58 protein-coding genes and 1 pseudogene (2 of these 59 cut by a window edge) are annotated in these 57,377 nt (G+C 46.6%); 36 read left to right on the top strand and 23 right to left on the bottom strand.

Annotated elements, in window-relative coordinates; translation table 11 throughout:
* A protein-coding gene (locus V756_RS0102125) for a polysaccharide deacetylase family protein (RefSeq protein WP_024713202.1) crosses the window boundary here: on the top strand, positions 1–583 show its 3' portion. It extends 257 nt beyond the left edge of the window; the window shows 583 of its 840 coding nt (coding positions 258–840); the start codon falls outside the window, past its left edge; it ends in the stop codon at positions 581–583.
* Between the two features lie 12 nt (positions 584–595).
* On the opposite strand, the gene V756_RS0102120 is transcribed toward V756_RS0102125, so the two are convergent.
* The 3 genes from V756_RS0102120 to cimH form a co-directional block, all read right to left on the bottom strand.
* Positions 596–781, bottom strand: coding sequence for a hypothetical protein (locus V756_RS0102120; RefSeq protein WP_024713201.1), 186 nt, complete (start codon positions 779–781; stop codon positions 596–598).
* A gap of 58 nt (positions 782–839) precedes the next feature.
* A complete protein-coding gene (locus tag V756_RS0102115) occupies positions 840–2,528 on the bottom strand; it encodes a M56 family metallopeptidase (protein WP_081719746.1) in 1,689 nt (562 codons plus the stop codon).
* 120 nt (positions 2,529–2,648) lie between these two features.
* Positions 2,649–4,001: a citrate/malate transporter CimH gene (gene cimH, locus V756_RS0102110; protein WP_024713199.1), complete on the bottom strand. Its 1,353-nt coding sequence runs from the start codon at positions 3,999–4,001 to the stop codon at positions 2,649–2,651.
* Between the two features lie 554 nt (positions 4,002–4,555).
* Here cimH and cydA point away from each other — a divergent pair.
* The 5 genes from cydA to V756_RS0102085 all read left to right on the top strand — a co-directional run bounded on the left by cydA (position 4,556) and on the right by V756_RS0102085 (position 11,307).
* The gene (gene cydA, locus V756_RS0102105) at positions 4,556–5,962 is read left to right on the top strand and encodes a cytochrome ubiquinol oxidase subunit I (protein WP_024713198.1); all 1,407 of its coding nucleotides are present in this window, start codon (positions 4,556–4,558) and stop codon (positions 5,960–5,962) included.
* Positions 5,946–6,962: a cytochrome d ubiquinol oxidase subunit II gene (gene cydB / locus V756_RS0102100; protein WP_024713197.1), complete on the top strand. Its 1,017-nt coding sequence runs from the start codon at positions 5,946–5,948 to the stop codon at positions 6,960–6,962. The genes cydA and cydB overlap by 17 nt, the downstream gene beginning before the upstream one ends.
* A complete protein-coding gene (cydD, locus tag V756_RS0102095) occupies positions 6,962–8,665 on the top strand; it encodes a thiol reductant ABC exporter subunit CydD (RefSeq protein WP_024713196.1) in 1,704 nt (567 codons plus the stop codon). Before cydB ends, cydD begins: the two co-directional genes overlap by 1 nt.
* Positions 8,662–10,392: a thiol reductant ABC exporter subunit CydC gene (cydC, locus tag V756_RS0102090; protein ID WP_024713195.1), complete on the top strand. Its 1,731-nt coding sequence runs from the start codon at positions 8,662–8,664 to the stop codon at positions 10,390–10,392. Before cydD ends, cydC begins: the two co-directional genes overlap by 4 nt.
* A gap of 84 nt (positions 10,393–10,476) precedes the next feature.
* Positions 10,477–11,307, top strand: a complete 831-nt coding sequence (locus V756_RS0102085; protein ID WP_024713194.1) for an NAD(P)H-hydrate dehydratase — start codon at positions 10,477–10,479, stop codon at positions 11,305–11,307.
* A 13-nt stretch (positions 11,308–11,320) separates the two neighbouring features.
* Here V756_RS0102085 and V756_RS0102080 read toward each other — a convergent pair whose 3' ends face one another.
* On the bottom strand, positions 11,321–12,694 hold the full coding sequence (locus V756_RS0102080) for a cytosine permease (protein ID WP_024713193.1): 1,374 nt from the start codon (positions 12,692–12,694) through the stop codon (positions 11,321–11,323).
* A 211-nt stretch (positions 12,695–12,905) separates the two neighbouring features.
* On the opposite strand from V756_RS0102080, the gene sigY reads away from it, so the two are divergent.
* The 6 genes from sigY to V756_RS0102050 are packed head-to-tail and all read left to right on the top strand — an operon-like array spanning position 12,906 to position 15,810.
* Entirely contained in the window at positions 12,906–13,442 is a 537-nt protein-coding gene (gene sigY / locus V756_RS0102075) for an RNA polymerase sigma factor SigY (RefSeq protein WP_024713192.1), read from the top strand.
* Positions 13,435–13,755, top strand: a complete 321-nt coding sequence (locus V756_RS0102070; RefSeq protein ID WP_024713191.1) for a YxlC family protein — start codon at positions 13,435–13,437, stop codon at positions 13,753–13,755. Before sigY ends, V756_RS0102070 begins: the two co-directional genes overlap by 8 nt.
* Complete coding sequence (locus V756_RS0102065) at positions 13,752–13,955, top strand: hypothetical protein (RefSeq protein WP_024713190.1); 204 nt, start codon at positions 13,752–13,754, stop codon at positions 13,953–13,955. Before V756_RS0102070 ends, V756_RS0102065 begins: the two co-directional genes overlap by 4 nt.
* On the top strand, positions 13,955–14,143 hold the full coding sequence (gene yxlE, locus V756_RS0102060; RefSeq protein ID WP_003218770.1) for a sigma Y negative regulator YxlE: 189 nt from the start codon (positions 13,955–13,957) through the stop codon (positions 14,141–14,143). Before V756_RS0102065 ends, yxlE begins: the two co-directional genes overlap by 1 nt.
* Positions 14,144–14,149: 6 nt before the next feature.
* A complete protein-coding gene (locus V756_RS0102055) occupies positions 14,150–15,037 on the top strand; it encodes an ABC transporter ATP-binding protein (RefSeq protein ID WP_024713189.1) in 888 nt (295 codons plus the stop codon).
* A complete protein-coding gene (locus V756_RS0102050; RefSeq protein WP_024713188.1) occupies positions 15,034–15,810 on the top strand; it encodes an ABC transporter permease in 777 nt (258 codons plus the stop codon). Before V756_RS0102055 ends, V756_RS0102050 begins: the two co-directional genes overlap by 4 nt.
* A 46-nt stretch (positions 15,811–15,856) precedes the next feature.
* Here the strand turns inward: V756_RS0102050 and V756_RS1000000124780 are convergent.
* Together V756_RS1000000124780 and katX are read right to left on the bottom strand one after the other, a co-directional pair.
* Positions 15,857–15,949 (bottom strand): annotated as a pseudogene (locus V756_RS1000000124780) (hypothetical protein); the annotation flags it as partial.
* Between the two features lie 90 nt (positions 15,950–16,039).
* Positions 16,040–17,683: a catalase KatX gene (gene katX, locus V756_RS0102040; protein WP_024713187.1), complete on the bottom strand. Its 1,644-nt coding sequence runs from the start codon at positions 17,681–17,683 to the stop codon at positions 16,040–16,042.
* A 128-nt stretch (positions 17,684–17,811) separates the two neighbouring features.
* Here katX and V756_RS0102035 point away from each other — a divergent pair, with 128 nt between their 5' ends.
* From V756_RS0102035 to licH, 7 genes are all read left to right on the top strand, one after another.
* The gene (locus tag V756_RS0102035) at positions 17,812–18,402 is read left to right on the top strand and encodes a DNA-3-methyladenine glycosylase (protein WP_024713186.1); all 591 of its coding nucleotides are present in this window, start codon (positions 17,812–17,814) and stop codon (positions 18,400–18,402) included.
* Positions 18,403–18,462: 60 nt separating this feature from the next.
* Positions 18,463–18,588 carry a small protein YxzF gene (gene yxzF, locus V756_RS01000000121710; protein ID WP_497006350.1) on the top strand — a complete coding sequence of 42 codons (126 nt, stop codon included), beginning with the start codon at positions 18,463–18,465 and terminating at the stop codon, positions 18,586–18,588.
* Between the two features lie 161 nt (positions 18,589–18,749).
* Positions 18,750–20,675 (top strand): transcriptional regulator LicR, encoded by a 1,926-nt coding sequence (gene licR, locus V756_RS0102025; RefSeq protein ID WP_024713185.1) that lies wholly within the window; start codon positions 18,750–18,752, stop codon positions 20,673–20,675.
* A 127-nt stretch (positions 20,676–20,802) separates the two neighbouring features.
* Positions 20,803–21,111, top strand: coding sequence for a PTS lichenan transporter subunit IIB (gene licB / locus V756_RS0102020; RefSeq protein ID WP_024713184.1), 309 nt, complete (start codon positions 20,803–20,805; stop codon positions 21,109–21,111).
* A 15-nt stretch (positions 21,112–21,126) separates the two neighbouring features.
* Entirely contained in the window at positions 21,127–22,485 is a 1,359-nt protein-coding gene (licC, locus tag V756_RS0102015) for a PTS lichenan transporter subunit IIC (RefSeq protein WP_024713183.1), read from the top strand.
* 18 nt (positions 22,486–22,503) lie between these two features.
* Positions 22,504–22,836 (top strand): PTS lichenan transporter subunit IIA, encoded by a 333-nt coding sequence (licA, locus tag V756_RS0102010; RefSeq protein ID WP_024713182.1) that lies wholly within the window; start codon positions 22,504–22,506, stop codon positions 22,834–22,836.
* A complete protein-coding gene (gene licH / locus V756_RS0102005; protein WP_024713181.1) occupies positions 22,833–24,161 on the top strand; it encodes a 6-phospho-beta-glucosidase LicH in 1,329 nt (442 codons plus the stop codon). The genes licA and licH overlap by 4 nt, the downstream gene beginning before the upstream one ends.
* A gap of 31 nt (positions 24,162–24,192) precedes the next feature.
* Here the strand turns inward: licH and V756_RS0102000 are convergent, their stop codons facing one another.
* From V756_RS0102000 to V756_RS0101970, 7 genes are all read right to left on the bottom strand, one after another.
* Positions 24,193–25,284: a branched-chain amino acid aminotransferase gene (locus tag V756_RS0102000; RefSeq protein ID WP_024713180.1), complete on the bottom strand. Its 1,092-nt coding sequence runs from the start codon at positions 25,282–25,284 to the stop codon at positions 24,193–24,195.
* 141 nt (positions 25,285–25,425) lie between these two features.
* On the bottom strand, positions 25,426–26,184 hold the full coding sequence (locus V756_RS0101995; protein ID WP_024713179.1) for an SDR family oxidoreductase: 759 nt from the start codon (positions 26,182–26,184) through the stop codon (positions 25,426–25,428).
* 89 nt (positions 26,185–26,273) lie between these two features.
* Positions 26,274–27,452 carry a D-alanyl-lipoteichoic acid biosynthesis protein DltD gene (gene dltD / locus V756_RS0101990; protein WP_024713178.1) on the bottom strand — a complete coding sequence of 393 codons (1,179 nt, stop codon included), beginning with the start codon at positions 27,450–27,452 and terminating at the stop codon, positions 26,274–26,276.
* Positions 27,452–27,688, bottom strand: coding sequence for a D-alanine--poly(phosphoribitol) ligase subunit 2 (gene dltC, locus V756_RS0101985; protein WP_003227325.1), 237 nt, complete (start codon positions 27,686–27,688; stop codon positions 27,452–27,454). The genes dltD and dltC overlap by 1 nt, the downstream gene beginning before the upstream one ends.
* 16 nt (positions 27,689–27,704) lie before the next feature.
* Positions 27,705–28,889: a D-alanyl-lipoteichoic acid biosynthesis protein DltB gene (gene dltB, locus V756_RS0101980; protein WP_024713177.1), complete on the bottom strand. Its 1,185-nt coding sequence runs from the start codon at positions 28,887–28,889 to the stop codon at positions 27,705–27,707.
* On the bottom strand, positions 28,886–30,397 hold the full coding sequence (gene dltA / locus V756_RS0101975; RefSeq protein ID WP_024713176.1) for a D-alanine--poly(phosphoribitol) ligase subunit DltA: 1,512 nt from the start codon (positions 30,395–30,397) through the stop codon (positions 28,886–28,888). Before dltA ends, dltB begins: the two co-directional genes overlap by 4 nt.
* A gap of 17 nt (positions 30,398–30,414) precedes the next feature.
* Entirely contained in the window at positions 30,415–30,564 is a 150-nt protein-coding gene (locus V756_RS0101970) for a teichoic acid D-Ala incorporation-associated protein DltX (protein ID WP_024713175.1), read from the bottom strand.
* 438 nt (positions 30,565–31,002) lie between these two features.
* On the opposite strand from V756_RS0101970, the gene V756_RS0101965 reads away from it, so the two are divergent.
* The 5 genes from V756_RS0101965 to V756_RS0101945 all read left to right on the top strand — a co-directional run bounded on the left by V756_RS0101965 (position 31,003) and on the right by V756_RS0101945 (position 35,344).
* The gene (locus V756_RS0101965) at positions 31,003–31,938 is read left to right on the top strand and encodes a 1,4-dihydroxy-2-naphthoate polyprenyltransferase (RefSeq protein WP_024713174.1); all 936 of its coding nucleotides are present in this window, start codon (positions 31,003–31,005) and stop codon (positions 31,936–31,938) included.
* A gap of 142 nt (positions 31,939–32,080) precedes the next feature.
* Positions 32,081–32,713, top strand: coding sequence for a GTP pyrophosphokinase YwaC (gene ywaC, locus V756_RS0101960; RefSeq protein WP_003244564.1), 633 nt, complete (start codon positions 32,081–32,083; stop codon positions 32,711–32,713).
* Between the two features lie 138 nt (positions 32,714–32,851).
* The gene (locus tag V756_RS0101955) at positions 32,852–34,066 is read left to right on the top strand and encodes an MFS transporter (RefSeq protein WP_024713173.1); all 1,215 of its coding nucleotides are present in this window, start codon (positions 32,852–32,854) and stop codon (positions 34,064–34,066) included.
* Positions 34,053–34,436: a carboxymuconolactone decarboxylase family protein gene (locus tag V756_RS0101950; RefSeq protein ID WP_019259841.1), complete on the top strand. Its 384-nt coding sequence runs from the start codon at positions 34,053–34,055 to the stop codon at positions 34,434–34,436. Before V756_RS0101955 ends, V756_RS0101950 begins: the two co-directional genes overlap by 14 nt.
* A 68-nt stretch (positions 34,437–34,504) precedes the next feature.
* The gene (locus tag V756_RS0101945; RefSeq protein WP_024713171.1) at positions 34,505–35,344 is read left to right on the top strand and encodes a helix-turn-helix transcriptional regulator; all 840 of its coding nucleotides are present in this window, start codon (positions 34,505–34,507) and stop codon (positions 35,342–35,344) included.
* 45 nt (positions 35,345–35,389) lie between these two features.
* On the opposite strand, the gene V756_RS0101940 is transcribed toward V756_RS0101945, so the two are convergent.
* The gene (locus V756_RS0101940; RefSeq protein WP_024713170.1) at positions 35,390–36,757 is read right to left on the bottom strand and encodes a M28 family metallopeptidase; all 1,368 of its coding nucleotides are present in this window, start codon (positions 36,755–36,757) and stop codon (positions 35,390–35,392) included.
* 188 nt (positions 36,758–36,945) lie between these two features.
* On the opposite strand from V756_RS0101940, the gene V756_RS0101935 reads away from it, so the two are divergent.
* Entirely contained in the window at positions 36,946–37,659 is a 714-nt protein-coding gene (locus tag V756_RS0101935) for a YwaF family protein (RefSeq protein ID WP_024713169.1), read from the top strand.
* Between the two features lie 110 nt (positions 37,660–37,769).
* Complete coding sequence (locus V756_RS0101930; protein WP_024713168.1) at positions 37,770–38,630, top strand: glycosyltransferase family 8 protein; 861 nt, start codon at positions 37,770–37,772, stop codon at positions 38,628–38,630.
* Positions 38,631–38,681: 51 nt separating this feature from the next.
* On the opposite strand, the gene sacY is transcribed toward V756_RS0101930, so the two are convergent.
* From sacY to epr, 3 genes are all read right to left on the bottom strand, one after another.
* Positions 38,682–39,524 (bottom strand): transcription antiterminator SacY, encoded by an 843-nt coding sequence (sacY, locus tag V756_RS0101925; RefSeq protein ID WP_024713167.1) that lies wholly within the window; start codon positions 39,522–39,524, stop codon positions 38,682–38,684.
* A 53-nt stretch (positions 39,525–39,577) separates the two neighbouring features.
* Positions 39,578–40,960, bottom strand: a complete 1,383-nt coding sequence (locus tag V756_RS0101920) for a sucrose-specific PTS transporter subunit IIBC (protein ID WP_024713166.1) — start codon at positions 40,958–40,960, stop codon at positions 39,578–39,580.
* A 444-nt stretch (positions 40,961–41,404) separates the two neighbouring features.
* Entirely contained in the window at positions 41,405–43,342 is a 1,938-nt protein-coding gene (epr, locus tag V756_RS0101910; protein WP_024713165.1) for a minor protease Epr, read from the bottom strand.
* Between the two features lie 225 nt (positions 43,343–43,567).
* Here epr and celB point away from each other — a divergent pair, with 225 nt between their 5' ends.
* The gene (celB, locus tag V756_RS0101905) at positions 43,568–44,902 is read left to right on the top strand and encodes a PTS cellobiose transporter subunit IIC (protein ID WP_024713164.1); all 1,335 of its coding nucleotides are present in this window, start codon (positions 43,568–43,570) and stop codon (positions 44,900–44,902) included.
* Between the two features lie 75 nt (positions 44,903–44,977).
* Positions 44,978–45,655, top strand: coding sequence for a DUF2711 family protein (locus tag V756_RS0101900; RefSeq protein ID WP_024713163.1), 678 nt, complete (start codon positions 44,978–44,980; stop codon positions 45,653–45,655).
* 38 nt (positions 45,656–45,693) lie between these two features.
* On the opposite strand, the gene glxA is transcribed toward V756_RS0101900, so the two are convergent.
* On the bottom strand, positions 45,694–46,074 hold the full coding sequence (glxA, locus tag V756_RS0101895; RefSeq protein ID WP_003236077.1) for a glyoxalase GlxA: 381 nt from the start codon (positions 46,072–46,074) through the stop codon (positions 45,694–45,696).
* Positions 46,075–46,196: 122 nt separating this feature from the next.
* Between glxA and V756_RS0101890 the strand changes: the two genes are divergently transcribed.
* Positions 46,197–47,384, top strand: coding sequence for a class I SAM-dependent rRNA methyltransferase (locus tag V756_RS0101890; RefSeq protein WP_024713162.1), 1,188 nt, complete (start codon positions 46,197–46,199; stop codon positions 47,382–47,384).
* Positions 47,385–47,418: 34 nt separating this feature from the next.
* Here the strand turns inward: V756_RS0101890 and V756_RS0101885 are convergent, their stop codons facing one another.
* The 4 genes from V756_RS0101885 to V756_RS0101870 all read right to left on the bottom strand — a co-directional run bounded on the left by V756_RS0101885 (position 47,419) and on the right by V756_RS0101870 (position 50,002).
* Complete coding sequence (locus V756_RS0101885) at positions 47,419–47,616, bottom strand: YwbE family protein (protein WP_014481283.1); 198 nt, start codon at positions 47,614–47,616, stop codon at positions 47,419–47,421.
* 34 nt (positions 47,617–47,650) lie between these two features.
* Complete coding sequence (locus V756_RS0101880; protein ID WP_024713161.1) at positions 47,651–48,853, bottom strand: MFS transporter; 1,203 nt, start codon at positions 48,851–48,853, stop codon at positions 47,651–47,653.
* A 103-nt stretch (positions 48,854–48,956) separates the two neighbouring features.
* Complete coding sequence (locus tag V756_RS0101875; protein ID WP_024713160.1) at positions 48,957–49,634, bottom strand: CidB/LrgB family autolysis modulator; 678 nt, start codon at positions 49,632–49,634, stop codon at positions 48,957–48,959.
* The gene (locus tag V756_RS0101870) at positions 49,616–50,002 is read right to left on the bottom strand and encodes a CidA/LrgA family holin-like protein (protein WP_003222205.1); all 387 of its coding nucleotides are present in this window, start codon (positions 50,000–50,002) and stop codon (positions 49,616–49,618) included. The genes V756_RS0101875 and V756_RS0101870 overlap by 19 nt, the downstream gene beginning before the upstream one ends.
* 105 nt (positions 50,003–50,107) lie before the next feature.
* On the opposite strand from V756_RS0101870, the gene cidR reads away from it, so the two are divergent.
* The 7 genes from cidR to V756_RS0101835 all read left to right on the top strand — a co-directional run bounded on the left by cidR (position 50,108) and on the right by V756_RS0101835 (position 57,222).
* The gene (gene cidR, locus V756_RS0101865; protein WP_024713159.1) at positions 50,108–51,016 is read left to right on the top strand and encodes a cidABC operon transcriptional activator CidR; all 909 of its coding nucleotides are present in this window, start codon (positions 50,108–50,110) and stop codon (positions 51,014–51,016) included.
* A gap of 7 nt (positions 51,017–51,023) precedes the next feature.
* A complete protein-coding gene (thiM, locus tag V756_RS0101860) occupies positions 51,024–51,842 on the top strand; it encodes a hydroxyethylthiazole kinase (protein ID WP_024713158.1) in 819 nt (272 codons plus the stop codon).
* Entirely contained in the window at positions 51,839–52,507 is a 669-nt protein-coding gene (gene thiE, locus V756_RS0101855) for a thiamine phosphate synthase (RefSeq protein ID WP_024713157.1), read from the top strand. Before thiM ends, thiE begins: the two co-directional genes overlap by 4 nt.
* 155 nt (positions 52,508–52,662) lie before the next feature.
* The gene (gene efeU, locus V756_RS0101850; protein WP_024713156.1) at positions 52,663–54,108 is read left to right on the top strand and encodes a ferrous ion permease EfeU; all 1,446 of its coding nucleotides are present in this window, start codon (positions 52,663–52,665) and stop codon (positions 54,106–54,108) included.
* Positions 54,105–55,262 carry an iron uptake system protein EfeO gene (gene efeO, locus V756_RS0101845; RefSeq protein WP_024713155.1) on the top strand — a complete coding sequence of 386 codons (1,158 nt, stop codon included), beginning with the start codon at positions 54,105–54,107 and terminating at the stop codon, positions 55,260–55,262. Before efeU ends, efeO begins: the two co-directional genes overlap by 4 nt.
* An 18-nt stretch (positions 55,263–55,280) precedes the next feature.
* Positions 55,281–56,531 (top strand): iron uptake transporter deferrochelatase/peroxidase subunit, encoded by a 1,251-nt coding sequence (gene efeB, locus V756_RS0101840; RefSeq protein ID WP_024713154.1) that lies wholly within the window; start codon positions 55,281–55,283, stop codon positions 56,529–56,531.
* An 88-nt stretch (positions 56,532–56,619) separates the two neighbouring features.
* Positions 56,620–57,222: a DsbA family oxidoreductase gene (locus V756_RS0101835; RefSeq protein ID WP_024713153.1), complete on the top strand. Its 603-nt coding sequence runs from the start codon at positions 56,620–56,622 to the stop codon at positions 57,220–57,222.
* Positions 57,223–57,253: 31 nt separating this feature from the next.
* Here V756_RS0101835 and V756_RS0101830 read toward each other — a convergent pair whose 3' ends face one another.
* On the bottom strand, positions 57,254–57,377 hold the 3' end of the coding sequence (locus tag V756_RS0101830) for a solute symporter family protein (RefSeq protein ID WP_024713152.1). It continues 1,418 nt past the right edge of the window; 124 of the gene's 1,542 nt are visible here — the last part of the coding sequence; the start codon falls outside the window, past its right edge; its stop codon occupies positions 57,254–57,256.

Genomic DNA, 57,377 nt, shown 5'->3' with positions numbered 1-57,377 from the left:
TGAAGCGCATATGAAATGGCTGCATGATAACGGCTATCAGACATTGACTCCAAAAGAGGCGTATCTCATGCTGACGCAGGATAAAAAGCCGAGTGAGAAATGCGTGCTGATCACCTTTGATGACGGATATACAGACAATTATCAAGATGCGTATCCGGTGCTGAAAAAGTACGGGATGAAGGCGACGATTTTTATGATCGGCAAATCGATCGGGCATAAAAATCATCTGACAGAGGACCAAATGAAAGAAATGGCGAAGCATGGCGTATCGATTGAAAGCCATACGATTGACCACCTTGAGCTGAACGGGTTAACGCCTGAACAGCAGCACAGTGAGATGGCTGATTCGAAAAAGCTGTTTGACAGCATGTTTCATCAGCAAACCTCTATCATCAGCTATCCGGTCGGGCGATACAATGAAGAGACGCTGAAGACCGCCAAATCGACGGGTTATCAAATGGGCGTGACGACAGAGCCGGGCGCGGCGTCGAGAGACCAGGGAATGTATGGCCTCCATCGTGTGCGCGTGTCGCCGGGCATGTCAGGCGCGGCTTTTGGTGCGTACATCGAATCAATGAAATAAAAAAGGCGGCGATTAATCGCCGCCTCCACAGCCGGAATCACTGCTGTCACTACCGCATCCATCATGGTGCGAGCCATTGTCTGAAAAACCGAAAAACCCGCTGTCCGCCTGCTGGCGGCTTTTGTTTTTCGAGGGCTGCGGCTGAATGACTGAAAGAAAAACAATAATAGAGATAATCAATAAAATGACCACAATCACTTCTCGTCACTCCCTTTTTTTCACCATACCTGTTATACGGATGAAACGCTGAGCGGTTTCATTTCAAAGAGATTGACTCTTTCAGGCGGTCTCTGAGCCAGCGCTTCAGCACCCCATGTCCTTTATTCGACAATAACGTGCTGACACGCCAGTACATAGGAGGATGAGGAGAGAACTGAAAATCAATTAATCTGAAAAACCAGCTTTTATCGCGTGTGAGAGAGTCGATGGTAAGCTTGTCCTCGACTTCTTCAGAGCTGTAAGCGCTTCGTTTCTGTGTATCTTCATCCTGCCGAACCGCCAAGATCCTCAAGGCTTCGGCCATTTGTTTATACCCGCCTTCCAGCAGTGATGCGCCAAGGTTGTCAGCACGAACCTCCATCCATTGTGAACAAAAGGATTGATAGAGCTGATACAAAATGATGATTGCCATAATGAAAACCCAAAGCACGATTTTATGGGTCTCAGGATGGGTGATATGATGCTCAAATAAAAGGATGATTCCCACCATGGCGCCAAGATAAAGAAAACGTAAAAGCTGTGATGACAGAACATCACGTTTTTTAATATGAATGGCCTCATGAGCCAAAATGCCTTCGATGACATGATGCGGCAGGGTTAGTGTGGCGCTTGTCAGAATGACCATTGACCTTCCGACATTCATGCCGACTGCCATTCCATTGTAATCATCGCTCTCCGTTTCGTATAGGCGGACATGGGCAATGCCGGCCTTGCGGAAAATCTTGTCGGCCGCTGCCTGTACATGCGGATGATGACAAGGCTTGGCATCCATCGCCGCCCGTAAAACACGATCTGACAGATACATGTTGAATACCCAGTACAGCACCACGGCACCCCCCATGATCCACGGGGAGGCATGTAAGGCGTATAACGCGAGCACCAATAAGGCGTAAGCTGATATGCCTTTTACGCTGGCGGCAAAATAAAGCTTCCCAAGCAGCCGCTTCACATTTTTTCTATGATAAAACGGCAAAACTGATATCACAGTGTCCTCGTTGTTTTCCGAATCTGTGTATTCCTGGAGGATCGCTTTCCATCTTTGCGGTTCCTTCACCGTCAGAAACAGCGTTTCACCGGGAAGAGACAGTTTGATGACTTGCTGAAAGCTTGTTGTCAGATCTAAACGTGATGAATACATCGTCAGAAGCGGATGGAGCTTTAAGAGATCAGCTGTTGATTCAAGCTGAATGTCTTTCAAATCGGAAAGCGGGTATGTTCGGTTTTCATAACGTGAGCTGATGTGCAATTTGTTCAAGGATGCTGAATACAAAACGGTTACACTGAAAACATTCAGTATTCGCTTCACCAGTGCCCCTCCGCCGGAGATCATGCCGAACAGGATCACATATTTAAGGGGGCTTGGGTCAGGCCCAAAGATGAAAAAAATGACGGCGCCCGCAAACACAATGGCGGTCAGCGTGATGTCTGACAGGAGACGGGTGTTGTTTTTGGCAAGTTCGATTTCCTGCCAATCTCCCGAAGGTTTTTCCGCGCGATCTGAAACAGTGAGATCCATTGCGGTCCAGTAGCAGTAGAACATTGTCGCGATCGAGACAATGCCATCCATGAATGATTGATGAGAGAAGATATAAGCAGCAGCGCCAACCCAAAGAACGATATCAATCCAGAAATCTACGGCCGGAATGAGTTTTGCTGCCAGGGCTGATAAAAAGTAAAGTCCCAGCCCGAGAATCACAAAGAGAAATAGATTTGTTCCCATAGGCATGCCAGAGTCCTTTCTATCTATATTTCCAACTATTACTATAGCATGGGATGGGAACTTACAAAAACATGGACACGCAAAAAGCAAGCTCTTTCGTTTTACGAAGAACTTGCTTGCGGTGTATCAATAAAATTGGTGCAGCAGCAATAAAGTTAAGGTCACTGTAATTGCTCCTCCGATGCGGGTAGAGACTTGGGCGAACGGCATCAGCTCGAGTCTTTCAGCTGCGCTTAAAATGGCGACATCCCCGGTGCCCCCTTGCCCTGAATGGCACGCATTGATAATGGCGGTTTCAATCGGATACATGTTCAGCCATTTTCCTGTAAAAAAGCCGACAGCCATCATGGTCACAACAACAGCCAGAATCGTAATGATATTGCTGAAGTTGAATGCGGCGATAAGCTTGTCCCACGGCGTCATGGACACCCCGATCGCAAATAGCAGCGGGTAGGTCACAGCTGTTGAAAAGAAGCGGGAGACCCCAAACGCGCCATTTTCAATTGAGGCAGGCGCCAATCTGAACAGCTTAATCAGAACAGCAAGTAACAGCATGGCAACAGGTGCGGGGAAACCGAAAAAGTCGTGAGCGAGCATGCCGACTAAATATAAGGAGACTGCAAGAATTCCGCCTGACGCAAATAAAGAAAGGTTGAACATTTGCTGACCGCTTTGCGATTCCTGCAGCGCAGGGGACTCTTGTTCTGACCGGTCCACTTTGCCGTTGCCTGTCCATTCCGGCTTTTTCTTTCCAATTCTATTCAGCAAGCCCGCTAGAATAATCGCGCACAGGCTGCCCAGCATGATCGACGGCAGAACAAGTGCAAACGCTTCTCCTTGAGAAATGGGCATGATGTCAGAATAACCGATGGACAGCGGGATGGCGCCTTCTCCGACCCCTCCGGCCATGATAGGAATGACGATATACAGCAATGTATGCTGAAATCCGAGCCCGAGCAACGTGCCGACAGCCAGTCCGACAATAGCAGCCGCGGCAGAACCGACAATAAGCGGAATAAAGATTTTCATAAATGCTTTTACGAGTGTTTCTCTTTTCATGCCGAGGATGCTTCCGACGACAATCCCGGCAATAAATAAATATAGAAAGTTTGAGTTTTCTGTAAATTCTGTGGTGGATTTGACGATATCATTAGGCAGCAGGTGATAGTAGACGACAGCGGATGGAATAAAAGTAGCCAGGATGGCCGGGCCGCCGATAGAACGAACAATCGGTATCGATTTGCCGATTTGGGCAAAGGTAAACCCGAAAAACGCCATGACGGCAATGGATGTTAAGATGTCACTTTTTACATTGTGGTGCATAACAAAAACAGTGATTAATATAAACAGCAGGGCATACACAGGAAGGGGTATGATGCCTACTTTTATATTCATGGCTCTTGCAAACAAATTCTCTTTTCTAACCCCTTCATGAATTGTATCCGTTTGCAATCGCACTTGAGTTTGAAGCTCTCCCATTGAAAAACCTCCCCTAATCTTGATGCAGTGAAATTGTTCACTACGTTAAGTATACTAAAAAATTGAAATTGTTAATATATTAAAAATTTACTATTCAACTTGTCTCTACTTCCCGGTTTAAATGGAAAGAGGCATTCTGACTAAAGTGGGACTATGACGGAGTGCTGAGAAATGAGTGCTGATGCCGGACAAGCATTTTGTTCGCAAGGATTGATGTGTTGATGTACGATAAAAAAGGGTCATTTATCCTAGGAGCCGTCATAAATCAGCAACAAAATAGACAATAATCCGTCACATAGTTTGGGACTTTTTAGGTGTTTCGGGCTTTATTTTTGAAATGATACGTTGTAAAGTACTTAATATGAACCAGTTAGAAATTGTGTCATTTGGTCAGTCTAGCATTCTAGCATCATATTGAATGGCTTTTTGACACATTTGTGAAATATTGAGCAATATTTTTTTCGTCTATATTGTGAATTACTGATCAAAGTTTCGGTTCTGTTTGTGAAGTAATGAGCAAATTAACAGTTTTAACCGGAAATGGAGGAGAAAGCATGAGTGAATTGGTACTAGCCCGCATACAATTTGCATCAACAACGTTATTTCACTTCTTGTTTGTGCCGATGTCTATCGGGCTTGTGTTTATGGTTGCGTTGATGGAGACTCTTTATCTTGTGAAGAAAAATGAGCTGTACCTCAAAATGGCAAAGTTTTGGGGTCACTTATTCTTAATAAATTTCGCAGTCGGTGTTGTGACGGGGATTTTGCAAGAATTTCAGTTTGGATTGAACTGGTCTGATTATTCCCGTTTTGTCGGAGATGTATTTGGCGCTCCGCTTGCGATTGAAGCATTATTAGCGTTTTTCATGGAATCTATTTTTATCGGATTATGGATTTTCGGCTGGGACCGCCTGCCGAAAAAAATTCACGCTCTCTGCATCTGGCTCGTGTCATTCGGAACGATTATGTCGTCTTTCTGGATTTTAACAGCGAACTCCTTTATGCAGGAGCCGGTCGGCTTTACGATCAAAAACGGCCGCGCGGAAATGAACGACTTTGGCGCGCTGATTACAAATCCTCAGCTTTGGGTTGAATTCCCGCACGTTATTTTTGGTGCGCTTGCCACTGGGGCTTTCTTTATCGCCGGAGTGAGTGCTTTTAAACTATTGAAGAAAAAAGAAGTGCCGTTCTTTAAACAATCTTTTAAAATCGCAATGATCGTCGGCCTTTGTGCAGGTCTTGGTGTCGGCCTTAGCGGGCATATGCAGGCTGAGCACTTGATGGAATCACAGCCGATGAAAATGGCTGCCAGTGAAGGCCTTTGGGAAAACAGCGGTGACCCTGCTGCTTGGACGGCTTTTGCTACGATCGATACAAAAAATGAAAAAAGCTCAAATGAAATCAAAGTTCCTTACGCTCTGAGCTACTTGGCTTATCAGAAATTCAGCGGAAGTGTCAAAGGGATGAAAACACTTCAGGCTGAGTATGAAAAAATGTATGGAAAAGGCGATTACATTCCGCCTGTAAAAACAACATTCTGGAGCTTCCGCATCATGGTTGGCGCAGGTGTTGTCATGATTCTTGCTGCGTTAGGCGGCCTTTGGTTAAACCGCCGCAAAAAGCTTGAAAACAGCAAATGGTATTTGCGCATCATGATCGCGTTGATTTCCTTCCCGTTTATCGCAAACTCTGCGGGCTGGATTATGACAGAAATCGGACGTCAGCCTTGGACGGTTATGGGCTTAATGACCACCGCTCAATCCGTGTCGCCTAACGTAACGGCAGGTTCCCTGTTATTTTCAATCATCGCATTCGGTGTGATGTACTTGATTCTGGGCGCACTGCTTGTCTTCTTGTTCATCCGTGAGATTAAAAAAGGTGCGGAGCATAGTGATCATCATGATGTTCCTGTATCAACAGATCCATTTAGTCAGGAGGTATACCATGGCATCTCTTCATGATCTTTGGTTTATACTCGTTGCCGTATTGTTTGTAGGATTCTTCTTTTTGGAAGGCTTTGATTTCGGAGTCGGCATGGCGACTCGTTTTCTTGGCCATAATGAATTAGAACGCAGAGTGCTGATCAACACGATCGGGCCGTTTTGGGACGCGAATGAAGTATGGCTTTTGACTGGTGCGGGAGCCATATTCGCGGCGTTCCCGAATTGGTATGCAACGATGCTGAGCGGTTATTACATTCCGTTTGTCATTGTGCTGCTTGCGTTAATGGGCCGCGGTGTCGCCTTTGAGTTCCGCGGCAAGGTTGAGCATTTGAAATGGGTTAAGGTTTGGGACTGGGTCGTTTTCTTCGGCAGTCTGATTCCTCCGTTTGTGCTTGGTGTGCTGTTCACGACATTATTCCGCGGGATGCCGATTGATGCCGATATGAACATTCACGCGCATCTAGCCGATTATATAAATGTATACTCTGTACTTGGCGGTGTGACTGTAACACTTCTTTGCTTCCAGCATGGATTAATGTTCATTACGCTGCGTACGATTGGTGATTTGCAAAAACGCGCCCGGAAAATGGCGCAAAACATAATGGGTGTTGTGTTTGTTGCGGTTCTCGCTTTCGCGGCTCTTTCTGCGTATCAGACAGATATGTTTACACGCCGCGGCGAGATTACCATTCCGCTCGTTGTTTTGATTGTCATCTGTTTTATGCTTGCGGCTGTATTTATCCGTAAGAAAAAAGACGGCTGGACATTTGGAATGACAGGCGCGGGACTTGCGCTGACTGTAGGAATGATCTTTATTTCCTTATTCCCTCGGGTAATGGTCAGCTCGCTTCACAGCGCGTACGATTTAACAGTAGCTAACGCTTCTTCCGGTGATTATTCGCTTAAAGTCATGTCAATTGCAGCATTAACGTTATTGCCGTTTGTGATCGGCAGCCAGATCTGGAGCTATTATGTCTTCCGGAAGCGCGTCAGCCATAAGGAGCCTATGACTTATTAATGGGAAAAGACCTGTTTCGATATAAAGGAATGAAGCGGATTCTCATCGTGATTACTTGTTTAACGCTGATTCAGACAGCCGCTATTATTATGCAGGCAGAGTGGCTGAGTGAAGCCGTAACCGGACTGTTCAATGGGGGGAGTATCGCCTCCCTGTTTCCGGTGATCGGCTTTTTCCTGATCGCTTTTGTCGCACGGCACGGGGTGACGCTGGCACGCCAGAAGATCGTCTATCAATATGCCGCCCGGACTGGGGCAGATTTGAGAAAGAGTTTTCTCGATCAGCTGTTCCGTTTAGGTCCCCGCTTTGCAAAGAAAGAGGGGACGGGGCAAATGGTGACGCTGGCGATGGAAGGCATCAGCCAGTTCCGCCGCTACCTGGAGCTGTTTCTGCCGAAAATGGTCAGCATGGCAATTGTGCCTGCGGCGGTTGTCATTTATGTGTTCTTTCAGGACCGGACATCAGCTGTCATCTTAGTTGCTGCTTTGCCGATTCTGATCATCTTTATGATTCTCCTCGGCCTTGTCGCACAGAGAAAAGCGGATCGCCAGTGGAAATCCTATCAGAGACTTTCCAATCATTTTGTTGATTCTCTTCGCGGGCTGGAGACATTGCGTTTCCTGGGTTTGAGCAAGTCGCACAGCAAAAATATTTTCTACGTGAGCGAGCGGTATCGCAAAGCAACGATGAGCACGCTTCGGGTGGCGTTTTTATCATCATTCGCCCTCGACTTTTTCACGATGCTGTCGGTAGCGACAGTCGCGGTATTTTTGGGACTGCGTCTGATTGATGGTGATATTTTGCTTGGTCCCGCTTTAACGGCGCTTATTCTCGCACCTGAGTATTTTCTGCCGGTTCGGGAAGTGGGGAATGATTATCACGCAACGCTGAACGGACAGGAAGCAGGCAAGACCATTCAAGAGATTTTGTCGCAGCCCGGTTTTAAAGAGGAGGCGCCGCTTCAGCTTGGGATGTGGTCCGATCAGGATGAGCTGAAGCTGTCAGGCGTGTCAGTCGGCCGCTCGGTGTCGAAAATTGATCTGTCATTCAAAGGAAAGAAAAAAATCGGCATCATCGGTGCAAGCGGCGCCGGAAAATCAACATTAATTGATATTCTCGGCGGATTCTTAGAGCCAGATGGCGGGATGATCGAGATTAATGGTTCAGACCGGTCCCATTTGCAGGACGGCAGCTGGCAGAAAAATCTCCTCTATATCCCGCAGCATCCGTACATTTTTGATGATACGCTGGCAAACAACATTCGCTTCTATCATCCAAACGTTTCTGCTGAGGATACAGCCCGCGCCGCTGCCGCGGCGGGGCTTACGGAGATGATGGACAACCTTCCGGATGGATTAGAGGGACGAATCGGAGAAGGCGGCCGAGCGCTCAGCGGCGGGCAAGCACAGCGTGTCGCGCTGGCCCGCGCCTTTTTGGGAAACCGTCCGATCCTGCTGCTGGATGAGCCGACCGCCCATCTTGATATCGAAACAGAATATGAAATAAAAGAAACAATGCTGGATTTATTTGAGGATAAGCTCGTCTTTCTCGCGACGCACCGTCTTCACTGGATGCTCGATATGGACGAAATTATCGTGCTGGACGGAGGCAAGGTTGCGGAAATCGGGACTCATGATGAGTTGCTGGCGAAAAACGGTGTGTACACCAAACTCGTGGAGGCACAACTGGGGGAAAGAGCATGAAGAAAGAAGAATGGATTCTGCCGTATATGAAGCAAAATGCTCGCCTGTTCGTTCTGGTCATCTTTTTGGGCGCGGTGACGATTTTTTCTGCTGCTTTTCTTATGTTTACCTCAGGGTTTTTGATCTCTAAGGCAGCGACAAGACCGGAAAACATCCTGCTCATTTATGTGCCGATTGTCGCTGTGCGCACCTTTGGGATTGCGCGGTCTGTGTCACGATATGTGGAACGTCTCGTCGGGCATCACATCATTTTGAAAATCGTGTCCGACATGCGTGTCCGTCTTTACAACATGCTTGAGCCGGGTGCCCTGATGCTGCGTTCTCGTTTTCGCACGGGGGATATGCTCGGTATTTTGTCTGAGGATATTGAGCATTTGCAGGATGCTTTCTTAAAAACAATTTTTCCCGCGATCTCTGCTTTACTTTTGTATGCTGTTTCAGTGATTGCGCTCGGCTTCTTCTCTGTGCCGTTTGCCATATTGCTTGCGCTTTATTTGTTTGTTCTTGTTGTGCTGTTTCCGGTTGTGTCATTGCTCGTGACAAGAGCGAAGAATGCGAAGCTGAAAAGCGGGCGGAATGTGCTGTACAGCCGTCTGACAGATGCCGTGATGGGTGTCAGCGACTGGATGTTCAGCGGCCGCCGGCATGCATTTATTGATTCCTATGAAAAAGAGGAATACGATTGGTTTGAGCTTGAACGGAAAAAGCAGCGCTTTACGAGATGGCGGGACTTTGCCGCGCAATGCTTTGTCGCAGGCCTTATTTTGCTGATGCTGTTTTGGACGGCAGGGCAGCATGCAGACGGTGAACTCGCCAAAACAATGATTGCAGCTTTTGTGCTTGTGGTCTTCCCGCTGACGGAAGCCTTTCTGCCGCTTTCGGATGCCTTGGGCGAAGTGCCTGGCTATCAGGATTCTATCAAACGCATGAACAAGGTGGCTCCTCAGCCGGAGGCGCCGCTAACAAAATCAGCTTCTGAGCCGAGGCTCGATCTTCAAGATGTCACACTATCCTTTCGCGATGTGGTGTTTTCGTATGACAATAGCAGCCAAGTGCTGAACCGCTTTTCCTTCACACTGCGCCAAGGAGAAAAAATGGCGCTGCTCGGCCGGAGCGGGTCTGGGAAGTCAACGTCGCTCGCCTTAATCGAGGGCGCTTTAAAACCGGACTCAGGGTCTGTGACGTTAAACGGAGTGGAGACAGCATTGTTAAAGGATCAAGTTGCTGATGCGGTGGCGGTGTTAAATCAAAAACCGCACCTGTTTGATACAAGCATTTTGAACAACATCAGGCTTGGGAACGGGGAAGCAAGTGACGAGGATGTGCGCCGCGCCGCAAAACAGGTCAAACTGCACGACTACATTGAGTCGCTGCCTGACGGATATCACACATCTGTACAGGAAACCGGCATCCGCTTTTCCGGTGGAGAGCGCCAGCGAATTGCACTTGCACGGATTTTGCTGCAGGATACGCCGATCATCATCCTCGATGAGCCGACAGTCGGTCTCGACCCCATCACTGAGCGTGAATTGATGGAAACGGTGTTTGAAGTGCTAAAAGGAAAAACGATTCTATGGATTACACACCACCTCGCAGGAGTGGAAGCGGCCGATAAAATCGTATTTCTCGAAAACGGCAAAACAGAAATGGAAGGAACACATGAGGAGCTTCTTGCGGCAAACGAACGGTATCGCCGCCTGTATCACCTTGATGTTCCTGTAAAATAGAAGGCAGCCATCCAGGCTGTCTTTTTTGTTTGAAATAGAAAAGGGGAAGGAAAAATAAGAAGAGTAAGCAGAGGAGGGATAGAGATGAATGTTCCATTTTGGACGGAAGAGCATGTGAGGGCCTCGCTCCCTGAAAGAGATGCGGAGAGCCATAAAGGTACGTACGGTACGGCTTTGCTGCTGGCGGGAAGCGACGACATGCCGGGCGCGGCGCTTCTTGCGGGGCTCGGGGCGATGCGGAGCGGTCTCGGAAAGCTTGTCATTGGTACGTCTGAAAGCGTGATGCCGCTGATTGTTCCTGTTCTGCCAGAGGCGACCTATTGGCGTGACGGCTGGAAAAAAGCGGCGGACGCTAAGCTTGAAGAGGCGTACAGGGCGATTGCCATCGGGTCAGGTCTTCCGCAAACAGAAAATGTACAGCAGGCAGTTGATCATGTGCTTGCGGCGGATTGTCCTGTTATTCTGGATGCCGGAGCATTGACGAAACGAACGTATCCGAAACGGGAGTCACCCGTCATCCTCACGCCGCACCCAGGGGAGTTTTCCCGTATAACAGGGGTGTCCGTGAAAGAATTACAAAACAAACGAACAGAATATGCAAAGGAATGGGCGGTTCAGCTGCAGACTGTCATTGTATTAAAAGGAAATCAAACGGTCATCGCGTTTCCCGATGGTGAATGCTGGCGTAACCCAACCGGAAACGGGGCGCTCGCCAAAGGCGGAACCGGTGATACGCTGACGGGCATGATTTTAGGCATGCTCTGCTGCCACGATGACCCGAAGCATGCCATATTAAACGCGGTCTTTCTGCACGGTGTGTGCGCTGAGCTTTGGACGGATGAGCATTCCGCTCATACGCTGCTCGCACACGAGCTTTCTGACATGCTGCCTCGCGTATGGAAACGATTTGAATGATAAAAAGCTGTCTTCATAGAGAAGACAGCTTTTCTTGGTAACCCGCCCGTTTTTTCAGACGAGGTTTCATTAATACATAGTAAAGCACAGAAGGCACGGCCAAGCCGACAATCCATGCGATGTCTCCGCCGCCAAACATTTTGGCCAGCGGACCGATGTAAAAGGATGTATTGATAAACGGAATTTCCAGCAGGATGGACAAAACGAACGCAATCGTTGTGATCCAATTGACTTTTCCGTACGGCCCGTTCACATCGAACATGGCTTTGACTTGATACTTTCCGTGGCGGACGAAGTAGTAATCGACTAAATTGATTGCCGTCCACGGAATTAAGAAATAACTGATGAAAAAGATAAAATTCAAAAACAGATCCATAAAATTGCTTTGCCCGAGAAGGCTTAAGACAGTACCGACAAGCGTGACGCCGAGGATCATGATGATTCTGACTTTAGGCGTGACCTTTAACTTCAGAAACGGCTCGAGCGTGGTCGTGGTGGACATGAAAGCCCCATACAGGTTAAAGACATTGATCGCCATTTGCCCGAATAACACAATGATCAGCATAATGAACGAGAAGGGGCCGAACAATTGGACAATCTGGCTGCCTGAGTTTGTCGTAAAGTCAGGAAGTGCTGTCGTCAGCAAAGCGCCGAGCAGCATCATCCAGATGGAGCTGACAGATGTGCCAGCATAGCTGTACCAAAACGTTTTGGACGCCGGTGTTTGAACGGGAAGATATCTTGAATAATCGGCCACATACGGCGCGTAAGCAAGCTGCCACGTCGCGACTGCGCTGACCGCCACTAAGAAAATGGGCAGATCAACTGCTCCGGGAATCCAGCTGCCTACCGGAATCGGCAATTGAAAAATGAGTATCGTCGCAGCAAAAAATACGGCAAAAGAGGTCCAGGAAAGGATTTTTTGCATTTTGTGAATCAAATCATGGCCGAAAATGGTGAGCAAAAAACATACGGCGCTTAAGCCTATAATGCTCCATGATCCCGGGATGGGAACAAAGCTGCTTAAGGTTCCAGCCGCCAGAATTGTGCTGCTTGCGAAGAAACCAAGGTAGATAAACATAACTAAGAAGAGGGGAAGAATCGCTCCGATTACGCCGAATTGGGCACGGCTTTGAATCATTTGCGGGATGCCAAGTTGAGGGCCTTGCGCGGAATGAGACGCCATAAATATGGCACCGATTAAGGTTCCGCAAATAATAGCGGCAACACTCCAAAATAGATTAAGTCCCATTGCAACGGGAATCGTGCCGGTCACTAACGTGGTGATATGCATATTAGCCCCGAACCATACGGGAAATAAATCTTTCGCTTTTCCATGTCTTTCTTCTTTCGGAATATATTCAATCGTTCGCCTTTCTACTTTCAATGCATCGTCCTCCATATTGGATCTTTATTTAAAATCGACATAAAGTCATAGCTTAACAGACTGGGCGGGGGTTTACAAATGCGGATATGCAGCCAAACGGCCGGGAAGCCTGATCTGTCAATGGCTGAAAAGAATTGTAAAAAAAGATGAACGCTTTTAAATCCGGTGTCGTCTCATAAGGCAGAAAAACAAAAAGGGGGGATCGCGGCTATTGGATACACACGAAGAACAGCAGCTGATTCAACAGGCGAAAGAGGGAAACGACGAAGCGTTTACAGCTCTTTTCCACTATCATTATTCTTTTTTATATAAATATTTGCTGAAGCTTTCCCTTCGACCTGACCTCAGCGAGGAGCTTGTTCAGGAAACCTTTCTGAAAGGGTACATTCATTTAAGAAGCTTCCAAGGACGTTCCAAGTTCTCCACGTGGCTGATTTCTATCGCATCCAGGCTTTATCTCGATCACCAGAAAAAGAGAAAGAGAGAATGGAAACGGAATCAGGCGGTGACCGAGGAAACAATCCGCAAGATCAAGTGGGACGTGTCAGTGAAAGGGGGAGAATGGAGCGAAACGCTTGATCTGTTTTCAAAGCTGGATCCTAAACTGCGCACGCCGGTTTTATTAAGGCATTACTACGGCTATACCTACGCCGAAATCGGGCTGATGCTGCAGATCAAGGAAGGCACAGTGAAGTCGAGAGTCCATAAAGGGCTCCAGCAAATCAGAAAGGAGTGGAACGATGGATAAAGAAAAGCTATCTATTCATATCAAATCAGAATTGCAGAAAATTGATCAAACAGCCAATCCCTCTATACCGGATCAAAAAGAACTGCTTCACCAGCTGTCGAACATGAAAGCTGAACGCAGAAGAAAACTGCTAAAAGAGATCATCTTATTTGTGTTCTGCGCGCTGATGGTTGTGAGTGCGGCGATCCTGGCATTCACTCAAGCTCCCGCTGTGTTTATTGTGCTTCAGGTTTGTGTGCTTGCGGTATTGCCGATTTTGATCGCGGCTGAGAAAAAAAGGAATCTCGGCGAATGTGAGGTGGAGCGCCGATGATACAAACAGAAATTGCCGTTGTTGTGATCGCATATTTCTTCGTATTGGTGCAGGGAATCTTTTTATTTATTGATGCGAAAAAACGAAATCGCATGGCATGGTTTTGGGGGATTGTCGGACTGATTCAGGCACCGATGCCTCTGATTTGCTATTACTTTTTTGTTATTAAGCCGGACCGGGAGAAAAGGGGGGGCAAGTAATGAATATTTCTTGGGAAATGATTTTGCCGCTGATTGTTTTGCAGCTTGTGCTTGCGGTGTTCGCTCTTATCAGCTGTATAAAAGAAGAGCGGACGAACGGGCCAAAGTGGATGTGGGCCGCAATCATTGTATGTATCAATATTATCGGGCCGATTTTATTTTTTACCGTTGGCAGAAAGCAAAGGTGAGCGGGCATGCTGTCTATTGAATCATTATGCAAATCGTACCTGCATCATCAAGCGGTAAAGAATGTCAGTTTTCACGTGAATGAAAACGAGTGTGTCGCATTATTAGGCCCTAATGGAGCCGGTAAAACCACAACGCTGCAAATGCTGGCCGGGCTGCTCTCGCCAACCTCTGGAACGATCAAGCTGTTAGGGGAGAAAAAGCCGGACCGGCGTTTGATCGGGTACCTCCCGCAGTATCCTGCTTTTTATTCGTGGATGACTGCATACGAGTTTTTAACATTTGCCGGGAGACTGTCTGGTCTTTCAAAGAAAAAATGCCAAGAGGAAATAGGTGAGATGCTGAAATTTGTCGGCTTGCAGGAATCCGCGCACAAAAGAATCGGCGGCTATTCAGGCGGCATGAAGCAAAGACTCGGACTGGCACAGGCGCTGCTCCATAAACCGAAGCTGCTCATATTGGATGAACCTGTGTCTGCTCTTGATCCGTCAGGACGGGTCGAGGTGATGGACATGATGCGGGAGCTGAAGAAGCATATGGCCGTCCTGTTTTCTACACACGTATTGCACGATGCGGAGCAGGTGTGTGATCAGGTGGTCATCATGAATAACGGGGAGGTTTCATGGAAAGGCGAATTACAGCAGCTTAAGAAACAGCATCAAACGAACGTTTTTACCCTTTCAGTGAAAGAGAAATTGAAGGGCTGGCTTGAAGAGAAGCCTTACGTCTCAGACCTTGTCTATATAAATCCGTCTCAAGCTGTTTTCGAGCTTCCTGATACACTCGCCGGCAGAACGTTGCTGAGTGACTGTATCCGAACGGGCTTGACTGTCACCCATTTTGAACAGAAAACGGAGTCGCTTGAAGACGTCTATTTAAAGGTGGTGCACGCATGAAGGTGATGATCACGCTATTGCAGAAGGAATGGCTGGAAGGATGGAAAAGCGGAAAACTGATCTGGCTGCCGATTGCGATGATGATCGTGGGACTTACACAGCCGCTGACGATTTATTATATGCCTGAAATCATCGAACACGGAGGAAACCTTCCTGACGGCATGAAAATCAGTTTTACGGTGCCTTCCGGGTCTGAAGTGATGGTCAGCACGCTTTCTCAATTCAACACGCTTGGTATGGCTCTTATTATCTTCAGTGTGATGGGCAGCGTAGCGAATGAACGAAATCAAGGTGTAACGTCGCTGATCATGTCGCGGCCCGTAACGGCAGCCCATTATATCGTGAGCAAATGGCTCACCCAAAGTGTGATCGGAATCGGGGCATTTGCAGCTGGATACGGACTTGCTTATTATTACGTCCGGTTGCTGTTTGAGCACACATCATTCAGCCGTTTTGCCGCAAGTCTTGGCCTCTACGCTCTATGGATCATGTTTATTGTGACTGCCGGTCTGGCCGGGAGCACGATGTTTCGGTCTCTCGGAGCAGCCGCGGCATTCGGAATTGGGCTGACAGCTGCTGTTTCCTTTGCTGTATCGCTTTTTCCCGATGGTGCAAAGTGGCTTCCGGCTGAGCTTTGCAAGCAGGCGGAGCACATCCTTACTCATGGCGAGAGGGCGGATTTCTTCGGTTGGTCGCTTTTGTTTTCCATTTTGTGCATCATGCTTCTGGCCGTGTTTTCTGTGTGGCGGTTCCGGCGGTATGAAAGCTATTAATTGATCATGCTGCACTTTTGTGCGAGCATCACACAAAGGCAGCGGGAAATCCAGATCCGGGAATTAATAATTGTTTACGCAAAGAAAAGAGCATGTCTGGCAGAAGACCAAGCGGAAATTTCAGAAGAATGGAGCTGACAATTTTCCTTTCAGTACAGTACAACTTCTGAAAGCGTTTCAATATCAAACATATAAAAACAGGACTCCAAAAAAGTCCTGTTTGCTATTTTTAATACGGATCAGACGGATGACTTTCCTGTTCAGCCTGCTTTGCCGCCTGTTCAGTGTCAGTTGTGCCGATTGGTCCGTTATTGCTGTTTTCGGCAACTTTTTTCAGTCCGTCCGCCACGCGTTTTCCGTAGTCCGGATCAGCTTTTGTGAAATTCTCAATCATTTGGTCCTGAATTTCTTTTCGGCAGGTGGAAAGCGTATTAACGAGATTCGTAATCAATTCGTTCCGTTCAAACTCAGTGAATCTTCGGTACGTTTCTCCGGCCTGTCCGAAGTTGTTCGTTCTGTCGATCGCTTCACGCTTTACATCACCTTCGACATGCGGCGTATGATCTTTTCCATCCTGCTTTGCTTCTTTTAGTCCGCCCATAATGGATGGCTCATAGTTGACGTGCGGATTTTGTCCTTCTGCCCGATCGACCCGATATTGCATTTGCCCGCCTTCCTGGTTGGTGGCGACATGCTTTTTCGGCGAGTTGATCGGAAGCTGCAGGTAGTTTGCGCCTACCCGGTAGCGCTGCGTATCAGAGTAGGCAAACGTCCGTCCCTGAAGCAGTTTGTCATCTGAAAAATCAAGCCCGTCAACGAGCACTCCCGTTCCGAATGAAGCTTGTTCCACTTCCGCATGGTAGTTTTCCGGGTTTTTATTGAGCACCAATTTGCCGATCGGCTTCCATGGGAAATCGTCTTTATACCATAGCTTTGTCGGATCAAGGGGATCAAAATCCAGTTCAGGATGCTCATCATCGCTCATGATTTGGGCATACACTTCCCACTCCGGATAATCGCCATTTTCAATCGCGTCATACAAATCCTGTGTGGCATGGTTAAAGTTTTTCCCTTGAATCTCTTCCGCTTCCTTCTGTGTCAGGTTACGGATGCCCTGCTTCGGTTCAAAATGATATTTTACAAGAACGGCCTTGCCTTCCTCATTCACCCATTTATAGGCGTGTACGCCAGAGCCCTGCATGTGCCTGTAGTTGGCTGGAATGCCCCAAGGTGAGAATAGGAAGGTGATCATATGTGTCGCTTCAGGAGACTGAGAGATGAAGTCGAAAATACGTTCACCATCTTGGATGTTGGTCACTGGATCAGGCTGAAATGCGTGCACAAGATCCGGAAATTTCAGCGGGTCGCGGATAAAAAAGATTTTCAGGTTGTTCCCGACCAAATCCCAGTTTCCGTCCTCGGTATAAAGTTTAACGGCAAAGCCGCGCGGGTCTCTCAATGTTTCAGGTGAGTGTTTTCCATGATTCACCGTAGAAAAACGGACAAAAGCCGGTGTTTTCTTGCCTTTTTCCTGAAAGAGCTTGGCCCGGGTGTATGTTGAAATCGGTTCGTCTCCAAAGCTTCCGTACGCTTCAAAATACCCGTGTGCACCGGCTCCTCGGGCATGGACCACCCGCTCCGGGATACGTTCGCGGTCAAAGTGGCTGATTTTTTCAAGAAAATCATAGTTCTCAAGCGTTGTAGGCCCTCTGTTTCCGACAGTTCTCACATTTTGGTTGTCAGTGACAGGGTGCCCTTGTCTGTTCGTTAAGGTCTCCTCTGACTCGTTTTTTCCTGATGTCTTGTGAGAAAGCGCCTCCTCGCTGCTCTGTGCATTTGTTCCGTGATGTTTTTTCTGGTGATCATCTTTCATTCGTTGACCCTCCTTTTTTGAACGGTAACAATATGCCCTGAATGGAAAGATTTTAAAACCGCCGTTTTTTTTATGCTGCTTCGGGAATGGTACAATGTACAAAAATCGGTAAAAGGAGAGGTCGATTCGTGACGAGAGACAAAAACCCGCTGCCCATCACGTTTTACCAAAAAACTGCTCTTGAGCTTGCCCCGTCGCTTCTCGGCTGCCTTCTGGTCAAAGAAACAGACGAAGGCACAGCGTCCGGCTTTATTGTGGAAACAGAGGCCTATATGGGTGCCGAAGACAGAGCGGCCCACAGCTTTAATAACCGCCGGACGAAGCGGACTGAGATTATGTTTGCGGAAGCTGGGCGGGTGTATACATACGTGATGCACACCCATACATTGCTGAATGTCGTTGCCGCAGAAGAGGGTGTCCCGCAAGCGGTATTAATCAGGGCGATTGAGCCGCATGAAGGCCAGCTGTTAATGGAGGAGAGAAGGGCGGGCCGGCGCCCGAGGGAATGGACAAACGGGCCCGGAAAGCTGACGAAAGCGCTTGGCGTCACGATGAATGACTACGGACGCTGGATCACGGAACAGCCGCTTTACATTGAAAGCGGGTATACACCGGAACAGATTTCAACAGGCCCCCGCATCGGCATTGACAATAGCGGAGAGGCCCGCGATTATCCGTGGCGTTTCTGGGTAACGGGAAACAGGTACGTGTCCCGTTAGATGTTTAAGCAAACGGCAATCAGGGGAATGATTGAGAAAAAAGAAGGGAGAATCCGAGCTTTGAAAAAGATGATCAAAACCGTTATCAAATGGGCGCCGGTCATTTACCCAATTGTTCGCAAAATCATGAAGGATCGCAAGGCGTCTAAACGAAAGAATATGTCCGCATCCCGAACAGCCGGCTGACCCGGCTGTTTTTTTATAGGTCAGTTTTCCCTCTCGTCCCTCCGATGTTCATTGACTTGAAATGCTCCCCATTATAGAATTTATATACATTTCGCAATCTTTCATCATTCTTTCTGCCTATTCACTTTATTCCTGTATCTATTTGATAGGAGGTTTTTCACATGCTTCATGGGCGACTTCGTGATATTCTGCGCTTGCTGATGGCGGCTGAAGCCCCGGTGACAAGCTCGTTTTTTGCTGCGCAATTACACGTGACGACGCGGACGGTCCGCAATGACATAAAGGAACTGCAAAGCGAGCTGAGCGGCCATGGCGCTCTTGTCCAATCAGTAAGAGGCGCCGGTTACAAACTCCGCATTCATGACGAGCCGGCATTCAGAACGCTCCTGCAAGATGTCTTTCAGCAAAATAAGGGCCTGCCGGTATTGCCGGAGGAGAGAATCGCTTACCTCATGAAACGGCTGCTGCTGGCGGATCATTACCTCAAGCTCGATGAACTGGCTGAAGAACTATTTATCTCAAAATCGACACTCCAAACGGATTTAAAAGAAGTGAAAAAACGGCTGCTGCCGTACCGCATCGTCATGGAAACACGCCCGAATTACGGCTTCAAGCTGCGCGGGGACGAGGTGCAGATGAGGTATTGCATGGCGGAGTACATTGTCGATGAAAGAGAAACGGAGATTGATATTTTGAATGAAACGGCTGATATATTGCCAAATGAAGAAATCGAGATCATCCGTTCCGCCATTCTGACAAAAATGAAAAACGACGGCATCCGGCTGTCCAACTTGGGGCTGAATAACCTCATCATCCATATCGCGATCGCCTGTAAACGGATCAGAACAGAAAACTACGTATCTCTTTTCCCGGAAGATATGGATCATATCCTGGACCAAAAGGAATATCAGGCCGCTGAAGAGATCGTAAATGAACTGGAATCAGCACTAGCCGTTACGTTTCCGAAAGACGAGACAGCCTATATCGCCATGCATCTCCTCGGTACAAAGCGAATGACACAGCCGCATTGCGGGGAGGACACATTTTCGATTGACGAAGAAACCGATCAGCTTATATTTGCGATGATAAAAGCAGTTGATCGTGAACTGAAGCTCGGCATCGAGCATGACAAAGAGCTGAAAATCGGCTTGGCGCTGCATGTGAAGCCGGCAATCAGCCGCAATCGATACGGGATGAACCTTCGAAATCCGATGCTGGCAGCGATCAAGGAACATTATCCTCTCGCTTTTGAAGCCGGAATTATTGCGGGGATGGTGATAAAGGAACAAACAGGCATCGACATTCATGAAAACGAAATCGGGTATCTGGCCCTTCACTTTGGCGCCGCGATTGAACGAAAAAAAACAAAAAGTCCGCCGAAACGCTGTATCATTGTTTGCGCATCAGGTGCCGGAAGCGCCCAGCTTCTGCGCGAAAAACTCCGCTCCCATTTCGGCAAGCGGATCGATATTGTGGGAACTGCCGAGTATTACAGTCTTGACCATATCTCCTATGAATCCATCGATTTTGTCATCAGCACCATCTCGATCAAAAAAGAGCTCCCTGTGCCAGTGCTGAAGGTCAACACGCTTTTAGGCGGAACGGACTTTACAAAAATCGAATCCATTCTGAGTGATGAAAAAGAAAAAGCAGCTCGCTACCTAAAAAAAGAACTCATTTTTCTTCAGAAAGATATATGCTCAAAAGAAGAAGTGATTCAATTTCTAGGGCAGAAAGCGGTTGATTTCGGCTATGCCGATGAAAAAATCATAGATTCCATTTTTGAAAGAGAAAACATGTCGCCAACATGCTTTGGCAATCTTGTGGCCATCCCGCATCCGCTCGTACCGCAGACAAAAACCACGTTTTGGGCCATTTGTACGTTAAAAAAACCGATAGATTGGGAGAACCAGCGTGTTCAATTTGTCTGTCTGCTTTGTGTCGAAAAGGAGAACAAATCCGATTTGCAAAGCATGTATAAACTGCTTGGCGGCATTTTGGATGATCCGGCGGCGGTGAATCAGCTGCTCAAATGCCGTTCGTATCAAGAGCTTTTGGATGTGTTTGACCAAAAACTGCTGAGCTGACAGCCTGTATATACCTTTTTTCCGTTTTCTGCGGAAAAACCTTGAGTGTTTATGAAAGCGATTTCATAATATAATGATTGCAACAGCAGGACATTACAAATCAATTAAACTCTAGGGGGTCTTTTACATGAATATATTACTCGTTTGTGCAGCAGGCATGTCTACAAGCTTACTGGTGAGCAAGATGGAAAAAAGTGCGCAGGAGCAAGGAAAAGACTATACCATTTGGGCAGTCTCAGGCGATTCTGTACAGAATCATATTGATAAAGCGGATGTACTGCTTCTCGGCCCGCAAGTCCGTTACATGCTTCCGCAGCTGAAAAAATTAGGAGAGTCAAAGGGGGTTCCGGTAGAAGTCATTAATACCGTCCATTATGGCACGTGCAACGGGGCGGAAGTGCTGAAATCAGCTGAACAGCTTGGACATGTGTCATAGAGAGGAGCGGGCTATGTGAATAAAGTCAATCAGATCTTAGAAGAAAAGGTCATGCCTATAGCGGGAAGAATTGCGGGGCAGCGTCATTTGCAGGCGCTGCGTGACGGTATCATCCTTACGATGCCGCTGATTATCATCGGTTCCTTTTTCCTCATCATCGGCAACCTCCCCATCCCGGGATACGCTGAGTTTATGGCAAAAACGTTTGGGAGCTCCTGGTCTGAAAAACTGGCCTATCCAGTCGACGCGACCTTTGAAATTATGGGGCTTGTCGCCGCGTTCGGCATCGCCTACCGGCTCGCCGAGAAATACGGCGTTGATGCCTTGTCGGCCGGAGCCATTTCACTAGCGGCATTTTTGCTAGCGACACCGTATCAAGTGCCGTTTATACCGGACGGTTCAACGAAAGAAATCATGGTCGGCGGCGGGATTCCGCTCTCACTGATGGGAAGCAAAGGTCTGTTTGTCGCCATGATTATCGCAATGGTGTCGACAGAGATTTACCGCCTGATTATTCAGCGCAATTTGGTCTTCAAAATGCCGGACGGCGTGCCCCCGGCGGTCAGCAAGTCATTTGTCGCGTTAATTCCCGGCTTTGCTGTCATCTTCCTAATTTGGGCAGCCCGGCTGATTGTTGAAGCGACACCGTTTGAAAGCCTTCATAATATTGTAAGCGTTCTATTGGGAACACCGCTTTCCATTCTTGGCGGAAGCCTGGGGGGCAGCCTCGTCGCGGAAGCCGTCAAAATGCTTTTATGGGCCTGCGGCCTTCACGGGGCCAACATTGTAGGCGGCGTCATGGCACCGATTTGGTACGGCGCCATGGATGTCAACCGGATCGCCTTCCAAGCAGGTGAGGAGCTGCCTAAGATTTTCACCCAGCAGTTTTTCGATATCTGGGTCAATATTGGCGGAAGCGGCGCTACGTTGGCACTGGTTGTCACGATGTTCCTGCGTGCCCGAAGCAAACAAATGAAGCAGCTCGGAAAGCTTGCGGTCGGTCCGGCCATCTTCAATATTAACGAACCGATTATTTTCGGTATGCCGATCGTCATGAATCCGATGCTTTTACTGCCGTTTATCATCACGCCGCTTGTCACAGTAACACTCACATACATCGGAATGAGCACCGGACTTGTCGCCAAACCGGCGGGTATCGCAGTCCCGTGGACCATGCCGCCGATCTTTTCGGGTTACCTGGCGACAGGCGGAAAAGTCTCAGGTGCAGTCATGCAAGCCATTAACATCGCCGTATCCTTTGTTGTCTACTACCCGTTTTTCAGAATGTGGGATAAACAGAAGCTGAAAGAAGAAAACGATCTGGAGCTGGTCCAAACGCCTGGTGCATTAGATGACAAAGAAGCGGCTCTGTAGAGAAAGGAAGTGAATTGCGTGAATGAGAAAATGGAGCAAATCATTTTTCAAATTATCCTTCACGGAGGAAACGGAAGAAGCTCGGCAATGGAGGCCATTGCCGCTGCGAAAAGCGGTGACGCAGAAGAAGCGCGGAAAAAGCTTCAAGACGCCGCAGAAGAATTAACAAAAGCCCATCATTACCAGACCGAGCTGATCCAAAATGAAGCGGGCGGAGAAAAAACGGACATGACGCTTCTGATGGTGCATGCGCAGGATCACTTAATGAATGCGATGACAGTGAAGGATTTGGCTGCGGAGTTCATTGCGTTATATGAAAAAATCACCGAACAAAGGGGAGCAAGCATATGACAAAAGGATTGAAGATTGTAACGATTGGCGGGGGTTCAAGCTACACGCCCGAGCTAGTGGAAGGGCTGATTAAACGGTATGAGGAGCTGCCTGTCCGCGAATTATGGCTAGTCGATATCCCTGAGGGCGAAGAAAAGCTGAATATTGTCGGCACGCTCGCAAAACGGATGGTTGAAAAAGCCGGCGTCCCGATCGACATTCATCTTACGCTCGATCGGAGAAAAGCGCTGAAGGACGCAGACTTTGTCACGACCCAATTCCGCGTCGGACTTCTGCAGGCAAGAGCCAAGGATGAACGCATCCCATTAAAATACGGCGTCATCGGCCAGGAAACGAACGGCCCAGGAGGCTTGTTTAAAGGGTTACGCACGATTCCGGTTATCCTAGAGATCGCGAAGGACATTGAAGAGCTTTGCCCGAACGCATGGCTCGTCAATTTCACAAACCCGGCCGGCATGGTGACAGAAGCCTTGCTTCGCTACTCTAACCTGAAGAAAGTCGTCGGTCTCTGTAACGTTCCAATCGGCATCAAAATGGGTGTAGCCAAAGCGCTTGATGTAGATGTGGATCGCGTAGAAGTTCAATTCGCGGGACTGAATCATATGGTGTTCGGGCTGGATGTGTTCCTGGACGGCATCAGTGTGAAGGATCAAGTCATCGAAGCGATGGGGGATCCGAAAAACGCGATGACGATGAAAAACATCTCAGGCGCAGAGTGGGAGCCGGAATTTTTAAAAGCGCTCAACATCATTCCTTGCGGCTATCACCGTTACTATTTCAAAACGAAAGAGATGCTGGAGCACGAACTGGAAGCTTCACAAACGGAAGGCACCCGCGCTGAAGTCGTGCAAAAGGTCGAAAAAGAGCTGTTCGAGCTCTATAAAGATCCAAACCTTGCGATCAAGCCGCCGCAGCTGGAAAAACGGGGCGGCGCTTACTACAGCGATGCTGCTTGTAATTTAATCAGCTCCATTTACAATGATAAACACGACATTCAGCCGGTGAACACGAAGAATAACGGAGCAATCGCCAGCATCCCGGACGATTCCGCGGTCGAAGTGAACTGTGTCATGACGAAAAACGGCCCTCAGCCAATTGCTGTCGGCGACTTGCCGGTTTCTGTCCGGGGCCTCGTCCAGCAAATCAAATCATTTGAACGTGTCGCGGCAGAAGCGGCGGTCACAGGCGACTATCAAACCGCGCTCCTCGCCATGACGATAAACCCGCTCGTCCCGTCCGACACTGTCGCGAAACAGATTTTAGACGACATGCTGGAGGCGCACAAAGCGTACCTGCCGCAGTTCTTTAACAAAATTGAAGCGTAAAAAAACCGGCCCTCAGTGGCCGGTCTTTTTCTTATTTGCTTTCAGTCAGTGCTGCGACTTCGGTCGTCCATCCGAATTCGTCTGCGACAGCACCTTTTTGAATGCCTGTAATCGTGTCATATAGTTTTTTCGCGATTTCTCCTGTTTCACCGTTGTTGATCGACAGTGTTTCATCCTGCCAGATCAGCTCGCCGACTGGAGAAATAACAGCTGCTGTACCTGTTCCGAATGCTTCTTCAAGGAGGCCGTCTTTATGTGCTTGGATGACCTCATCGATTGTGATTTTCCGTTCTGAAACGGGCAGGCCCCAATGCTTAAGCAAGGCGATGACGGAATTGCGTGTAATGCCTTCCAGGATGCTTCCGTTCAGCATCGGCGTTACAATTTCACCGTTGATTTTGAAGAAGATATTCATGCTTCCAACTTCTTCAATGTATTTCTTCTCTATGCCGTCCAGCCACAGCACTTGAGAAAATCCTTTTTCTTCAGCTACCTGCTGCGCCTTTAAGCTTGAAGCATAGTTCCCTGCGGTTTTGGCATTTCCCGTTCCGCCTTTTACCGCGCGGACAAATTCACTTTCAACAGCGATTTTGACCGGCTTGATGCCTTCTTTGTAATACGAGCCGACCGGAGAAAGAATGATCAAGAGCTTATACGTATGAGATGCCGCAACACCGAGGAAAGGCTCGGTTGCGATGATGAACGGACGGATGTAAAGGGACGTGCCCTCCGCTTTTGGAATCCAGTCTTTATCAATCGCGACAAGCTGTTTTAAGCCTTCAAGAACCAGTTCTTCATTGATCTGCGGGATACAGAGGCGATCGTTTGATTGATTCAAGCGCTCCATATTTTTTTGAGGTCTGAAAAGCAGGACATGGTCATTCTCTGACACGTAAGCCTTTAACCCTTCAAATACAGTTTGGCCGTAGTGATATACCATTGCGGCCGGGTCCATTGAAAAGGGTTGATAAGGAATGATTCTTGGGTCGTACCATCCTTTATCCGCCGCATAATCCATTACAAACATGTGGTCTGTAAACACTCTTCCGAATGAAAGCTGATTTGGATCTGGTTTTGGTTTTTTTGTTGATGTCAATTCAACGCGAATCGTTTGTTTAGTCATGGTCAATCTCCCTGCTGTTAAATTGTTTATATTATCAAACTTATTTGAAAATAATTTATATTCTATTGTATACCTTCAACAAATATTCGCAATAGGTTTGCTCAAATTTGCAAGAAATTCATAAGAAAAAAGCAGGAGAAATTAATTCTCCTGCGTGTTCATTTGCTCGAACACCCTGTCATAATCAGCCCGAGTGGCATTTCGAAGGCCTTCAACACGTTCATTCGTAATCTCTTGTTTGCCTTGCTTTAAGCCGTCCAAGAAATACTGAACATATTCTTCCGTTGAAATGCCGCGGTACGTCAGGCCTTGTTTATCGCGTGATTTTTGGTTTAAGCCCGTGTCTACCATAGGAGGCGCCATTTCAATCACTTCCACGCTTGTATCGCGGAGCTGGTGTCTCAGCGTAAGCGAGAATGAGTGTAGCGCCGCTTTCGTTGCGCAGTACACCGGATAAACAGCTAACGGGTTAAATGCAAGCCCGGACGTGACCTGAACGATTGCCGCATCGGGCTGCTTCATTAAATGAGGCGTGAACAGAGCTGATAAATGGACAGGGGCTTGCAAATTGAGTTCAATTTCATCTCCGTCCACAAAAAGCTCCTCTGTCCCTTTTTTGAAGTCGATTTCCTTTTGAATGCCGGCGTTGTTGACAAGAACATTCACGTTCGGAAATGCCTTTAAAGCCCATTCATACAATGCTTCCCGCTGCGAACGGTCTGCAACATCACATTGCTTTGTGTGGATGTTTGGCAGCTGCTGTTTCGCTTCTGTAAGACGCGCTTCGCTGCGTCCGCAAATGATAACCTCATTGCCGAGTTCAAGCAGCCGCTTGGCCAGCTCGAGCCCGATGCCAGCTGAACCGCCTGTGATTAAAACCGTATTGCCTGTCATCTTCATGGATGTAACACCTCTTATTTCAGTTGGCTGTGATTCCTTTACTATTTCAAATCTTAGCAGGAAATATGCAGCCGCGTCCTATGAGATGCTCAGGATGAAGTGACTTTGCCGGTTTTATAAAAATCGTCAATTGCTTTATCGACATACACCCAGCCTTTCCAGCCAATGTGGATCGTGTCTTTCATGAAATACGGGTCATATTCATGTCTCGAGAAATCAGCAACCTGGAAGCCCTTGGCTCTGATCTGTTTATTCACCTTTTTGTAATAGTCAGTGCGTCCTTTTTTCGGGAAGCCTGTGTAGTCGTACCACTTTCCGTTAACAGGAATGGTGACAAACATAGGCTCTGCACCCGCATCCTTCAGGATATCAAGCATCATCTCAAAATCCCTGTATTCCGGTGACACTGCATACGATTTTCCTTTGTTTTTCCCTTTCAGCTTAGGCACTTTCGGTTTTAGCTTTTTATAAATGGGGTTGTCAATGTGAAAATCGTTAGATCCGGAGTGGCGTTTGCCTGATTGATCTGCGAGTTTATTTAATTCAGACCATGACTTGTCCTTTACCGACTGCGAGATGTAACGCTTTGGCCCGGATGATTCCATCGTTGAATAATACATGTCTTTCTTTTCCAGCATGCTGTAATAGACCTTTGCCGCCGGTTTCAGCGCGTTCACTTTCCATGTCTGGCCGTTAACCATTGCTTTATACAGCTCGGAAAGAACCGCGTCGTTTTTCACGACCTTAAAGCGCAGCATGCGCTTCATCATGTACTTTTTCACATCAGGATCGATCTGCTCGTTAAATGCCAAATCAAGCCCTTGCAGCGCGGAAAAGTTAGGTGCGAAATGCTGTTCATCAGACCCGCGCTTAATAAACCATTGCGGAGACACGATGAATACGATTTTTTTGCCCTTCAGCTGATCCATATGGGCAGCGAAGTTTAAAGAATGAATCAATGACTGGGATCCGCCTTTCCCGACAAGGTATGGCGTGAATCCCTCATTGTTTACTTGAAAATAATTAGATGGGTGGAACTCGTCCAGCCGGGAAAGCTCAGAAGACCCGTAAATCGGAAGATATTCCGGATCTTTGAGCATTTGATCTTGTAAATAAAGCCCTTGAAACATACTTGGATTCAAGGCTGTTGCTGACTCTTTCACCCGCTTATCAGTGATGAAGCCTGTCAGCCATGAAGATGGAATTGCGATGGCGCCTGCGAATAGAATAAACGCCAAAATAATTGGACCGAAAAAACGCTTTTTCATTATTTCAACTCAGACAGCTGATTTACAATGTTATTAGGCGTATTCCAAACGTCCCGGTCAAATTCAGTGATCGGCACTAAAATATCAAAACGGTTTTCAATCGCAAGCAGCAATTCTACTGTTCCAAAAGAATCAAGCAAACCTTCTTCAAAAATTTCAATATCAGGATTTTCTTTTACGATGTCATCCTGGCAAACCTCTGCTAAAACGTCTAATACCTCTTGTTTAAAATCCATAGTCTTCTAATCTCCTTTAATGGTGATGAAATAGTTTTCCAGAGAAAATATAAAATCCGAAGCAAACGAAGTGGAATGTGATCACAATCGCGAGAATAGTTGTCCAGCGGTTGGACGGCAGCCATTTATATTTCTTATTCCACTTCTCGAAAAAGTTGTAGCATGTCATCAGCACGGCGTGATAGAGGCCGTAGATGATATATTGCGGTGCAAGCCCGTGCCAAACACCCATCAGCATAAACAGCAGGAAATACCCGATGTTTGAGATGGCCATACGGTTTTTGATCCACTTTTTCTTTGTCATCCAAAAGACGAATCTCATAAACACATAATCTCTGAACCAAAATGACAGAGACATATGCCAGCGATTCCAGAAATCTTTAATATTTTTACTGATAAACGGTTTATTAAAGTTTTCCGGGGATTTAATTCCCATAATATAGCTGACCCCGACGGCAAACATCGTGTATCCGGCGAAATCAAAGAATAAATACATGCTGTAGCCGTACATGTACAGCAGATTTCCAAGAATCTTATTGTGCGTGATCGCGGGAAGATTCATGATGAAGTACGTATTGATTGCATAGCCGATTATAAACTTATACAGGAAACCGATAAAGATTTTATGTATTCCTGTATACAATAGGTCGGCGTATTCTTCTTTTGTCCAAGCCTTCTGCTCATCCTTGACGAATCGGCGATATCTGTCGATCGGACCGGATGAAATCGTCGGGAAAAACAGGATGAAATACAGCAGGCGGTGCAGCGGCAGCTGTTCCTTCAGCAGACCGTCTCTTGCTTCCATAATCAGCTGAACGCCTTTAAAGGTTAAATACGAAATCCCTAAAAAGCTGATCAGGTTAAGCGTCGGATGATGCGGCTGCGGGTGTGAAAGAAACGGCCATATTTTTGACAAGAATAAAGGCAGAATCGACGCGATAACAGCTGCGCAAAAGACAAAGCCGCTGTTCGCTTTCTGCCGGTACGCCAGATAGCCGCTGATCAAAAGCACCTGCCATATCGTAAACAGGCATAGCGCGATGGCTCCGTGTAAGTCGTGCGAAAAAATTAAAGCCAATATAATGATGGATATGAACATGTTGTATGCTTGAAATCTTTTTCCGTTTAAGCCGAGAATGATCGTCGGCAGAAGAAGAATGCCAAGCAGTATAAAGAATAAAAACGAGCTGTAAGGCGTCATACAAGAACCTCTTCGCCAATGCGTTTTCGGTCAATTTTGCCGTTAGCCGTCATTTGAATGTGATCCTGATAGATAAATTTTCTCGGGATCATATATGCTGGAAGCGAAGCGGCAAGCTCTTTTTTAATCGCGCTTGTCAGCTGGAATTCCTTCTGGAACTCATGCTCCTCAGGGACAATAGCAGCGATCAGGTACTCAACTGTACCGTTTGGCTGATACGGGATCACGACAGCAGTGCGAACGTACTGAGACTGTCTGACATGGACCTCAATTTCCTCAAGCTCCATTCGGTAGCCGTGAAGCTTAATTTGGAAATCCAAACGCCCTTGGCAGAAGATCTGGCCATCTTCGATATAGCCGGCATCGCCAGTCCGGTATGCCCACTCGCCTTTATAAGAGAAAAACGCTTTATCCGTCAGCTCGGGCTCACCAAGATATCCTCGGCTCACACTCGGACCCGCAATCACGATTTCTCCTTTTTCTCCATCAGGAAGCGGCTGTCCCTGTTCATCCATAATGAAAATGTTCATATCCGGCTTGGCGAAGCCCACTGGAAGCGATTCGCTGCGGCTGATGATGTCATCTGTAATTTCGACGGATGTGACAGCCACCGTCGCTTCAGTCGGACCGTACGTATTAAAGATTTTTGCTTTCGGAAAACGCTCATGCAGCGCTTTTGCCACAGAAACAGGAAGAACCTCTCCGCAAAACATAAATGTATCCGCATCAGGCAGCAGCTCCTGAGAAAAACCTGGGTCCATCAGGCACATCTGCACAAAGGAAGGTGTAGATGTCCACACATTCAGCCCGGACTTCTTCAGCTCTTCGAACAAGACTTTCGGCTTATTCACAGCATCCTTTGTCACGCAGTGTAAAGTCCCGCCTGATTGAAGGCATGGATAAAGATCCATGACAGATAAATCAAATGAAAACGGAGCTTGGTTTAAAAATATTTTTCCGCCGTTGACTGGGAAGTCAGCACAAATCCAGTCTGTGAAGCTTTGAAGGTTCGAGGCGGAAATCTGTACGCCTTTAGGATTTCCGGTGCTTCCGGAAGTGTAAATGATATAAAACGTCTCGTGTTCCTTGACCCATTGATCTTGGCTGACAGAAGCGTCTTTGTTTTCCAGCAGTGCTTCTGCTGAAATGGTCTGAATCTGCTGACCGAGTGTGTCAATTGGAAGTCCGGCTGCATGGATCAGCAATTCTGCTCCAGAGCTTTCGATAATTTTCGCAATCCGCTCGGACGGAATGGACAGATCAACCGGAATATAAGGGTGTCCCGCTTTAACGCTTCCTAAGAAGGAAACGATCATGTGCGGCTCCATATGGCCGTACACAAGGACAGGAGATTTCTTTTCCCCGGAAATGCGTTGTTGGATCGCGGCAGCCGCGCGGTCAGACTGCTCCCATAATTCCTGATACGTGAGCGACTGGCCTTGAGAGCGGAAGGCATCGGTTTGCGGATGAGTTTCCGCATGTGTTTGAATAGCATGTAAAAGTTTCATAGTTATTCTCTCTCCAATTAGAAATCGTTATAAATATAAGAACCGGTATTCGCGGTGTGAAAACCATACATAAAAAACAAAACAAGCAGTATCATCAAATAAAAGCTTGTATGACATGTCCACTTGACAGCGGGCTTTTCATACAGCTGTTTCATTAATTGCAGCATATCAAAAATTCCCTTCCCGTTTTTTCGACAATCACATGAGTATTTGACGTTTAAATGCTCGAAAAGTTTCATTTTTTCCCTAATCTCCCTCAAATTAATATATCGGCATCTGCTTTTGAAAATGAACCTTTATACCTGCAAGGCAAGAATGGAAAGTCTCGAGCTGATTAATAATAAAGGAAAATGTAAATGGAGTCAAAAGGTCTTTTTAATTTTTCAAAAGCGTAAAGCACTTAAAAAAATTTTTCTCTTCCTGTTCGTTCAAGTGAAAGCAGAACCCTAATGAAATCAGGGCAGTAAGCGTATAATAAGAAAGAAAACGCCTTCTTGCAGTATCTTGTGAAATGGGGGAGAAGTCATTATGATAGATAAGGAAGCAAAAGGAGTTTTATTAAGCTGCCGGCTGAAAAAAGCCTTTTAATAGAAAGGAAGAGGAAGATGAACCAAACAAATAAGGGTGAGGGTCAGACAGCGCCTCAAAAAGAAAGCATGGGCCAGATCCTTTGGCAGTTAACCCGTCCTCATACGTTAACCGCATCGTTTGTGCCTGTGCTGCTCGGAACGGTTTTGGCGATGTTTTATGTGAAGGTTGATCTGCTGCTGTTTCTGGCTATGCTGTTTTCTTGCTTATGGATCCAGATCGCGACGAACTTATTTAATGAATACTATGATTTTAAACGCGGGTTGGATACAGCAGAATCTGTCGGAATCGGAGGGGCAATTGTACGCCACGGAATGAAACCTAAGACGATTTTGCAATTAGCTCTCGCGTCATACGGGATTGCCATCCTGCTCGGCGTTTACATTTGCGCGAGCAGCAGCTGGTGGCTCGCTGTGATCGGCCTTGTCGGCATGGCGATCGGCTACCTGTATACAGGCGGGCCGCTGCCGATTGCCTACACGCCGTTCGGTGAGTTATTCTCAGGCATTTGCATGGGTTCGATGTTTGTGCTGATTTCGTTTTTCATTCAGACTGATAAGATTTATATGCAAAGCATTTTGATTTCAATACCAATTGCAATTCTTGTCGGTGCGATTAACCTGTCGAACAACATTCGCGATATTGAAGAGGACAAAAAAGGCGGGCGCAAAACATTGGCGATTTTGATGGGGCATAAGGGAGCTGTCACTCTCTTGGCTGCGTCGTTTGCTGTTGCTTATATTTGGATTGTCGGCTTAGTCATCACCGGTGCCGCAAGCCCATGGCTGTTTGTCGTCTTTTTGAGCGTGCCTAAGCCGATTCAGGCTGTGAAGGGCTTCATCCAAAAAGAAATGCCGATGAACATGATTATCGCAATGAAATCAACAGCCCAGACGAATACATTTTTCGGATTCCTGCTCTCGATCGGATTATTGATCAGCTACTTCCGATAAAAAGAAAGACCGCATGGTTTCGTGCGGTCTTTTTTTGTTACATTCGACAGTATTTTGTAAAAAAATTCGTAGAACCTCTCAGGAGGCAGGCACGTCTAGTACATGGACAGCGGATAAAGATCCGTTAAAGGAGATGACGAAAATGGATTTATCTGTAACGCATATGGACGATTTAAAAACAGTAATGGAAGATTGGAAAAATGAATTATTAGTTTATAAATTTGCGCTTGATGCCTTGGATACAAAGTTCTCTATTATCAGTCAGGAATATAACCTCATTCACGGACACAACCCGATTGAACATACGAAATCCCGTGTCAAAAGCTTTGAAAGCATCGTGAATAAGTTAATGAGAAAGGGCTGCGAGATTACGACGAAGGAGATGAAAGAGCATATCCACGACATTGCCGGCGTGCGCATCATTTGTTCCTTTATTTCTGATATTTATAATGTTGTTAACGTCTTAAAGCAGCATGAAGACCTGCGGATCGTGAAGGTGAAGGATTATATCCAGACGCCGAAACCGAACGGCTACCGAAGCCTGCACTTAATCATTGAGATGCCTGTGAATTTAACGAATCGTGTGGAATACGTCAAAGCAGAAATTCAAATCCGGACGATCGCGATGGATTTCTGGGCGAGCCTTGAACATAAGATTTACTATAAATTGAACAATGACGTTCCTAAGCAATTAACAGATGAGCTGAAGGAAGCTGCGGAGATCGCCCATTATTTAGATGAGAAAATGCTGGGGATTAAGAAAGAAGTGGATTAATAAACGTTATGTTTTACAAAAGCGAAGCCTGACAAGGTTTCGCTTTTTTGCTTTGCTAGTACTTTCAATACCAGTATAAACTCACTTCTGTTTCTATGATTGCACCTGCTTTATCATGCATGTAGAAAGGAGGCAAACATGAAACATTCCATTTCATTATCGAGAGGTTTGATCTTTCTGATGGCGGTGACTAGCGGGTTTTCTGTCGCCAATGTCTATATCAATCAAACATTGCTTGTCAGCATGGCAGGCACGTTTCATGTGACAGCAGCACAAGCTGGGATGATTGCTACATTGGTGCAGATCGGCTATGCCGTGGGGAACTTGCTGCTTGTTCCATTAGGAGATCTATTTGAACGCCGCCGCTTAATTGTGAGTCTGCTGTTCTTAGTGGGAGTTTGCTCGGCCGCTTCAGCGTTAGCTGTAAGCTTTTCATGGCTGGTCATCACAAATTTGTTGCTGGGGTTCTTCACAATTATTCCTCAAATCCTTGTGCCATTTGCGGCAGGTTTAGCAAATGACAAGAACAGAGGAAAAGTACTCGGAAACGTAGCCATCGGCTTGGTTTGCGGAATATTAGGCGCGAGAGTGGTCAGCGGGGCGATAGATGCCCACTATGGCTGGCGCGTGATGTATTGGATTGCCTGTGCAGCGGCCGTCATCATTATGCTGATCATTCGCTTCTGCTTTCCGAAAAGCAAAGGGACACCTGCCGTTCATTACGGAAAACTCATTTCTTCATTATTTCCGCTTTTGATCAAGGAGAAAGCGTTAAGAAAAGCATGTGTAAACCAAGGGTTCATGTTCGGCGCCTTCAGTTTATTTTGGACGACGTTAGTGTTTGTGGTGAGTGAACCGCCATTCTCGTTTGGCAGCCAGACCGCCGGAACAATTGGTTTAGTGGGGATTGGCGGAGCTTTTGCAACTCCGCTGATCGGCAGGATTATTGATCAAAAAGGAGCGGCATTTGCCAACAAACTTTGTATGTCTTTTACCTTATTGTCATTTGTTTTGTTAATGGCGGGCCGGACCTCATTGATTGTGATTGTGCTGGGCGCTTTATTCATCACTATGGGCATTCAGGCGAATCAGGTGGCATGTCAGGCGGAGATTTTCCAATTGTCCGCTGAAATGAGAAGCAGATTGAATGGCATTTTTATGGTCAGTACATTTTTAGGCGGTGCCTTTGGATCGTATGCAGGCGGAGCAGTCTGGATGCTGTTTCATTGGAACGGAGTTTGTATTCTGGGGATGATCATGATCGGCATTGCCTTCAGTTCAAGGATTACCATAAATCGAGCAGCGAAACAAAGCGATATCAGAAGGGAGATAGAAGCTGGTGCAAACAAGTGAACATTATAAAAAAGGGTTAGATATTCTGAAGCAAATAGATGAGGAGAACTACGAAGCGATCGTAGACAGTTTTAAACAATCCATCGCTCCGGACCTTGGTGTGCTCGCCGTGGAGTTTAATTACGGACAAATTTTTTCAAGACCGGGTCTTGATCTGAAATCCAGATTATTAGCAACGGTTGCCGGATTGACTGCATTGGGCAATACGCAGCAGTTAAAATTCTATATTAACGGAGCCTTGAATGTCGGATGGACACAAGAAGAACTCATAGAAGTGATGATGCAGATGATCATTTACTCAGGATTCCCGAATGCGCTGAATACCATTTTGCCTGTGGCTGCAGAAGTATTTGCAGAACGAAACAAATAATATAAAAATCTTCTCCTTTTTTATGTAGAATACAAATAGGAAATTCTATGCGGGAGGAGAGTGGGTATGTGGACGGTATGGCAGAAAAACGGAAAGAGCTTGGTGAGTTTTTAAAATTAAAAAGGGCGCAGCTTTCTCCGCAAGAATTTGGATTGCCTTTAGGCACCAGAAGGAAAACGACAGGCTTGAGAAGAGAGGAAATGGCCCAGCTGTCCGGTATCGGTGTCACATGGTACACATGGCTGGAGCAGGGAAGGGATATTCGGGTATCAACACAGGTACTGGAAAGCATATCAAGAGTGCTCAAATTGAATTACGAGGAAAAACGCCATGTCTTTCTGTTGGCAGGCCATCATGTTCTTTTAGATGATCAGGATGAGGAAAACAAGAGCCTTCCCCTGGCTGTGCGGCACTTTATTGATCATTTAACCAATTGCCCTGTTTATGTGACTGACGAAAAGTGGGACGTTATTGCTTGGAACACGGCGGCTTGTGCGGTGTTCGGCGATTTTGGCCACATGGGCAGAAAGGAAAGGAACGCTATATGGCGATGTTTTACGTCGAAAGAATACCGGGATCTGCTGGACGACTGGGAAAGCCACGCCAAAAAACTCATCGCGCAATTTCGATCGACAGCCAGCCGGTTTCTCGGGGAAGCATGGATAAAAGAGCTGATCGATGAGTTAACTGAGGTAAGCCCGGAATTTAAAAAATGGTGGAACCACCACGAAGTGTTAGGCACACACGCAGGAGAAAAAGTGCTTCATCATCCGACAGCGGGAACAATGGTAATGGAGCATATGACATTGCAAGTTTATGACTCACCAGATTTGAAACTGACCATTTATCGGCCGCTAGAGAAAGAAAATACGGCAGATAAATTGAAAGCTTTACTTATAGACGGTTAAATAGTTAATTATTATAAAAAAGACGGCACCCAAGTGCCGTCTTTTTTATTTGATCTCTTCATAAATGTCTGAGGCTTTTGCCTTCATTTGTTTCTTGATGGTTTTCGGTTTCTTCTCTATTTTCACTGCCTGATAGACAGCGTTTGTCACTAGGTCGCCTGCCTGCTGGAGGCGCTCTTTGCTGATATGCTCGATTGAGTCTTCAGGGGTGTGATACCAAGGTTCTACTGCTTCAGTTTCCGGGTCTCCCCAAATAAAGTTGGCGGAATCAATGCCGGCTTCGTGAAACGGCACATGATCTGATGACCCTCCCTGTGTCAGAGACAGACTGTCAAATCCAATTTTCTCAGCGGCCGTATGGCTGGATTCCCAAACCTCGTTCGACTGGCCATCCAATGTGTTGACATACAGCTCAGACGCCTTCTCCCAGCTTGTGCCCACCATGTCTAAGTTGAAGTTCACTTCGCTCCGCTTCAGCTCTTTTTCCGATAGGTGATCTACGTAATGAGAGGAGCCGAGCAGGCCAAGCTCTTCAGCGCCGAAAGCGATAAAGCGGATTTCTTTATCAGATGGGACGCTTTTTAAAACACGCGCCATCTCCAGCATGACAGAGGTTCCTGAGCCGTTGTCATTTGCTCCGGGCGAAAAAGGCACACTGTCGTAATGGGCCGTCACGTACACAATGTCTGGATGTTTGATGTTTTTGGGCTTTTTGATTCCGATGATGTTCTGGGAGGTTTGGTTAGTGATTGCTTTTAGTTGTAAGGTGGCTTCTTTTTGCTGGATGAGGGCTTCTCCATCTTCTTTTTTAATGCCGACGACAGGAATGCCGATTTTATTTCCTGACAGATTTGGCGTCACAGGCACGAGGCTTTCTTTGTTGTTATAAATGATGACAGCCTTCGCTCCGGCGTCCTCGGCATTTTTGGCTTTCTCGTAATATGTCAGGTCTCCTCTGGAAATTAAGGCGATCTTGCCCTTAGCGTCAGCGGTGAAGTCCTTTGGATTGCCCAAGCCGGCATTGTAAAGCGGAGCCGTCAGTCCTTGTTTCTCAGTCGGGGCTGAGCCGGATGCCGCCCTGAGAAGAATGTCGCGTCCTTCGGAAGACAGAGTGCCCTCAATCCGATCAGGAATATCGAATCGTTGAACCTTCACATCAAGCTTTAATCTTCTCAAGGATGAAGCGATCAATAGAGCACTCTTTTTTTCAGCGGCAGTTCCGGCTATTCTGGGACCGATTGCTTCACTTAGCTGAGAAATGGTGGAATACGCACGCTTTGCTTTAAACGGAAGCTCTCGCTCGCTATCTGAGAGCTGAACGGCATGCGCGGCAGGGGTGACACTCTGTGCCGGCAAGAGCAGCATCCCGGCAGTGAAAACAGCCATCGTCATTACAGTCAAAAGCTTTTTCATCAAAAATAAACCTCCCCTAATGTATGGATGGGGAATATTTCGAGATGCTAAGGGAATTTCCTGCAAAATGGAGAGCGCTTTTGAAAAGACAGTGCTTTATACCTGCAAAGAACGCTGAGGAGGAGTCTTGCTTGATTGAATAAAAAAAGCCCGAACAACACCAAACTAAACAAAACGGGGGTGGAATCTTGCAAAAATATGTTCAATCGGTCTATAAACACGATCCGTTTCAGCTTTTTTCAGCGGAGCATGTGGTGACGTTAGCGATTATTGCTTTTTTGGCCATTTTATTATTTCTTTTCCGGCGGGAGGTCAAGCGGCCTAAGGCCAGCCGGTTTTGGCGTTATTTGTTTGTGTTTCTGCTGCTTGGTTCGCAAATCGGTTATCACATATGGATGATCGCCGCGGGCAGGTGGTCGGTGCGAACTTCATTACCTCTCCAGCTTAGTGACCTGTCAGTGTATTTGTCGGCGATTATGCTGCTGACAAAAAGCCGAAAGCTGTTTGTATTGATATATTTCGCCGGCATCGGCAGCTCGATTCAGGCGCTTGCCACTCCGGACCTCGGTATGTTTTCATTTCCGCATATCCGATATATCCTCTTTTTTATTTCACATGGATCCGTGTTTTTGTCCTGTCTGCTGATGGCGGTAATTGGGACGTACAGACTCAGACAGCGTTCTTTATGGATGACCGTCTTGGTTGTCAATGTGTACGGAGGCTGTATTTACCTGCTTGATCGCTGGCTTGGCGCGAATTATATGTATTTGACGAAAAAACCGGGCGGATCTTCTCTCCTGGATGTTCTCGGGCCGTGGCCATGGTATATCGCTTCGGCTGAAGCGATTACGATCGCCAGCTTTTACATTCTTTATTGGCTTTATCGGATGTTCAAAACATGACACCTTTTTTGTTGTACAACACATTCTATTAAAAAAATTGTCGGATGATCGTGTTTAATTTTCTGAAAAAGGGTATGTAACTTGTACAACACAAAGGGAGATGAATACCATTGAAGAAAGATGAAATTATGCATATCGTGTCATGCGCAGATGATAATTATGCTCGTCATTTAGGTGGGATGTTCGTTTCTTTATTGACAAATATGGATCAGGACAGAAAGATCAAATTATACGTCATTGATGGCGGAATTGAGCCTGATAACAAAAAAAGACTGGAAGAAACCACTTTGAAGTTCGGTGTGCCGATTGAGTTTTTAGAAGTGGATCCCAACATGTATGAACATGCGGTGGAGAGCAGCCATATTACAAAAGCGGCGTATTACCGCATTTCGATTCCTGATTTAATTAAGGATGAGAGCATCAAACGAATGATTTATATCGACTGTGATGCGCTGATTCTTGAGGATATTTCAAAACTGTGGGACTTGGATATTGCGCCGTATACAGTTGCTGCTGTTGAGGATGCGGGGCAGCATGAACGCTTAAAAGAAATGAACGTCAGTGATACAGGGAAGTATTTTAACTCCGGTATCATGATTATTGATTTTGAGCCTTGGAGAAAGCAAAACATCACAGAAAAAGTCATCAACTTTATCAATGAACACCCGGAGGAAGACTTCCTTGTGCTGCATGACCAAGATGCGCTGAATGCGATCTTATATGATCAGTGGTATGAACTTCATCCGCGCTGGAACGCTCAAACCTATATCATATTAAAAATGAAAACGCCTGCGACGCTGTCAGGCCAGAAGCTTTATAGAGAAACGAGAGAAAACCCGGCCATTGTCCACTTCTGCGGCGGAGAAAAGCCTTGGAATTCAAATACAAAACACCCGTATCGCGATCAATATTTCCATTACATGTCGTATACAAAGTGGAATACGATCAGCAATCCGGCGATGAACCAATAAACCAGATACAAAAAACGCTTTTGACCATCTCAAAAGCGTTTTTTCTTTGCCTCAGCGTGCGACTGAACGTTGGTAAAACCGCTGAATATGCATGGCGATATAGCACAATTCCTTTTCGGGAAATTCAAAGCCGTATTCCTTTTTCACAAATGTGCCGATGCTTAATGCGCACAGGAAGGCATCCTTAAACCTCTCTTTAATAATATCGATCATTTCCGTGTCCAGCTCGTAAATCGATTCACCCGCTTTGATATGCTGAATGGCAAAGCGGAGATGGGTCACAAGCCGTTCATAGGAGATGGTATCTTCCACGATATTAATTGAGAGCTGGATTTCAATAATCTCGATAATGTCACGGATCATTGTTGTAATATCAAGCGTCTGTGTCATATCACCGGCATTGTTTCTTGCTGTATGGATGTGCATGGCGATATTGCCGATTTCATCATCGGGAATGTGAATCCCCAGTTTATCTTTAATCAGCGCTCTGGCCCACAAGCCGATCTGGAATTCCTTCGGATAAAGAACTTTGATCTCATTCAACAGCGGGTTTTTGATGACCATCCCGTTGCTCAGGCGTTCAATCGCAAAGGAAAGATGGTCAGAAAAAGCAACGTGAATGCGCTCGTTGATTTTAATGTTCAGTTCTTTTTCGGCATGGGAAATAATTTGCTCGGAAATCTGAATATGGTCTTCCGGCAATGTTTCTAAAATCTCTTCAAACTGCTTATAGTCAGCTGTATCTTTTCTGACAAACGTTTTTTCTATTTTTGACTGGTCGACAATATCATTCTTCTTCTTGTCGAACGCAATTCCTGCACCTAAGAGAATCTTCTCTTCATGTTGATCCTTTACGACGATAGCATTATGATTTAAGATTCTTTTAATTTTCATAGCTTTTTTGTCCTTTCATCCCCCGTTTTATGAATGAAAACGAATAAATCCTGTTATTCTGTCTCTTCTTTAAACCCGAGAAACAATGTAGCTATAAAAGCAGAGACGGCCGCGATCAAAAAACCGATCATATAATGAACAAAATTGGCAGTGCCGAACGGCAGCACGATTGAAATCATCGGAATGCCCGTCAGTCCGTAGGAATTCGACACGACATGCGCCGCAACCACGTATGCGCCGCCAATAGCGCCGCCGATGGCAGCCCCGATAAAGGGACGGATCAGTTTGACATTTACCCCGAATACAATCGGCTCTACAATGCCTAAAAACGCGGTCAGGGAAGCGGGGAGCGCAATTTTCTTCAGACTTGATTGTTTCGTTTTGAAGAAAACCGCAAGCCCCGCTCCGCCTTGGGCCACATTCGCCATCGACCATATCGGCACTAAAAAGTTCACACCGACATGCGGATCAGCAAGCAGCGTTGCTTCAATCGCATAAAAGCTATGATGCAAGCCAGATAGAACGATAGTGGAGTAGATGCCGCCGAAAAGGGCCCCGGCAGCAATGCCGGCGTGATCATAAATATAGACAATCGACTGTGTCATGATCTGGCCGATGATAGACGCGGCGGGATTCATCACAATCAGCGCGAGGCACCCAGTCGCCATGACCGTAATAAAAGGAATGATGACGACATCAAGTGACTTCGGTACAATCGATTTTAATAGCTTTTCGATTTTGCTCATGACATAAACGGAGAGAAGAATCGGTATAATGGCACCCTGATAGCCCATCATTGGAACATGCAGCCCCCAGATGTCTAAGGAAGCGGGGGTTTTGCTGCCGAGCATAGACGGGTCCAGCAGATCAGGGTGCGTCAGGAAACCTGCGATCACTGCCCCTAAATAGGGGTTGTTGCCAAATTGCCGTGCTGCACTGAAGCCGACCAAAATCGGCAGCAAAATAAAGGCTGTGCTGGACACGAGGTCGAGCATTTTGATCCACGGACTGTCGGCTGTGAACCAGTGAAACACCTTAATCATTCCGATCAGCCCCATGAGCAGGCCGCTTGCTGTTATTGCTGGGATAATCGGCACAAAAATATCGGACAGTGTTTTCGCAAATGCTGCGACAGGGTTCAGCTTCCGGCTGGCCTTTTTCTGTTGAACAGCAGGTTCTTCAGAAGGCGTGTTCTCCCACACGTGAATGACTTCTTTATATATTTTGTTGACGACGCCTGCTCCAAAGATAATCTGGAACAGCCCATATCGGAAAAAGGTGCCCTGCACGCCTTGCAGGCCTTCAATGGTATGTATATCGATTTTCGTCTCGTCTTTTACCTCAAAGCGAAGACGGGTCGTACAATGGCTGATGTTGATAATATTGCTTTTTCCTCCTGCAAGGAGCAATAAATCTTTTGCAATCTCTTTTTGCAAGCAATCAAAACCTCCTTTACTGAAGAAAAGTCGGCTTGTTCATCGTATCAAATGAAAAGTTGACAATCAAAATGAAAAAAGTGAGAAAAACTGCTGAAAATGACAAAATGTGCAGCGACAACAAAAATGCCCGCGTCGGTGACGGAGCATTAGAATAGTGGGTGTCTATGGCGCCGTTCTGATCCCAACACGAAAAGAAGGGTTAAAATGCCCTGTTTTTTAGGCACTAATACTCCTTTTGCATCATTGGGTCTTGCCTGCCTGACAGTCACAATCCCTCCATATGTGGTGATAACTGTAATAACGTTCATTTTATGCTGTTCATTGCTGGATAGCAATAGTATGAAAAGCCCGTGCGTTGAATGGGAAAAAGGTTGTGTCGGGGGTTTGGGGCATGCAAAAAAGCCTGTAAGACCTAGAATGCAGGTCCTGCAGGCTTTTTGGTTACTTTTTCGGTTTGACGGCATTCAGCCGTTTTTGCAGCTTTGTTTTATCAGTTGATGCTTTTAATTGATTCACTGCGGACTGAGCGGATGTCTTTGCTTTTTTTGTTTTGTCTTTTTCCGCTTTCTTTACTTTGGTTTTCGCAGCTTCGACTTTTTTCGCTTCAGCTGCCGCCACTTTTTTCTTCACTTTATCTAACCGTTTTTGCAATGATGTTTTGTCTTTGCTTGACTGAAGCTGATTGACTGCTGATTGTGCTTTTGTTGCATTTGCATCAGTTGATTTCTTTTCCGCTGCAGATACGGATTGCTGCGCCGTTTTCAAATTATTGCTTTTCACTTTGTTCAGGCGTTTCAGCAGGGCCGTTTTTTCTGAACCTGCCGGAAGCTTGCTGACTGCTGATTGTGCGCTGTCAACATCTGTTTTCTTTTTGTTTTTTTCCGCTTTCGCCACTTTCTCTTTCGCTTGCTTTGATGCGATGTAGCGTTTTACTTGATCTAAGCGTTTTTGCAGATTCGCTTTATCAGTTCCGTTTGGAAGCTTATTTATGGCAGCTTGTGCTGTATCAACGGTCTGCTGTGTTTTATATTTTTCTGCTTTTACGACTTTGTCTTTCGCATCTGTTACACTTCTGTATGACTGTACGTTATCCAGTCTTTTTTGCAGGGCTGTTTTTGCGGCGGGATCCGGGAGCTGGCTGACGAGTTCTCTCGCTTTGTCGATATCGGTTTGTGCTTTTGTTTGTTCCGCTTTTTTTACCGCTTGCTCTGCGGACGTGTACGCTGCATCTGATTCCTGCGCTTTATACTGGATTAAGCCGTAGCCAAATTGCTGATCGCGGCCCGCGGCTCCCAGATCAACGATATTTTTCTGCATATCCGCGCGAAGCTGCACATTTGTCTCGGCAGGATCACGCTGTTTTAACAAAGCAAACATGGCAGCAACGTGAGGCGTCGCTTGGGATGTTCCGCTTCCAGTCGCATAATATTGGTGTAAATAAGTGCTCGTGATGTTTGTTCCCGGCGCTGAAAATTCAACTTCATTCCCAGTCGTTGAGAAGGAGGCAAGCTGATTATTTTCGTTTGTTGCTGAAACGGCAACGACACTGCTGTACGCCGCCGGATAGTCCACTGGCTTGCCATTTCCGTCATTTCCGCTTGCGGCAACGAGCAGAACGCCTTGCTCATATGCTTTGTCCACGGCGTCATGGAGGATTTGGCTGTCTGCCGTCGTGCCAAGGCTCATATTGATAATGTCCATCCGGTTTGTGATCGACCAGTCGATTCCTTGGAGAAGGCTTTGAAGATTCCCCGAACCGTTCTGATCAAGTGCTTTAACCGCGTATATTTGTGCTTCCGGTGCGATGCCGTCAATTCCGTAGCCGTTATGCTTGGCTCCGATAATCCCTGCGACATGTGTTCCGTGGCCGTTATCATCTTTGTAAGAAGAGGTGTAACTGACAGCTGAATACCCGCCGGCAATCGACAGGTCATCATGGGGGGAGATGCCGCTGTCAATGACTGCAATTTTCACATCCTTGCCTGTCAGTCCCGCTTTCCAAGCCTGTTTCACTTGAATTGGCTCAAGGTTCCACTGCTTGAAGTTGTCAGAGGTCTCATTGCTGTCTGACAGCACTTTGACATCCGTGCCGCCTGCTGCGGCAAATGAGACATTGTTTTCAACATATAAAATATCAGGGTCTTGTTTTAATTCTTTCACTGTCTCCTGATCTGCTGTGACTGCTACAGCCGGAAGATGCTTATACTGCTGTTCAACCTCAGCATCGCTCTCAAGGACGGTATCCTTGCCGGCTTTGTTTTTATAAACCACAATGACTTCTTTTTCGCTGCTTGTTTGCGCGTGGGCGAGAGGGCCTGTGGCGAGAAAACTGAAAAACAGAGTGGCTGATACAACTAGTTTGCAAGACATGTTTTTCATGATGAATCTCCTTTTTCTATGATGTTTGATATATATATCGGAGAAAAAACAGAGTTTAATAGTAAGGCGAAAATTTTTTTATGAACAAGATTGAGCTGGCAGCATGCAGATTTTTTCCGCAGGAAGAGGAAATTTTCCAGATGAATTTGTAAGCGTTTTCAAAATAAGATAAAGAAAACATTGCGGAGGTTGTTCACAAAGCAATGAGAAAAGGGGGCTTTTCAGATGAGCGCGTTCACTCGGGTGATGGAAGAAAAAATAATGCCTGTCGCTGGGAAAATTGCCGGACAGCGGCATCTCAGCGCATTGCGTGACGGAATTATCCTGACCATGCCGCTGATTATTATCGGGTCTGTCTTTTTGATTTTAACGAGCCTGCCGATTCCCGGTTATGCTGATTTCATGACGAGTGTGTTTGGGAAAGAGTGGGCAGTTAAGCTCGGATATCCTGTTAATGCTTCGTTTGATATTATGGCCATGATCGCCGCTTTTGGAATTGCCTACCGGCTGGCAGAAAGCTATAGTGTCGATGCCCTTTCGGCCGGGGCGATATCCATTGCCGCATTTTTATTGGCAACGCCGTTTGAGGTGCCGTTTACGCCGGATGGCTCGACGGAATCCATCATGGTTGGAGGCGGAATCCCGATTACATTGCTTGGCAGCAAGGGTTTATTTGTCGCCATGCTGATCGCCTTGTTTTCAACTGAAATATATCGGTACATTATTCAAAAAAACATCGTTTTCAAAATGCCAGACGGCGTGCCGCCGGCGGTAAGCAAATCCTTTGTCGCGCTGATACCCGGCTTTATCATTGTGTTTCTCGTGTGGCTGGCGCGTCTTCTGATTGAAATGACGCCTTTTCAGAGCCTGCACAATGTCGTAGGAGACCTGCTGGGCACACCGCTTTCCATTCTTGGCGGCAGTCTCGGCGGAAGTCTGATCGCTGAATTCGTGCAGATGCTGCTTTGGGCGTGCGGGATTCACGGGGCTTCCATCATTGGCGGCATTATGTCGCCGATTTGGTACGGTGCGATGGATGCCAACCGTCTCGCGTTTCAGGCAGGCGAGGCGCTGCCGAGTATTTTTACGACTCAGTTTTTTCAAATTTGGATCAATGTCGGCGGAAGCGGAGCGACGCTGGCGCTTGTCCTGACGATGCTTGTGCGGTCCCGTAGCAAACAAATGAAACAGCTTGGCCGATTGGGGATTGGCCCCGCGCTATTTAATATCAACGAGCCGATTATTTTCGGCATGCCGATTGTCATGAACCCGCTGCTCATCGTCCCATTCATCATCGCGCCCCTCCTCACAATTACCGCGACTTATATCGGTATGAGCACCGGACTGGTGGCGAGGCCGGCCGGAATCGCCGTGCCATGGACGATGCCGCCGCTCATATCAGGCTACCTGGCAACAGGCGGAAAGGTGTCGGGCGCCGTTATGCAGCTGGTGAATCTGCTGATCACCTGCACTATCTACTATCCGTTTTTCAGAATATGGGATCATCAAAAATGGAAGGAAGAGAGTGCGGTTGAAGCCGGAGATAAAAATGGATTGTAATAGATAATCAGCCTGTCATAGGGCTGATTACCTTCTTTTAACCGAAAGATGTTAGAATATGTAAAGGGGGTGCGCATGCTAGAATACATATGGTTAGATGACGAATCACCAATCTTACAACAAGTACCAGTTGAATACTCATCAGCTGCTATTATATTTTCTCCTTTTATCCAAATGCCTGAAGGATGGGAAAAGGCAAAGAGAAAAAATGATTACGAGCATATTTACCCAAACGATGATGACATCAGAGGAAAAGGCAAGGCTGTTTCCTGGAAGAAGGTTATGTCCTCTTGCGGCTTTAAAACACATGCTGAGCTGGCGCTTGCTTTAATGACGTCAATAGGCGCCTTAAGGGATGAGTGCGCGAGAGAGGATTTAGCGGATCTTTTACATGTAAATATAAAAGGAGATCTCTTTTATCCCAGTGAGGATCATATTTCTCCTTTTCATATTCCCAGTTTGGTAAAGGTATTAGGTGCGAACGGATCCAATCGGTTTTATTACGCAGAACCAATTGTGGAAAACAGCGGCTTTCTGGATATAACAGAGGCTAACTTGCGTACGGTCCTTGATGATGCCGCCGCAGAGCTCATTTTGATGGATGACAAAATGGACTTTGTGTTTATGAGTGTATACGATTCATTCATTAATGTATTTTTAGCCAAAGATGAAAGCATCAATGAATGGGTTCGGCTTATGGACTGGGAGGCCATGATTTGCGATGAGTCCACGCATATCAGTTGGTATACATAAACAAAGAACGTACATCTCAACATGTACGTTCTTTGCTTTTAACGCTGGAAGAACTCAATCCACTCACCGTCAGGACCTTCGATATAAAAATAACGGTATCCGTTTGGAAGTGTCGTGATCTCTTCGTCGATAAATTTCGCGTTCATTCTTTCCGCTTTTGTATATTCAGCCGCGATGTCATCCGTCAGCAGGGCAATGTGGTGCACTTTTCCTTCGACAGGCAGCTCGCTGCTGTAGCCTTGAATCAGTTCGATTTCTGTTTCCGGGCCATCTTCAAAGCCGAGAAAAGCAAGCTCAATCACGCCATTCGTGTGTGTGATGCGATCCTTCAATTTCATGCCGAGAACCTCTTCATAAAATGTGATGGACGCGTTGATATCCCTTACCATAATGCCTGTATGATCAATTCGTTTTGCCATGCTGATCCTCCTCGTAATTGTTATTTGTCTATCGTAGAAAAACCTTTCCTTTCTGTCAATGCAGACATCTTGGCGTTTTGTGGTACGATAAGGGAAAGCAAACAGAAAGAGGACGAATAGATATGAAGCTACTCACCTTAAAGAACGCACATGCTGCAAAAATCAAAAAAGGCTATCCGCTTATCGATAAGGAAGCTCTCGCAGGGAGTGCGGGGCACGTAAAAGAAGGAGACCTCGTGGATATCGTGTCAGAGAGCGGCGAGTTTCTCGCGCGGGGCTATTATGGTCTGCAAAACAAAGGGGTCGGCTGGACGCTTACCCGCAATAAACAAGAACAGATTGACCAAGTGTTTTTTCTCAGTAAACTAACAAAAGCGGTTCAAGCGCGCGCCAAACTTTTCGCAGCTCAAGATACAACGGCTTTCCGTATGTTCAATGGTGAGGGCGACGGCATTGGCGGCGTCACGATCGACTATTATGACGGTTACCTGCTGGTTCAATGGTACAGCAAAGGCATTTACACCTTTAAAGACATGCTGGTTTCCGCTTTGGATGAGCTGGACCTTGATTATAAAGCGATTTACGAGAAGAAACGCTTCGACACGGCCGGACAATACGTCGAAGATGATGACTTCGTCAAGGGGGAAAGAGGCGAGTTCCCAATCATCATTCAGGAAAACGGCATTCAATACGCGGTCGATTTGAATGAAGGCGCCATGACGGGCATCTTTTTGGATCAGAGACATGTGCGCAAGGCGATCAGAGACCGGTATGCAAAAAGGAAAACAGTGTTAAACACGTTTTCTTATACGGGTGCATTCTCCGTGGCAGCGGCGCTTGGCGGAGCGGAGAAAACAACAAGCGTCGACGTGGCAAATCGGAGCCTGGCCAAAACGATCGAGCAATTCAGCGTGAACAAGCTGGACTATGAGGCACACGACATTAAAGTGATGGACGTGTTTAACTATTTTTCGTACGCGGCGAAAAAAGATCTGCGCTTTGATCTGATTATTCTCGACCCGCCTTCGTTTGCGCGTACAAAAAAACGCACCTTCAGCGCGGCCAAGGATTATAAAAACCTGCTGAAGGAAACGATCGCTATTACAGCTGACAAAGGCATCATCGTTGCTTCCACAAACAGCAGCGCCTTCGGGATGAAGAAATTTAAAGGTTTCATCGATGCCGCCTTTAAAGAAACAAATGAACGCTACACCATCATTGAGGAATTTACACTGCCGGAGGATTTCAAAACGATTTCGGCGTTTCCTGAGGGCAACTACCTAAAAGTGGTTTTTCTTAAGAAAAAATAAAGCAAAAAGCTGCCCTGTTCAGGAGCAGCTTTTTTTATGTAGAAATGATCTGCTGGACGCGGCCGATGCGCCCATCTTCAAGCCGCACTTTAATGCCGTGCGGATGAAAGCTTGACTTCGTCAAAATATCCTTCACTGTCCCTCGTGTCAGTTTTCCTGTTTTTTGATCCTCTTTCAATACAATATCCACCTGTAACCCTTTCGAAATGCTGTTTCTCTCTTGCCCGTTCATCGCGCTCATCCTTTCTTTTTGTTCATTATAGTCATTATGGTTTAAAAGTAACAGCCGTCTGATGAAGTGTATGTTTATTTTTTTCCGCCTTCATTAAATATAATGTCAGCCCAAAGCCTGCGATGCTCAAAACGCCAAACAGCAAGTAGACTGCGAAAATCGAGACGTAGTCAAAAATGTACCCGCCTGCAAATGTGCAGAACCAGTTGCCGAATCCATTGCCGATAGCGGCGTACATGGTCAGCGCCGTCGCTTCAATGTGGCTCGGCGTAATCTTTTTCACGTATTGGAGCGCCGCGGGGATAAATAAACCGATGGCCACTCCTTGTAGAAAGACCGTCGTATAAATGATCCATAATGAAGGCGCTGTGAAATAGAGCGCCCACCTGAATAATGAAACCCCGCCTGACAGCATAATGACGTTGAGCAGCCCCATTTTATTTATAAATGTTTGGGCGAATCTCATAAATGGAATTTCTGAAATGACGCCGATGAAAAATAAAATGCCGATGGCGGAAAGCGATGCGCCGCTTTTGTCCAGAAAAAGACTGAAATACGTATTGTTCGCTAAGTTTGGAGCAAATGTCGTAAAGGTGATGATCATAAAGATGAGGAACGTTTTGTTGCTGATAAGCTCTCGGAATCCTTTGCGGATATTGACCTTTGTTTTCACTTTCTGCTGGCCCGGCATTTGAGAAGCCAATATGGCGGCAATGCACAGAAAGATACAGCCGAAGATAAAGATCACATGAATGGGATACAGCTGATTCGTTGCCTGTCCCATAACAAACACCGCGACACCGAAGCCGAGAGAACCAAACAGGCGAATTCCGCCGTAGTTGCCGTTTGTTTCTAGTGTGTACCTTAATGAAATGCTGTCCGATAATGGGATAATCGTACTTTGAAAGGCTGCAAAACAGGCCGCAATCAAAATAAACAGAGGAAAGCCGTCAAATGCAATATAGCCTAATCCAATGATACCTGTGATTGAGGTGCAAACCGCCAGCAGGCTTTTCGTTTTTTGCGTATAGTCGCTCAGCATGCCCCAAAACGGCTGAAAGAAAATCATCACAATCGGGCCGAGTGACATGATCAAGCCTACCTGTGATCCGCTTAAATGCTGTTCTTTCGTTAAAAACATACTGAGTAAGGGGATGATGCTGCCCGTGCCGAGAAAAGCAAACAAATAAAACCCTTTTAACGCGGCATAATGCCGTCTCACCTGCAAGTTGTGCATGGGGGTGCCTCCTTTGGTATCCACAAATACATTATATTGGAATTCTCCAGCTTTTCAATAAGGAGGAACACATAAAAAAAACTGCCCTCGAGAGGACAGTTTTTTACATAAATGAAAGTAAAAACGGCGCCGCGCAAAGCGTCATGATTGCAGCTAAGATCATCGACACACTGGAAATCGTGCCGGACACAGAGCTGAGCTCAAATGCTTTAGACGTCCCGGCTCCGTGTGCGCTTGTGCCAAGCAGCACGCCCCGCGCGATTTCGTTATCGATGCGGAAGTATCGGATGACCATCGGGCCGATCACTGTGCCGAGCAACGCGGTTAAAATCACAAACACGGCAGTGACGGCAGGCATGCCCCCGATCATTTCAGATACGTTCATGGCGATCGGCGTTGTCACTGATCTGGGGACGAGGCTGTCAATTAAGCCTGTGCCGAGGTGAAGCCATTTCGCAATAAGAGCGGTTGAAATAATCGCGATGCACGAACCGACGGCCACGTTCAAAATAATTTCCACTGCGTATTTCTTTAAAACAGGGAAATATTTATATAGTGGGATCGCGAATGCCACGGTGGCCGGCTGAAGCATATCGGTCAGAAATCCGCCGCCGAGGTTATAGGACTCGTACGGTACATTCACCAGCAGCAGCAGACCGACTAACACAGCGGGCGTCACCAATAGCGGCGACGTATAGACACGCGGAAAGCGTTGATATACCTTTTTTGCTCCTAAATACACCAAAACCGTTAAAAACAAACTTACAATTCCGATGAACACGTATGCTTTTTCTCCTTTCTTTTTGCAATGATTTGTGTAAGCGTTCCTGTAGACACCATCACGACAAACGTGCTGATGATGACAACAAGCAGAATGCTGACACCGAATTTCGACATAATGTCTCCGTATTCAATCACTCCGACGGCAGACGGGATAAAAAATAAAAGCAGCTCCCCGAGAAGCCACGCCGCGCCAAGCTCTATCCATTCAAGCTTGATAATCTTAAAGTGTAATAATGTGAAAAGAATCACAATCCCGATTATACTGCCGGGAATATTTATATGAAGAAGGGCTGTCACCCAATTAATCAGCCGAGCAAATATAAATAACAGAGCGATTTGAATAACGGTTAGCAACAGTTTTTTCATATTGATGCCTCCCTTATATTCTTATTGTACATAAGCTAGCGCTATAGGTAAAATATATATAAAGAATAATAAGTATTCCTTTTGTCTATAGAAAGGGTGAAGCACATGGATATCCGCCATTTAACATATTTTCTGGAAGTCGCCCGATTAAAAAGCTTTACGAAGGCTTCCCAATCCCTTTATGTTTCTCAGCCGACGATATCAAAAATGATCAAGAACTTAGAAGAGGAGCTCGGCATCGAACTGTTTTACCGAAACGGCAGGCGGGTGGAATTGACTGACGCCGGCCAGAGCATGTATGTGCAGGCGCAGGAAATTATTAAATCATTTCAAAACCTGACGTCAGAATTAAATGATATTATGGAGGTCAAGAAAGGGCACGTGAGGATCGGACTGCCTCCGATGATTGGATCGGGATTTTTCCCGCGAGTGCTCGGAAATTTCCGTGAAAATTATCCGAATATCACCTTTCAGCTTGTCGAAGACGGTTCTATAAAAGTCCAAGAAGGTGTCGGGGACGGCTCTCTTGATATCGGTGTTGTCGTTCTTCCCGCAAATGAAGATATGTTTCATTCTTTTACAATTGTAAAAGAAACCCTGATGCTTGTCGTTCACCCTTCCCACCGGCTGGCAGACGAAAAAGAGTGCAGGCTGCTTGAGTTGAAGGATGAGCCTTTTATTTTCTTCAGGGAGGATTTTGTCCTGCACAATCGAATTATGACGGAATGTATCAAGGCTGGATTCCGGCCTCATATCATTTACGAAACCTCCCAATGGGATTTTATCAGTGAGATGGTGTCGGCCAACCTTGGAATCGGGCTTTTGCCGGAACGGATATGCCGCGGACTTGACCCGGAAAAAGTGAAAGTCATTCCGCTTGTCGATCCGGTCATCCCTTGGCACCTCGCCATTATTTGGAGAAAAGACCGCTACTTGCCCTTTGCGGCCAGAGCTTGGCTCGAACATACGAAATCGTATTTATGGGACCCGAAAAAAGATAGTAAAAAAGGATGATGCGAACATGGATGCACAATCAGCAGCAAAATGCCTTACAGCTGTCCGCCGGCATAGCCCTCTGGTGCACAGCATAACCAACAATGTCGTAACGAATTTTACAGCAAACGGCCTGCTCGCCCTCGGCGCATCACCCGTTATGGCGTACGCGAAAGAGGAAGTCGCAGACATGGCAAAGATCGCGGGTGCGCTCGTTTTAAATATCGGAACGCTGAGCAAGGAATCAGTCGAAGCGATGATCATCGCGGGAAAATCAGCCAATGAACATGGCGTCCCCGTCATTCTTGATCCTGTCGGCGCCGGAGCAACACCGTTCCGCACGGAATCGGCGCGTCACATCATTCGTGAGGTGCGCCTCTCTGCGATCAGAGGAAACGCGGCGGAAATTGCCCATACTGTTGGCGTGACAGATTGGCTGATTAAAGGTGTTGATGCGGGAGAAGGCGGAGGCGACATCATCCGGCTGGCCCAGCAGGCGGCGCAAAAGCTCAACACGGTCATTGCGATCACTGGCGAAGTCGATGTCATAGCCGGCACGTCGAACGTATATACCGTCCATAACGGCCACAAGCTCCTGACGAAAGTGACAGGCGCCGGATGCCTGCTGACGTCTGTTGTCGGTGCGTTTAGCGTTGTGGAAGAAAATCCATTGTTTGCTGCTATCGCCGCTATTTCTTCGTATGGGGTTGCAGCACAGCTTGCCGCCCGGCAGACTGCTGACAAAGGTCCGGGAAGCTTTCAAATTGAATTGCTGAACAAGCTTTCATCTGTTACTGAACAAGACGTACAAGAACTGGCGAAAATAGAAAGGGTGGCTGTCTCATGACACGTATTTCTCGGGAAATGATGAAAGAGTTATTATCTGTTTACTTCATTATGGGGTCGAACAATACGAAAGTCGATCCTGTCACTGTGGTACAAAAAGCGTTAAAAGGCGGTGCCACTCTGTACCAGTTTCGTGAAAAAGGCAGGGATGCACTCACAGGAGAAGCGCGGATTGAATTCGCTAAAAGCGTGCAGGAAGCCTGTCGTGAAGCCGATGTTCCTTTTATTGTCAATGATGACGTAGAGCTGGCTTTGAAACTAAAGGCTGACGGTATTCACATCGGACAGGAAGATGCAAATGCTAAAGAGGTGAGAGACGCCATAGGCGATATGATTCTTGGCGTTTCCGCCCATACAATGTCTGAGGTGAAGCAAGCCGAAGAAGATGGCGCCGATTATGTCGGGCTCGGGCCAATCTATCCGACAGAAACGAAAAAGGATACGAGAGCCGTACAGGGTGTATCTCTCATCGAAGCGGTTCGCCGCCAAGGCATCAGCATTCCGATTGTCGGCATCGGCGGCATCACAATCAAAAATGCCGCACCTGTTATCCAAGCGGGGGCCGATGGTGTCAGCATGATTAGCGCGATCAGTCAATCGGAGAACCCAGAGGCTGCCGCACGCAAATTTTATCAAGAGATTCAAACGTATAAAACAGGAGGATAAACGTTCCTCTTCTTTCAAAAGGCTGTCCTGTAAAGGGCGGCCTTTTTGCTGTGGCATCAAGGTTTTTAATTTTCAAATTTTAATTGACAAAGAACAGGAACTGGCTATGATTATGATATATAATGATAATCATTTTCAGTTAGAGGAGGAACATGATGACTCGGGGGCTGGCACTTATTTTATTCACCTTGTTGATGGTTTTCGGTTCTGCGGCGCATGCGGAAGACGATCCGGTCGATGCGCTGGTTCAATTAAACAAGCAAATGATCAAATCCGTAAAAGATGGAGATATGGACTCGGCACAACAAACGTTTGAAACCTTCAAAGCAAAGTGGAAAAAAGAAGCACCTTCTATTAAGAAGGAAAATCTTTCTTCCTACAGCAAAATGAACTCGAATATCGCGATGATTTCTCTTTCTTTTCTCAATCAAGACGCGGCCAAGCTGAAAACACAGCTTGAAGAACTGTCTTCTCATTTAGAAACCTATCAGCAGGCTGTCGTGCTCAAAAAGACCTCCTCGGATCAATCAAGAGCGTCCTTAACAGCCTATATACAAAGTTTGAAAGACACGAAACAGTTAATAGAAAAAAAACAATTGGATGAAGCGTCATCCGCAATCGACAATTTAATTACATCCTGGCTCGCTGTTGAGGGAGACGTCGTTTCTCAATCGAAAGAAGCCTATACGACGTCAGAGGAACATCTTGCGCTGATGAAGGCTGAGATCGGCAGCCATCCCGAAAAGGTATCGAAGCAAATAGATGAAATGATTCAATTGCTTGAGCCGATCGCCTCAAGCAGCTACAGCTGGTGGGATGCGGCGCTGATCCCAATTCGTGAAGGGATGGAGGCCCTGCTTGTCATTGGGGCGCTTTTAACCATGACAAAAAAAGCCCGTGTCACGCGTTCCTCGGCATGGATCTGGGGCGGGGCGTCCGCCGGCATGGCAGTTTCTCTGGCAGCCGGCATCGGTGTCACGCTTCTGTTCTCCTCCGCCGTATTCGGAGAAAACAATTTCTTGCTTGGCGGAATCACCGGCGTACTGTCAGCTGTCATGCTGTTATATGTCGGAGTATGGCTGCACAGAAACGCCTCAATGGATAAATGGAGAGAGAAAATCAATATCCAGCAGTCACAAGCTCTGAAAAAACGAAGCCTGCTTTCCTTTGCCCTCATTGCATTTCTGGCCGTTGTAAGAGAAGGACTGGAAACGGTCATCTTTTTCATCGGGCTTGTCGGAAAGCTTCCGCTCACTGAGCTGATCGGCGGAACTGCCGCGGGGCTTATCGTTCTCGTCATCGTCGGTGTTCTGATGATTAAGCTCGGCATGCGTATCCCATTGAAGCCGTTTTTCCTGCTGTCCATGGCAGTCGTCCTGTATATGTGCGTGAAATTTCTCGGAACAGGCGTTCACAGCCTGCAGCTGGCGGGCATTCTTCCGTCTGAAGCAGAAAGCTGGCTGCCGTCTGTATCGGTGTTGGGGATTTATCCCTCCGTGTACAGCGCAATTCCGCAAATGCTGGTTTTACTTTTTTTACTGATTGCACTTGTTTCAGAAGCGGCAAAACATTTTACAAATGGAAAGGAACTGACAAAATGAATGTTATAAAAATCGCTGTATCAGCCGGATGCATCCTTGCGCTGTGCGCGGGCTGCGGAGCCAATGACACATCCTCAACCAAAGAAAAAGCTCCATCTGAAAAAAGCGGGGTCACGAACGAGATCGCTGCATCTGTAGATAAAATGGAAACCATCATTTCCAAGCTGAATGATTCAGCGGAAAAAGGCGACCAAAAAGAGATTGAAAAGAAAGGGAAAGAGTTAAACAGCTACTGGCTTTCCTTTGAAAATGACATTCGCGGCGACTATCCGTTTGAATATACCGAAATCGAAAAGCACCTTCAGCCAATCTACACAGAAGCGCAGAAAGACAAGCCGGATACAGACAAAATCAAGACAGAATCCGAGTCACTGAAAGCGTCCTTAGAAGACTTGACAGATGCGAAAAAGAGCAGCAAAAAGGCAAGTGATCAGCTGGCGAAAGCAGCGGACGAATATAAAGAATATGTCAAAGAACAGAGCGATCAGCTTGTCAAAGCGACTGAAACATTTACAAACGCCGTGAAGTCCGGCAATATCGAAAAATCTAAAACATTATATGCAAAAGCGCGTGTTTATTACGAGCGAATCGAACCGATCGCTGAAAGCCTCGGAGATCTTGATCCGAAAATTGATGCCCGTGAAAACGATGTTGAAGAAGGGGGGAAATGGACAGGTTTCCATAAGCTTGAGAAAGCCATCTGGAAGGATCAAGATATTTCCGGGGAAAAGGCAGCAGCTGACCAGCTTCTCAAGGATGTAAAAGAGCTTGACGGTTCAATTGAAGCACTGAAATTAACACCTGAACAAATGGTAGCAGGCGCGATGGAGCTTCTAAACGAAGCCGGCATTTCGAAAATCACGGGAGAAGAAGAGCGTTACTCACGAATTGATTTAGCCGACCTTATGGCGAATGTGGAAGGCTCCGAGGCTGTTTATCAAACAGTAAAAAGCGCGCTTGTGAAAGATCACTCTGACCTGACGGAAAAACTGGACAAAGAGTTCAGTGAATTTGAAATTTTAATGGCAAAATACAAAACAAATGATCAGTCCTACACGTCTTATGATAAATTAAGTGAAGATCAAATCAGAGAGCTGAGCACAAAGCTGACGACTCTTTCTGAAACCATGTCGAAGATTGCGAATGTGCTATAAAAGGAGTTTAGTAACAGCATGAGCGATGAACAAAAAAAGCCAGAACAAATTCATAGACGGGACATCCTAAAATGGGGAGCGATGGCAGGCGCGGCCGTTGCGATCGGTGCCAGCGGCCTCGGAGGCCTCGCTCCGTTGGTTCAGACCGCTGCTAAGTCATCGAAAAAGGATGAAAAAGAGGATGAGCAGGTTGTTTCGTTTTACGGAAAGCATCAGGCCGGAATCACCACTGCCCATCAGACGTATGTCTATTTTGCGGCGCTGGATGTAACCGCAAAAGAGAAGAGCGACATCATTACATTATTCAGAAACTGGACAAGTTTGACACAGATGCTGACGTCTGGAAAGAAAATGTCGGCTGAGCAGAAAAATCAATATCTGCCGCCGCAGGACACAGGTGAATCCGTTGATTTATCCCCTTCAAATTTAACGGTCACGTTCGGATTCGGGGCTGGCTTTTTTGAAAAAGACGGAAAGGACCGCTTCGGGCTGAAAAACAAAAAACCGAAGCACCTTGCCGCGCTTCCAGCGATGCCGAATGACAATCTGGATGAAAAGCAGGGAGGCGGAGACATCTGCATTCAAGTATGCGCAGACGAGGAACAAGTGGCGTTTCACGCCCTGCGGAACCTGCTGAATCAAGCAGTCGGCACCTGTGAGGTTCGCTTTGTGAACAAAGGCTTTTTAAGCGGAGGAAAAAATGGCGAAACGCCGCGCAATCTCTTCGGATTTAAAGATGGAACGGGCAACCAGAGCACGAAGGATGACACCTTGATGAACTCGATCGTATGGATTCAGTCTGGAGAGCCTGACTGGATGACAGGCGGCACCTATATGGCATTTCGGAAAATCAAAATGTTCCTTGAGATTTGGGATCGTTCTTCCCTCAAGGATCAAGAGGATACCTTCGGCCGCAGAAAAAGCTCGGGGGCGCCTTTCGGACAGAAAAAGGAAACAGACCCCGTGAAGCTGAATCAAATCCCGTCAAATTCACACGTCAGCGTTGCGAAATCTACGGGAAAACAAATTTTGCGAAGAGCTTTCTCATACACAGATGGACTTGATCCGAAAACTGGCTATATGGATGCGGGCCTCCTGTTTATCAGCTTTCAAAAAAATCCCGATAATCAGTTCATTCCCATGCTGAAGGCTCTTTCAGCAAAGGATGCGTTAAATGAATACACACAAACAATCGGTTCTGCTTTATATGCATGCCCGGGCGGCTGCAAAAAAGGAGAATATATTGCCCAGCGTTTGCTGGAATCATAAAAGAAGCCTTTATCGGCTTCTTTTTAAAAAAACATTTGTAACTTTTGTTGTTACATTTTAAAATCAACCTATACGAAAGGAGAATACGATGACAGTACACATCAAAGTTTATTCAGATTACGTCTGCCCATTTTGCTTCATCGGAAAAGCCGCTCTTGAAGAAGCGATAAAAGAAAAGGATGTTGAAGTCGAATGGATGCCGTTTGAACTGCGCCCAAGCCCATCTCCTCAGCTTGATCCGGTCAATGATCCTTCCAAACAGTACATGTGGAAGACATCTATTGAGCCAATGGCGAAGAAATTAGGGGTCGAGATCAATTTTCCAAATGTCTCGCCTCATCCATATACAGATTTGGCGTTTGAAGGCTTTCATTTTGCAAAGGAATCCAATAAAGGACATGAATACAACACACGTGTCTTTCAAGCCTTTTTCCAAGAGGGCCAAAATATCGGCGACATTGACGTCTTGACGAAGCTTGCCGAGGAAGTGGGATTGGACGGAGCCTCCTTCAAGTCTGCGCTGGAATCAAGAACATATCAGGACGTGCAGCGCCACGCTTTGAAGCATGCCTATGAGGAGGCTGATATCACAGCCGTTCCAACCTTTATCATTGGTGACACTGTCATTCCGGGTGTTGCCGGCAAGGATGTATTTGAAAAAGCGATTTCTGAAGAACAGCAGAAAAAATAAGGAAAAGCTCTCTGTAAAAAAGAGAGCTTTTTTACTCTTGCTCCATATGAATGCCGGTATGTGCCTTCACCTGTATTTCCGCAAACGTATCTTCATCAACTGTTTTTTCAGAAGACAGTATCGTCCCGAGCCACGCGCCGAGGAAGCCGAGCGGG

The sequence above is a fragment of the Bacillus tequilensis KCTC 13622 genome, assembly GCF_000507145.1.
Lineage (GTDB): Bacteria > Bacillota > Bacilli > Bacillales > Bacillaceae > Bacillus > Bacillus tequilensis.
Note: the sequence above shows the minus strand (reverse complement) of the source record. Positions and strands in the feature narration are given on the sequence as shown.

What these genes read in the sequence shown, in the direction of transcription:
- V756_RS0102085 (WP_024713194.1), top strand. Translation starts at nt 10,477, where the DNA reads ATGAATGTTCCATTTTGGACGGAAGAGCATGTGAGGGCCTCGCTCCCT.
- V756_RS0101955 (WP_024713173.1), top strand. Translation starts at nt 32,852, where the DNA reads ATGAAACATTCCATTTCATTATCGAGAGGTTTGATCTTTCTGATGGCG.
- V756_RS0101900 (WP_024713163.1), top strand. Translation starts at nt 44,978, where the DNA reads ATGCTAGAATACATATGGTTAGATGACGAATCACCAATCTTACAACAA.
- V756_RS0102065 (WP_024713190.1), top strand. Translation starts at nt 13,752, where the DNA reads ATGATACAAACAGAAATTGCCGTTGTTGTGATCGCATATTTCTTCGTA.
- V756_RS0102115 (WP_081719746.1), bottom strand. Translation starts at nt 2,528, where the DNA reads ATGCCTATGGGAACAAATCTATTTCTCTTTGTGATTCTCGGGCTGGGA.
- yxlE (WP_003218770.1), top strand. Translation starts at nt 13,955, where the DNA reads ATGAATATTTCTTGGGAAATGATTTTGCCGCTGATTGTTTTGCAGCTT.
- V756_RS0101890 (WP_024713162.1), top strand. Translation starts at nt 46,197, where the DNA reads ATGAAGCTACTCACCTTAAAGAACGCACATGCTGCAAAAATCAAAAAA.
- V756_RS0102050 (WP_024713188.1), top strand. Translation starts at nt 15,034, where the DNA reads ATGAAGGTGATGATCACGCTATTGCAGAAGGAATGGCTGGAAGGATGG.
- efeB (WP_024713154.1), top strand. Translation starts at nt 55,281, where the DNA reads ATGAGCGATGAACAAAAAAAGCCAGAACAAATTCATAGACGGGACATC.
- V756_RS0101885 (WP_014481283.1), bottom strand. Translation starts at nt 47,616, where the DNA reads ATGAACGGGCAAGAGAGAAACAGCATTTCGAAAGGGTTACAGGTGGAT.
- V756_RS0102000 (WP_024713180.1), bottom strand. Translation starts at nt 25,284, where the DNA reads ATGACTAAACAAACGATTCGCGTTGAATTGACATCAACAAAAAAACCA.
- cydD (WP_024713196.1), top strand. Translation starts at nt 6,962, where the DNA reads ATGGGAAAAGACCTGTTTCGATATAAAGGAATGAAGCGGATTCTCATC.
- celB (WP_024713164.1), top strand. Translation starts at nt 43,568, where the DNA reads ATGAGCGCGTTCACTCGGGTGATGGAAGAAAAAATAATGCCTGTCGCT.
- licB (WP_024713184.1), top strand. Translation starts at nt 20,803, where the DNA reads ATGAATATATTACTCGTTTGTGCAGCAGGCATGTCTACAAGCTTACTG.
- cimH (WP_024713199.1), bottom strand. Translation starts at nt 4,001, where the DNA reads ATGGGAGAGCTTCAAACTCAAGTGCGATTGCAAACGGATACAATTCAT.
- cydC (WP_024713195.1), top strand. Translation starts at nt 8,662, where the DNA reads ATGAAGAAAGAAGAATGGATTCTGCCGTATATGAAGCAAAATGCTCGC.
- glxA (WP_003236077.1), bottom strand. Translation starts at nt 46,074, where the DNA reads ATGGCAAAACGAATTGATCATACAGGCATTATGGTAAGGGATATCAAC.
- V756_RS0101870 (WP_003222205.1), bottom strand. Translation starts at nt 50,002, where the DNA reads ATGAAAAAACTGTTGCTAACCGTTATTCAAATCGCTCTGTTATTTATA.
- ywaC (WP_003244564.1), top strand. Translation starts at nt 32,081, where the DNA reads ATGGATTTATCTGTAACGCATATGGACGATTTAAAAACAGTAATGGAA.
- dltA (WP_024713176.1), bottom strand. Translation starts at nt 30,397, where the DNA reads ATGAAACTTTTACATGCTATTCAAACACATGCGGAAACTCATCCGCAA.
- V756_RS0101965 (WP_024713174.1), top strand. Translation starts at nt 31,003, where the DNA reads ATGAACCAAACAAATAAGGGTGAGGGTCAGACAGCGCCTCAAAAAGAA.
- cydB (WP_024713197.1), top strand. Translation starts at nt 5,946, where the DNA reads ATGGCATCTCTTCATGATCTTTGGTTTATACTCGTTGCCGTATTGTTT.
- efeU (WP_024713156.1), top strand. Translation starts at nt 52,663, where the DNA reads ATGACTCGGGGGCTGGCACTTATTTTATTCACCTTGTTGATGGTTTTC.
- thiM (WP_024713158.1), top strand. Translation starts at nt 51,024, where the DNA reads ATGGATGCACAATCAGCAGCAAAATGCCTTACAGCTGTCCGCCGGCAT.
- dltD (WP_024713178.1), bottom strand. Translation starts at nt 27,452, where the DNA reads ATGAAAAAGCGTTTTTTCGGTCCAATTATTTTGGCGTTTATTCTATTC.
- V756_RS0101835 (WP_024713153.1), top strand. Translation starts at nt 56,620, where the DNA reads ATGACAGTACACATCAAAGTTTATTCAGATTACGTCTGCCCATTTTGC.
- epr (WP_024713165.1), bottom strand. Translation starts at nt 43,342, where the DNA reads ATGAAAAACATGTCTTGCAAACTAGTTGTATCAGCCACTCTGTTTTTC.
- thiE (WP_024713157.1), top strand. Translation starts at nt 51,839, where the DNA reads ATGACACGTATTTCTCGGGAAATGATGAAAGAGTTATTATCTGTTTAC.
- dltB (WP_024713177.1), bottom strand. Translation starts at nt 28,889, where the DNA reads ATGACGCCTTACAGCTCGTTTTTATTCTTTATACTGCTTGGCATTCTT.
- efeO (WP_024713155.1), top strand. Translation starts at nt 54,105, where the DNA reads ATGAATGTTATAAAAATCGCTGTATCAGCCGGATGCATCCTTGCGCTG.
- V756_RS0101940 (WP_024713170.1), bottom strand. Translation starts at nt 36,757, where the DNA reads ATGAAAAAGCTTTTGACTGTAATGACGATGGCTGTTTTCACTGCCGGG.
- katX (WP_024713187.1), bottom strand. Translation starts at nt 17,683, where the DNA reads ATGAAAGATGATCACCAGAAAAAACATCACGGAACAAATGCACAGAGC.
- V756_RS0102070 (WP_024713191.1), top strand. Translation starts at nt 13,435, where the DNA reads ATGGATAAAGAAAAGCTATCTATTCATATCAAATCAGAATTGCAGAAA.
- V756_RS0101970 (WP_024713175.1), bottom strand. Translation starts at nt 30,564, where the DNA reads ATGCTGCAATTAATGAAACAGCTGTATGAAAAGCCCGCTGTCAAGTGG.
- licR (WP_024713185.1), top strand. Translation starts at nt 18,750, where the DNA reads ATGCTTCATGGGCGACTTCGTGATATTCTGCGCTTGCTGATGGCGGCT.
- cydA (WP_024713198.1), top strand. Translation starts at nt 4,556, where the DNA reads ATGAGTGAATTGGTACTAGCCCGCATACAATTTGCATCAACAACGTTA.
- licH (WP_024713181.1), top strand. Translation starts at nt 22,833, where the DNA reads ATGACAAAAGGATTGAAGATTGTAACGATTGGCGGGGGTTCAAGCTAC.
- V756_RS0101880 (WP_024713161.1), bottom strand. Translation starts at nt 48,853, where the DNA reads ATGCACAACTTGCAGGTGAGACGGCATTATGCCGCGTTAAAAGGGTTT.
- V756_RS0101995 (WP_024713179.1), bottom strand. Translation starts at nt 26,184, where the DNA reads ATGAAGATGACAGGCAATACGGTTTTAATCACAGGCGGTTCAGCTGGC.
- V756_RS0102055 (WP_024713189.1), top strand. Translation starts at nt 14,150, where the DNA reads ATGCTGTCTATTGAATCATTATGCAAATCGTACCTGCATCATCAAGCG.
- cidR (WP_024713159.1), top strand. Translation starts at nt 50,108, where the DNA reads ATGGATATCCGCCATTTAACATATTTTCTGGAAGTCGCCCGATTAAAA.
- dltC (WP_003227325.1), bottom strand. Translation starts at nt 27,688, where the DNA reads ATGGATTTTAAACAAGAGGTATTAGACGTTTTAGCAGAGGTTTGCCAG.
- sacY (WP_024713167.1), bottom strand. Translation starts at nt 39,524, where the DNA reads ATGAAAATTAAAAGAATCTTAAATCATAATGCTATCGTCGTAAAGGAT.